General features: G+C 71.2%; 50 protein-coding genes, 1 pseudogene and 1 riboswitch (2 of these 52 running past the window's edge). Of the genes and pseudogenes, 18 read left to right on the plus strand and 33 right to left on the minus strand.

The window, feature by feature from the left end:
- Both AV521_RS21980 and AV521_RS21985 read left to right on the plus strand, forming a co-directional pair.
- On the plus strand, positions 1 to 593 hold the 3' portion of the coding sequence (locus AV521_RS21980; RefSeq protein ID WP_076090179.1) for a thioredoxin domain-containing protein. 220 nt of this gene lie to the left of the window's left edge; only the last 593 of its 813 coding nucleotides appear in the window; its start codon lies off the left edge, out of view; it ends in the stop codon at positions 591 to 593.
- 94 nt (positions 594 to 687) lie between these two features.
- Complete coding sequence (locus AV521_RS21985; RefSeq protein WP_076090180.1) at positions 688 to 2,358, plus strand: alkaline phosphatase; 1,671 nt, start codon at positions 688 to 690, stop codon at positions 2,356 to 2,358.
- A 19-nt stretch (positions 2,359 to 2,377) separates the two neighbouring features.
- Here AV521_RS21985 and AV521_RS21990 read toward each other — a convergent pair whose 3' ends face one another.
- A complete protein-coding gene (locus AV521_RS21990; RefSeq protein ID WP_076090181.1) occupies positions 2,378 to 2,956 on the minus strand; it encodes a dienelactone hydrolase family protein in 579 nt (192 codons plus the stop codon).
- Positions 2,957 to 3,060: 104 nt separating this feature from the next.
- Between AV521_RS21990 and AV521_RS21995 the strand changes: the two genes are divergently transcribed.
- Positions 3,061 to 4,185: a mechanosensitive ion channel family protein gene (locus AV521_RS21995; protein WP_076090182.1), complete on the plus strand. Its 1,125-nt coding sequence runs from the start codon at positions 3,061 to 3,063 to the stop codon at positions 4,183 to 4,185.
- On the opposite strand, the gene AV521_RS22000 is transcribed toward AV521_RS21995, so the two are convergent.
- From AV521_RS22000 to AV521_RS22025, 6 genes are all read right to left on the minus strand, one after another.
- Positions 4,157 to 4,900, minus strand: a complete 744-nt coding sequence (locus tag AV521_RS22000; protein ID WP_076090183.1) for an SDR family NAD(P)-dependent oxidoreductase — start codon at positions 4,898 to 4,900, stop codon at positions 4,157 to 4,159. The genes AV521_RS21995 and AV521_RS22000 overlap by 29 nt on opposite strands.
- Before the next feature lie 114 nt (positions 4,901 to 5,014).
- On the minus strand, positions 5,015 to 6,601 hold the full coding sequence (locus tag AV521_RS22005) for a Na+/H+ antiporter (RefSeq protein ID WP_076090184.1): 1,587 nt from the start codon (positions 6,599 to 6,601) through the stop codon (positions 5,015 to 5,017).
- A gap of 116 nt (positions 6,602 to 6,717) precedes the next feature.
- Positions 6,718 to 7,185, minus strand: a complete 468-nt coding sequence (locus tag AV521_RS22010; RefSeq protein ID WP_076090185.1) for a GNAT family N-acetyltransferase — start codon at positions 7,183 to 7,185, stop codon at positions 6,718 to 6,720.
- Positions 7,182 to 8,126, minus strand: a complete 945-nt coding sequence (locus AV521_RS22015; protein ID WP_076090186.1) for an RluA family pseudouridine synthase — start codon at positions 8,124 to 8,126, stop codon at positions 7,182 to 7,184. Before AV521_RS22015 ends, AV521_RS22010 begins: the two co-directional genes overlap by 4 nt.
- A 100-nt stretch (positions 8,127 to 8,226) precedes the next feature.
- A complete protein-coding gene (gene lspA, locus AV521_RS22020) occupies positions 8,227 to 8,868 on the minus strand; it encodes a signal peptidase II (RefSeq protein ID WP_076090187.1) in 642 nt (213 codons plus the stop codon).
- A gap of 59 nt (positions 8,869 to 8,927) precedes the next feature.
- Positions 8,928 to 10,301 (minus strand): TraR/DksA family transcriptional regulator, encoded by a 1,374-nt coding sequence (locus tag AV521_RS22025; protein WP_079249358.1) that lies wholly within the window; start codon positions 10,299 to 10,301, stop codon positions 8,928 to 8,930.
- Positions 10,302 to 10,904: 603 nt separating this feature from the next.
- On the opposite strand from AV521_RS22025, the gene ileS reads away from it, so the two are divergent.
- Entirely contained in the window at positions 10,905 to 14,048 is a 3,144-nt protein-coding gene (gene ileS, locus AV521_RS22035; protein ID WP_076090188.1) for an isoleucine--tRNA ligase, read from the plus strand.
- A 239-nt stretch (positions 14,049 to 14,287) separates the two neighbouring features.
- On the opposite strand, the gene AV521_RS22040 is transcribed toward ileS, so the two are convergent.
- The 16 genes from AV521_RS22040 to rsmH all read right to left on the minus strand — a co-directional run bounded on the left by AV521_RS22040 (position 14,288) and on the right by rsmH (position 32,208).
- Entirely contained in the window at positions 14,288 to 15,433 is a 1,146-nt protein-coding gene (locus tag AV521_RS22040) for a DivIVA domain-containing protein (RefSeq protein ID WP_076090189.1), read from the minus strand.
- Positions 15,434 to 15,488: 55 nt separating this feature from the next.
- A complete protein-coding gene (locus AV521_RS22045) occupies positions 15,489 to 15,776 on the minus strand; it encodes a YggT family protein (protein WP_076090190.1) in 288 nt (95 codons plus the stop codon).
- Positions 15,777 to 15,836: 60 nt separating this feature from the next.
- Positions 15,837 to 16,478 carry a cell division protein SepF gene (locus AV521_RS22050; protein ID WP_023551436.1) on the minus strand — a complete coding sequence of 214 codons (642 nt, stop codon included), beginning with the start codon at positions 16,476 to 16,478 and terminating at the stop codon, positions 15,837 to 15,839.
- A gap of 128 nt (positions 16,479 to 16,606) precedes the next feature.
- Positions 16,607 to 17,374: a YggS family pyridoxal phosphate enzyme gene (locus tag AV521_RS22055; protein ID WP_076090191.1), complete on the minus strand. Its 768-nt coding sequence runs from the start codon at positions 17,372 to 17,374 to the stop codon at positions 16,607 to 16,609.
- A gap of 6 nt (positions 17,375 to 17,380) precedes the next feature.
- On the minus strand, positions 17,381 to 18,166 hold the full coding sequence (gene pgeF / locus AV521_RS22060) for a peptidoglycan editing factor PgeF (RefSeq protein ID WP_076090192.1): 786 nt from the start codon (positions 18,164 to 18,166) through the stop codon (positions 17,381 to 17,383).
- Positions 18,163 to 19,371 (minus strand): cell division protein FtsZ, encoded by a 1,209-nt coding sequence (gene ftsZ / locus AV521_RS22065; RefSeq protein WP_076090193.1) that lies wholly within the window; start codon positions 19,369 to 19,371, stop codon positions 18,163 to 18,165. Before ftsZ ends, pgeF begins: the two co-directional genes overlap by 4 nt.
- 279 nt (positions 19,372 to 19,650) lie before the next feature.
- Positions 19,651 to 20,445: a cell division protein FtsQ/DivIB gene (locus AV521_RS22075; protein ID WP_076090274.1), complete on the minus strand. Its 795-nt coding sequence runs from the start codon at positions 20,443 to 20,445 to the stop codon at positions 19,651 to 19,653.
- Positions 20,446 to 20,471: 26 nt separating this feature from the next.
- On the minus strand, positions 20,472 to 21,560 hold the full coding sequence (gene murG, locus AV521_RS22080) for an undecaprenyldiphospho-muramoylpentapeptide beta-N-acetylglucosaminyltransferase (protein ID WP_076090195.1): 1,089 nt from the start codon (positions 21,558 to 21,560) through the stop codon (positions 20,472 to 20,474).
- 6 nt (positions 21,561 to 21,566) lie between these two features.
- Positions 21,567 to 22,943 (minus strand): putative lipid II flippase FtsW, encoded by a 1,377-nt coding sequence (ftsW, locus tag AV521_RS22085; RefSeq protein ID WP_076090196.1) that lies wholly within the window; start codon positions 22,941 to 22,943, stop codon positions 21,567 to 21,569.
- Positions 22,944 to 23,011: 68 nt separating this feature from the next.
- The gene (murD, locus tag AV521_RS22090) at positions 23,012 to 24,448 is read right to left on the minus strand and encodes a UDP-N-acetylmuramoyl-L-alanine--D-glutamate ligase (RefSeq protein WP_179023291.1); all 1,437 of its coding nucleotides are present in this window, start codon (positions 24,446 to 24,448) and stop codon (positions 23,012 to 23,014) included.
- On the minus strand, positions 24,430 to 25,503 hold the full coding sequence (mraY, locus tag AV521_RS22095; protein WP_023551428.1) for a phospho-N-acetylmuramoyl-pentapeptide-transferase: 1,074 nt from the start codon (positions 25,501 to 25,503) through the stop codon (positions 24,430 to 24,432). The genes murD and mraY overlap by 19 nt, the downstream gene beginning before the upstream one ends.
- Positions 25,500 to 26,894 (minus strand): UDP-N-acetylmuramoyl-tripeptide--D-alanyl-D-alanine ligase, encoded by a 1,395-nt coding sequence (murF, locus tag AV521_RS22100; RefSeq protein ID WP_076090198.1) that lies wholly within the window; start codon positions 26,892 to 26,894, stop codon positions 25,500 to 25,502. The genes mraY and murF overlap by 4 nt, the downstream gene beginning before the upstream one ends.
- 28 nt (positions 26,895 to 26,922) lie before the next feature.
- A complete protein-coding gene (locus AV521_RS22105; RefSeq protein ID WP_076090199.1) occupies positions 26,923 to 28,443 on the minus strand; it encodes a UDP-N-acetylmuramoyl-L-alanyl-D-glutamate--2,6-diaminopimelate ligase in 1,521 nt (506 codons plus the stop codon).
- A gap of 175 nt (positions 28,444 to 28,618) precedes the next feature.
- Positions 28,619 to 30,586, minus strand: a complete 1,968-nt coding sequence (locus tag AV521_RS22110; protein ID WP_305965181.1) for a penicillin-binding protein 2 — start codon at positions 30,584 to 30,586, stop codon at positions 28,619 to 28,621.
- Between the two features lie 5 nt (positions 30,587 to 30,591).
- Complete coding sequence (locus AV521_RS22115; protein WP_076090201.1) at positions 30,592 to 31,209, minus strand: septum formation initiator family protein; 618 nt, start codon at positions 31,207 to 31,209, stop codon at positions 30,592 to 30,594.
- Positions 31,210 to 31,251: 42 nt separating this feature from the next.
- Positions 31,252 to 32,208, minus strand: a complete 957-nt coding sequence (gene rsmH, locus AV521_RS22120) for a 16S rRNA (cytosine(1402)-N(4))-methyltransferase RsmH (RefSeq protein WP_076090202.1) — start codon at positions 32,206 to 32,208, stop codon at positions 31,252 to 31,254.
- Between the two features lie 422 nt (positions 32,209 to 32,630).
- Here rsmH and AV521_RS22125 point away from each other — a divergent pair, with 422 nt between their 5' ends.
- The 4 genes from AV521_RS22125 to AV521_RS22140 all read left to right on the plus strand — a co-directional run bounded on the left by AV521_RS22125 (position 32,631) and on the right by AV521_RS22140 (position 38,226).
- The gene (locus tag AV521_RS22125; protein ID WP_076090203.1) at positions 32,631 to 33,179 is read left to right on the plus strand and encodes a carbonic anhydrase; all 549 of its coding nucleotides are present in this window, start codon (positions 32,631 to 32,633) and stop codon (positions 33,177 to 33,179) included.
- Between the two features lie 267 nt (positions 33,180 to 33,446).
- On the plus strand, positions 33,447 to 34,487 hold the full coding sequence (locus tag AV521_RS22130; protein ID WP_076090204.1) for a MoxR family ATPase: 1,041 nt from the start codon (positions 33,447 to 33,449) through the stop codon (positions 34,485 to 34,487).
- Positions 34,487 to 35,845 (plus strand): DUF58 domain-containing protein, encoded by a 1,359-nt coding sequence (locus AV521_RS22135; RefSeq protein ID WP_076090205.1) that lies wholly within the window; start codon positions 34,487 to 34,489, stop codon positions 35,843 to 35,845. Before AV521_RS22130 ends, AV521_RS22135 begins: the two co-directional genes overlap by 1 nt.
- The gene (locus AV521_RS22140) at positions 35,842 to 38,226 is read left to right on the plus strand and encodes a DUF3488 and transglutaminase-like domain-containing protein (RefSeq protein WP_076090206.1); all 2,385 of its coding nucleotides are present in this window, start codon (positions 35,842 to 35,844) and stop codon (positions 38,224 to 38,226) included. The genes AV521_RS22135 and AV521_RS22140 overlap by 4 nt, the downstream gene beginning before the upstream one ends.
- A gap of 84 nt (positions 38,227 to 38,310) precedes the next feature.
- Here AV521_RS22140 and AV521_RS22145 read toward each other — a convergent pair whose 3' ends face one another.
- The 3 genes from AV521_RS22145 to AV521_RS22155 all read right to left on the minus strand — a co-directional run bounded on the left by AV521_RS22145 (position 38,311) and on the right by AV521_RS22155 (position 40,502).
- Positions 38,311 to 38,700 (minus strand): DUF3040 domain-containing protein, encoded by a 390-nt coding sequence (locus tag AV521_RS22145; RefSeq protein WP_076090207.1) that lies wholly within the window; start codon positions 38,698 to 38,700, stop codon positions 38,311 to 38,313.
- 277 nt (positions 38,701 to 38,977) lie between these two features.
- Complete coding sequence (locus AV521_RS22150; protein ID WP_076090208.1) at positions 38,978 to 39,805, minus strand: bifunctional 2-polyprenyl-6-hydroxyphenol methylase/3-demethylubiquinol 3-O-methyltransferase UbiG; 828 nt, start codon at positions 39,803 to 39,805, stop codon at positions 38,978 to 38,980.
- Positions 39,806 to 39,929: 124 nt separating this feature from the next.
- Positions 39,930 to 40,502 carry an SAV_6107 family HEPN domain-containing protein gene (locus tag AV521_RS22155; protein ID WP_076090209.1) on the minus strand — a complete coding sequence of 191 codons (573 nt, stop codon included), beginning with the start codon at positions 40,500 to 40,502 and terminating at the stop codon, positions 39,930 to 39,932.
- A gap of 176 nt (positions 40,503 to 40,678) precedes the next feature.
- Here AV521_RS22155 and AV521_RS22160 point away from each other — a divergent pair, with 176 nt between their 5' ends.
- The 5 genes and pseudogenes from AV521_RS22160 (at position 40,679) to AV521_RS22175 (ending at position 46,375) form a co-directional block, all read left to right on the plus strand.
- Positions 40,679 to 41,479: an ATP-binding cassette domain-containing protein gene (locus AV521_RS22160; RefSeq protein ID WP_076090210.1), complete on the plus strand. Its 801-nt coding sequence runs from the start codon at positions 40,679 to 40,681 to the stop codon at positions 41,477 to 41,479.
- Complete coding sequence (locus AV521_RS22165) at positions 41,466 to 43,550, plus strand: YhgE/Pip domain-containing protein (protein WP_076090211.1); 2,085 nt, start codon at positions 41,466 to 41,468, stop codon at positions 43,548 to 43,550. Before AV521_RS22160 ends, AV521_RS22165 begins: the two co-directional genes overlap by 14 nt.
- A gap of 47 nt (positions 43,551 to 43,597) precedes the next feature.
- Complete coding sequence (locus AV521_RS22170) at positions 43,598 to 44,227, plus strand: TetR/AcrR family transcriptional regulator (RefSeq protein WP_076090212.1); 630 nt, start codon at positions 43,598 to 43,600, stop codon at positions 44,225 to 44,227.
- Positions 44,228 to 44,669: 442 nt separating this feature from the next.
- Positions 44,670 to 44,816 (plus strand): annotated as a pseudogene (locus AV521_RS51025) (DUF4126 domain-containing protein); the annotation flags it as partial.
- Between the two features lie 47 nt (positions 44,817 to 44,863).
- Entirely contained in the window at positions 44,864 to 46,375 is a 1,512-nt protein-coding gene (locus AV521_RS22175) for an NAD(P)/FAD-dependent oxidoreductase (RefSeq protein ID WP_179023293.1), read from the plus strand.
- 35 nt (positions 46,376 to 46,410) lie between these two features.
- Here the strand turns inward: AV521_RS22175 and AV521_RS22180 are convergent, their stop codons facing one another.
- The 6 genes from AV521_RS22180 to AV521_RS22205 form a co-directional block, all read right to left on the minus strand.
- Positions 46,411 to 47,361, minus strand: a complete 951-nt coding sequence (locus AV521_RS22180; protein WP_076090214.1) for a hypothetical protein — start codon at positions 47,359 to 47,361, stop codon at positions 46,411 to 46,413.
- Positions 47,362 to 47,417: 56 nt separating this feature from the next.
- Complete coding sequence (metF, locus tag AV521_RS22185; protein ID WP_076090215.1) at positions 47,418 to 48,341, minus strand: methylenetetrahydrofolate reductase [NAD(P)H]; 924 nt, start codon at positions 48,339 to 48,341, stop codon at positions 47,418 to 47,420.
- Between the two features lie 109 nt (positions 48,342 to 48,450).
- Entirely contained in the window at positions 48,451 to 49,098 is a 648-nt protein-coding gene (gene thiE / locus AV521_RS22190) for a thiamine phosphate synthase (RefSeq protein WP_076090216.1), read from the minus strand.
- Between the two features lie 93 nt (positions 49,099 to 49,191).
- Positions 49,192 to 49,557: an Rv2175c family DNA-binding protein gene (locus AV521_RS22195; protein ID WP_023551406.1), complete on the minus strand. Its 366-nt coding sequence runs from the start codon at positions 49,555 to 49,557 to the stop codon at positions 49,192 to 49,194.
- 161 nt (positions 49,558 to 49,718) lie between these two features.
- Positions 49,719 to 50,951: an NAD(P)/FAD-dependent oxidoreductase gene (locus tag AV521_RS22200; RefSeq protein ID WP_076090217.1), complete on the minus strand. Its 1,233-nt coding sequence runs from the start codon at positions 50,949 to 50,951 to the stop codon at positions 49,719 to 49,721.
- Between the two features lie 32 nt (positions 50,952 to 50,983).
- Entirely contained in the window at positions 50,984 to 51,334 is a 351-nt protein-coding gene (locus AV521_RS22205; protein WP_076090218.1) for a hypothetical protein, read from the minus strand.
- Positions 51,335 to 51,387: 53 nt separating this feature from the next.
- Positions 51,388 to 51,499, plus strand: a riboswitch (TPP riboswitch).
- Between AV521_RS22205 and thiO the strand changes: the two genes are divergently transcribed.
- From thiO to AV521_RS22230, 5 genes are all read left to right on the plus strand, one after another.
- Positions 51,497 to 52,657 carry a glycine oxidase ThiO gene (gene thiO / locus AV521_RS22210; protein WP_076090219.1) on the plus strand — a complete coding sequence of 387 codons (1,161 nt, stop codon included), beginning with the start codon at positions 51,497 to 51,499 and terminating at the stop codon, positions 52,655 to 52,657. It overlaps the preceding riboswitch by 3 nt.
- The gene (thiS, locus tag AV521_RS22215; RefSeq protein WP_076090220.1) at positions 52,654 to 52,872 is read left to right on the plus strand and encodes a sulfur carrier protein ThiS; all 219 of its coding nucleotides are present in this window, start codon (positions 52,654 to 52,656) and stop codon (positions 52,870 to 52,872) included. The genes thiO and thiS overlap by 4 nt, the downstream gene beginning before the upstream one ends.
- A 3-nt stretch (positions 52,873 to 52,875) precedes the next feature.
- The gene (locus AV521_RS22220) at positions 52,876 to 53,670 is read left to right on the plus strand and encodes a thiazole synthase (RefSeq protein WP_076090221.1); all 795 of its coding nucleotides are present in this window, start codon (positions 52,876 to 52,878) and stop codon (positions 53,668 to 53,670) included.
- Between the two features lie 224 nt (positions 53,671 to 53,894).
- A complete protein-coding gene (gene pknB / locus AV521_RS22225; protein ID WP_076090222.1) occupies positions 53,895 to 55,832 on the plus strand; it encodes a Stk1 family PASTA domain-containing Ser/Thr kinase in 1,938 nt (645 codons plus the stop codon).
- A 58-nt stretch (positions 55,833 to 55,890) separates the two neighbouring features.
- Positions 55,891 to 56,787: a deoxyribonuclease IV gene (locus AV521_RS22230; RefSeq protein ID WP_076090223.1), complete on the plus strand. Its 897-nt coding sequence runs from the start codon at positions 55,891 to 55,893 to the stop codon at positions 56,785 to 56,787.
- A 32-nt stretch (positions 56,788 to 56,819) separates the two neighbouring features.
- On the opposite strand, the gene AV521_RS22235 is transcribed toward AV521_RS22230, so the two are convergent.
- Positions 56,820 to 57,372, minus strand: partial view of a sulfite oxidase-like oxidoreductase gene (locus AV521_RS22235; protein ID WP_076090224.1) — the 3' portion only. It continues 80 nt past the right edge of the window; only the last 553 of its 633 coding nucleotides appear in the window; the start codon falls outside the window, past its right edge; its stop codon occupies positions 56,820 to 56,822.

The raw sequence follows: 57,372 nt of genomic DNA on the forward strand, positions 1-57,372 counted from the left end.
CGGCCAACACCACGGGCGCGGACGGCACGACCGTCGTCATCGGCAAGGCCAGCGCCAAGAAGACCCTCACGATCTACGAGGACCCGCGCTGCCCGATCTGCGCGCAGTTCGAGGAGACCGTCGGCTCGACCGTGAAGAAGGGCATCGACGAGGGCAAGTTCAAGCTCCACTACGTCGGCGCCACGTTCCTCGACAACAACCTGCCCGGTGTGGGCTCCAAGAACGCGCTCAGCGCCCTCGGCGCCGCGCTCAACGTCAGCCCCGAGGCGTTCCTCCAGTACCGGTCCGCGATGTACTCGACGAAGTGGCACCCCGAAGAGAGCGACGACAAGTTCAAGGACGACTCCTATCTGATACAGATCGCCGACACGGTCCCCGCCCTGAAGGGCAACGCGGCGTTCCAGAAGGACGTGAAGAGCGGCACCTTCGACAGGTGGGCGCTCGAGGAGTCCAAGATCTTCGACAAGGACCGCATCCAGGGCACCCCGACCCTGAAGATGGACGGCAAGACGCTGACGGGCCCCGACGGCAAGAACCCGCCCATGAGCGTGGCCGACTTCAACAAGGCCATCGACACGGCCCTCAAGGGCTGACGCCCCGGCGGAATCCGACCTTCCCGTGAAGAGCGGGCGAACATTGAGAGTTCGCCCGCTCTTTTGTGCCTACCGGTCAGTAACCTGATCGGTCGTGACCAGTCGAAAAAGATCACTTTCGGCCGCCGAAGGCCTCAACTCCCTCTCGCCCCGCCGCCGTACGGTCGTCAAGGCCGCGGCTGCGACCGCTGTGCTGGCCGCCCCGCTCGCCGCCGCCCTTCCGGCACGCGCTGCCGGCCAGGCCCCCGCCTTCCTGCACGGTGTCGCCTCCGGTGACCCGTTGCCCGACGGCATCCTGCTGTGGACCCGGGTGACCCCGGCCCCGGAGGCCGTACCCGGCTCCGGGCTCGGCGCGGACACCGAGGTGAGCTGGGTCGTCGCCAGGGACAAGGCGTTCACCGGCATCGTCGCCAAGGGCTCCGTGACCGCGACCGCCGCCGGCGACCACACCGTGAAGGCCGACGTCCGCGGCCTGCAGCCGGCGACCGACTACTGGTTCCGGTTCTCGGCCGGCGGCACCGACTCCCCGGTGGCCCGCACCCGTACCGCCCCGGCGGCGGACGCGTCCGTGTCCGGCCTGCGCTTCGGCGTCGTCACCTGCGCCAACTGGGAGGCCGGCTACTTCGCCGCCTACCGTCACCTCGCGAACCGCAACGACCTGGACGCGTGGCTGCACCTCGGCGACTACATCTACGAGTACAAGACCGGCGAGTACGCGGCCCGCGGCACGGTCGTCCGCCCGCATGCGCCCGCCAACGAGATCATCACGCTCGCCGACTACCGGACCCGGCACGGCGAGTACAAGACCGACCCCGACCTCCAGGCCCTGCACCTGAAGGCGCCGGTCGTAGCGATCTGGGACGACCACGAGTTCGCCGACAACGCCTGGTCGGGCGGAGCGGTCAACCACACCGAGGGCGCCGAGGGCACCTGGACCGCCCGCAAGGCGGCCGCCAAGCAGGCCTACTTCGAGTGGATGCCGGTCCGGCCCGCCATCGAGGGCACCACCTACCGGCGGCTGCGCTTCGGCAAGCTCGCCGATCTGTCCCTGCTGGACCTGCGCTCCTTCCGCTCCCAGCAGGCGTCCGCCGGCAGCGGCTCGGTGGACGACCCGAACCGGACGATGACCGGCCGCGCCCAGCTCGACTGGCTGAAGGCGGGTCTGAAGGCCTCCGACACCAAGTGGCGGCTGGTCGGCAACTCGGTGATGATCGCGCCGTTCGTCATCGGCTCCCTCACCGCCGATCTGCTCAAGCCGCTCGCCAAGCTGCTCGACCTGCCGCAGGGCGGCATCGGCGTCAACACCGACCAGTGGGACGGCTACACCCACGACCGCCGTGAACTCCTCGGCCATCTGCGCTCGAACGCCATCGGCAACACCGTCTTCCTGACCGGTGACATCCACATGTCCTGGGCCAACGACGTGCCGGTGGACGCGGGCACCTACCCGCTGTCGCCGTCGGCGGCCACCGAGTTCGTGATCACCTCGATGACCTCCGACAACCTCGACGACATCGTCAAGGTCCCCGAGGGCACCGTCTCCGCGGTCGCCGCGCCGCTCATCAAGGCCGCCAACCGGCACGTCCACTGGGTGGACACCGACCGGCACGGCTACGGCGTGCTGGACATCACCGCCGACCGCGCCCAGATGGACTACTACGTCCTGTCCGACCGCACCGACGCGAACGCCGCCTCGAAGTGGGAGCGCTCGTACCGCACCCGCAGCGGCACACAGAAGGTCGAGCGCACCTACGACCCGGTGTAGCCCGCTGCAGGGCGTACGCCTACGCGTTCTCCAGGCCGTCGAGGAAGCCGAGTGCCACCCGCCAGGTGGCCTCGGCGGCCTCGGCGTCGTAGTCCGGCAGCTCGGGATCGGTGTACAGATGCCCGGCGCCGGCGTACCGGTAGACCTCCACATCGGCGCCCGCCCGGCCCATCTGCAGATACCAGGCGGTCAGCCAGTCGTCCGTCTCGAACGGGTCCGGCTCGGCCACATGCAGCTGCACCGGCAGCTCGTCCACCTGCGTGTTCGGCGCGATGTCCGACGTGCCGTGCAGAAGCAGCAGTCCGCGCGCCCTGGCATCGCCGAGGGCGAGGGTCTGGGCGATGGAGGCGCCGAGCGAGAACCCGGCGTACACCAGCCCGCGGTCCGAGTACGGAGCCGCCGCCAGCACGGCCCGCTTGAGCAGTTCCTCCTTGCCGATCCGCTCCTTGAATTCCATGCCCTCCTCGACGGTGTCGAACGTGCGCCCCTCGAAGAGGTCCGGCGTCCACACCTCGTGGCCGGCCGCGCGCAGCCGGTCCGCGGCCTCGCGCACCGCGGGCCGCAGGCCGTAGGTCGAGTGAAAAAGCATGATGTTCATGAGGCCATGGTGCCAGCCGGTGCGACGCCGCCGGAGCCGCCGTCCCCGGGAACGCGCCGAACTCCCATGTTCATGCCCAGCGAGCACCGGTTAGGAGCTCAGGCATGGAGAACGTACTGCGTCCCATGATCGTGATCGGTGGCTCGGTGCTGCTCACCCTGGCCATCGGCTGGGTCACCGACCGGCTGCTGCGCAAGGCCGACGAGCGCCACCGCGACACACCGCTGTGGGGGCTGCTGCGCCGCGGCGGCGTCCCCTACCAGCTCCTGCTGTGCGCCGCCCTGCTGCGCGGGTCGTACGGCCGGGCGAAGCTGCTGGAGGGGCACCAGGTCGGCGTCGGCCGGATGCTGACGCTGGTGCTGATCGGCTCCGCCGCCTGGCTGGTGATCCGGATCGCCGGGGCGATCCTCGAGACGACCTACAGCCGCTACGCCCGGGCGCACCGGGACGCGGCCCGGGTGCGCAGGGTGCGCACCCAGGTGGAGCTGATCATGCGGGTGGTGTCCGCGATCGTCAGCGTCGTGGCGATCGCGGCCATGCTGCTGACCTTCCCCGCGATGCGCACGGCCGGCGCCTCACTGCTGGCCTCGGCGGGCATCCTCGGCATCGTCGCCGGCGTCGCCGCGCAGTCGACCCTGTCCAATCTGTTCGCCGGGCTGCAGATCGCCTTCGGCGACATGGTACGGATCGGCGACACGGTCGTCGTGGACAGCCAGTGGGGCACGGTCGAGGAGATCACCCTGACCTATCTGACGGTACGGACCTGGGACGAACGCCGGTTCACCATGCCGGTGTCGTACTTCACCTCCAAACCCTTCGAGAACTGGTCGCGGGGCACCGCGCAGATGACCGGCACCGTCTTCTGGCACCTCGACCACAGCGCGCCCGTCGAGGCGATGCGCGAGAAGCTGCACGACATCCTGCGCGAGATCCCGGCCTGGGACGGCCGTGCCCACGGCCTGGTGGTGACGGACAGCACGCCGAACACCATCCAGGTGCGGGCCCTGATGACCGCGAAGGACGCCGACGACATCTGGGCGGTACGGGTCGCGGTCCGCGAGCGGATGCTCACCTGGCTGGTGGCGGAGCACCCCTATGCGCTCCCCCGCGTCAACACCGCCGAGGCGGTGCTCCCGCCGCAGCCACTCCCCTCCCCCGACCGCGCCCGCCTCCGTACGGACGACGGGCTCCCGGAGTCGGTCAGTTTCCGCGCTCCGCACCGCCGTTGACCTGGATCACCTGCGAGGTGACATGCCCGGCGCCGGGCGAGGCCAGCCAGTGCAGGGTCGCGGCCACGTCCCCTGGTATCCCGGCGCGACCGGTCACCGTGTCGGCGATGAGCCGCGCCCGCCGGGCCTCGTCCATGGTGTCGCCGAAGAACTCGGTGTCCTCGATGTACCCCGGCGCGACCACGTTCACGGTGATGCCGCGCGGGCCCAACTCCCGGGCCAGGTCGTGCGCGTACGGATGCAGCCCGGCCTTGGCCGCCGCGTAGGCGCCGGTGCCCGAACCGCGGTAGGCGGCGATGGAACTGATGAAGAGCACACGGCCGCCGGGCTCGGCGAGCCGGTCCTTGAGCGCTTCGGTGAGGAGCGCGGCGGTCAGGACGTTCTGCCGGAAGTTGACGGTCCAGTTGTGGGCCACCCGGTCCAGCGGGTCTTCGCTCTCGAAGGAGGGCTCCCGGTACCCGGCGCCGCCGGCGCCGTGCACCAGGACGTCGACGGTGCCCAGCTCCGCGGCGACGAACCGGGCCACCCCGCGCACCTGCTCGGGCTCGGAGAGGTCCGCCGCGTGGGTCAGCGCCCCCGGCACCCCCGCCTTCTCCAGTACCTCCGCGCGCCGCCCGAGCAACAGCACCCGGTCCCCGTCCGCCGCGAACGCCCGTGCCGTCGCCAGTCCGATCCCCGTACCGCCACCACTGATCACGATGTTGCGAGAAGTCATGATCCGAGAGTAGGAGCGAACGGCGGATGATGCCGGGATTTATCCACAGGTCGGCATATTTATATGACTATTCACCCACAGGGGTGCCGTGCGCAGGGGCGTCATCCACAGGGGTCACCGCAGACTGCGCACGTCGAGATGCCGGAGCACCCGGTCCACGATCTCCGGGTCAGCCCCCGGCTCGCTCCGTGCCGCCAGCACCTCGTGCCGGGCCGCGCTCAGCATCTCGTTCTGGATGTTGCGGATCCGCTTGATCCGCTTGACCCGCTGGTGCTGCGCCTCCCGCCGCTCCTCCTCGCCCATGTCGGGACTGATGCGGATCCCGATGTCGAAGGCGCGCCGCAGCATCTGCTCGGACAGCTCCTCGGGCAGGTCCTCCACCTGCTCGATCTCCCGCAATCTGCGCTTGGCGGCCTTCGCGGCCCGCACCGCCAGCTCCTTCTCGAACTCCTTCTCCCGCTCGGAGTCGGCCCGCACCCCCAGCCGCTTCACCAGCCACGGCAGCGTCAGCCCCTGAAGGACCAGGGTGACGATGATGACCCCGAAGGCGATGAAGACGATCTCGTCCCGGTCGGGAAACGGCGAGCCGGCGTCGGTCTTCAGCGGGATGGCCAGCGCCAGCGCCACCGAGGCCACCCCGCGCATTCCGGACCACCACATCACGACGGTCTCCCGCCAGCTGACCGGGATCTCCTCGTCGTAGTCCTGCCGCGCGTGCAGCAGCTTGGTCAGCCAGGTCGCGGGCAGCAGCCACACCAGCCGTACGACGATCACCACACCCACCACGGCGGCGGCCCAGCCGAGGAGTTCGCCCCAGCGCCCCTGGGCCGTGCGGATGGCGTTGTGCAGCTCGAGACCGATCAGCCCGAAGGCGACGCCCGTGACGAGGGTGTCGATGATGTCCCAGAAGGTGTGCCCGGCCAGCCGGGTCATCACGTCGTCGGCGCCGGTGGCGTACTCGGCGAGGAAGAGCGCCGTGGTGAGCACCGCGAGCACCCCGGAGCCGTGCAGCTTCTCCGCGAGGACGTAGGAGGCGTACGGCACCAGCAGGGTCATGCCGATCTGCAGCGTCGGATCACCCAGCAGATCCATCAGCCTGTTCGCACCCCAGCCGAGCACCAGGCCCACGGCCACCGCGACGACGGCGGACAGCACGAGGTCCAGGCCCGCCCGCCACGGCGAGAACGAGCCGCTCACGGCCGCGGCGATCGCCACGTGGTACAGCACGATGGCCGTGACGTCGTTGAAGAGCCCCTCGCCCTCCAGGATCGACACCAGACGGCGCGGCAGCCCGAGCTGCCCGGCGACGCTGGTCGCGGCGACCGGGTCGGGCGGGGCGATCAGCGCGCCGAGCGCGACGGCAGCGGCGATCGGCAGCCCCGGCACGATGGCGTTGGCGACGAACGCGACGCACACCGTCGTCACGAACACCAGGGCGACGGCCAGCAGGAAGATCGGGCGGAGGTTGGCCGCGAACTGCCGCCAGGAGGTGCGCCGTACGGCGGCGTAGAGCAGCGGCGGAAGCAGACCGGGCAGGATCAGGTCCGGCGGGATGTCGACATTGGGCACGAAGTCGGCCACCGCGAGAGCCCCGCCGAACACCGTCATCAGCACCGGCGCCGGCACCCCGAACCGGTCCCCCACCGGGACGCTCACCAGGGCCCCGAGCAGCAGGACGAACAGCAGAGCCAATTGATCCACGGCCGGCGCTCCGGGGTTCGACGATCACGCGGCAGGCCTCAAGCCTGCCATCCGACCGGCGGGAACGCCTGCCGCCGCCAGGCGCGACGCAGCGCCGACAAGGCGCGGGGCACCGCCTACAGGACGCGGCGCATCGCGCGGTGCGGGATGCCGGCGTCCGGGAACTCCGGACCGTACGGCGCGTAGCCGAGGCGCTCGTAGAAGCCCAGGGCGTGGGTCTGCGCGTGCAGGTCCACGGCGGTGAGACCACGCGCGCGTGCCGCGTCCTCGATGGCCCGGACCAGAGCCACGCCGACTCCGAGCCCGCGGGCCTCGCGGGAGACGGCGAGCCGGCCCAGGGAGCCCACCGAGGCGTCGCCGCCGGTCTTCTCAGCCGCGACCGCGCCGTGCAGCAGCCGCCCGGTGCCGAGCGGCACTCCGTCCTCGCGGACCGCCAGGACATGCACGGCCACCGCGTCGTAGGCGTCGTACTCGATGTCCTCGGCGACGCCCTGCTCCTGGACGAAGACCTCCTTGCGGACCGCGAAGCAGGCCTCGCGGTCGGCGGGGTCCTCGGCGATCCGGACGCGGTACGGCACGCTCACGCGTACGTCTCCTCGCGGACCTGGTCGAGGGCCTTCTGCAGGTCCTCGGGATACTCGCTCTCGAACTCCACCCACTGGCCGTCCCCGGGGTGCTCGAAGCCGAGGCGCACCGCGTGCAGCCACTGGCGGTTCAGCCGCAGCCGCTTGGCGAGGGTGGGGTCGGCGCCGTAGGTGAGGTCGCCGACGCAGGGGTGGCGGTGGGCGGACATGTGCACCCGGATCTGGTGGGTGCGGCCGGTCTCCAGCTTCACGTCCAGCAGGGAGGCGGCGCGGAACGCCTCGATGAGGTCGTAGTGCGTCACGGAGGGCTTGCCGTCGGCCGTGACCGCCCACTTGTAGTCGTGGTTCGGGTGGCGGCCGATCGGCGCGTCGATCGTGCCGCTCGTCGGGTCCGGGTGGCCCTGGACGAGGGTGTGGTAGCGCTTGTCGACCGTGCGCTCCTTGAACTGGCGCTTGAGCGACGTGTACGCCCGCTCCGACTTGGCGACGACCATGAGGCCCGAGGTGCCGACGTCCAGGCGGTGCACGATGCCCTGGCGCTCGGCGGCGCCGGAGGTGGAGATCCGGTACCCGGCGGCGGCGAGGCCGCCGATGACGGTGGGGCCGCTCCAGCCCGGCGACGGGTGCGCGGCCACGCCGACCGGCTTGACGATCACGACCACGTCCTCGTCGTCGTGCACGATCTCCATGCCCTCGACCGGCTCGGCGACCACCTGCACCGGCGCGGGCGCCTGCGGCATCTCGACCTCAAGCCAGGCGCCGCCGCTCACCCGCTCGGACTTGCCGACCACCGTGCCGTCGACCTGCACCTTGCCGGCCGCGGCCAGCTCGGCCGCCTTCGTGCGGGAGAAGCCGAACATGCGGGAGATGGCGGCGTCGACGCGCTCGCCCTCCAGGCCGTCGGGCACGGGCAGGGTACGGATCTCGGGAATCGTGCTCACCCGTCGAGTATGCCGGACGGGCGGAACCAGCCCGAACGAGCCTGTGGAAAACCGGCTGTCGAGAGCCCTGGCTCTGGTCCTTGTGGACCGTGCCGCGGTCTCAGTCCTTGTGGACCGTGCCGTCCGGGTCGAGGCCCCGGAAGGACAGCAGCACGATCAGGATGCCGCCGCACACGATCGCCGAGTCCGCGAGGTTGAACACCGCGAAGCCCTTGGGCGCGATGAAGTCGACGACCTTGCCCTCGAAGACGCCCGGCGAGCGGAAGATCCGGTCGGTGAGGTTGCCGAGGGCGCCGCCGAGCAGCAGACCGAGCGCGATGGCCCACGGGTAGCTGTAGAGCTTGCGGGCCAGACGCATGATCACCACGATCACGGCCGCGGCGATCAGGGTGAAGATGATCGTGAAGGCCGCGCCGAAGCCGAAGGCGGCGCCCGGGTTGCGGATGGCGTTCAGTTCCAGCCAGTCCCCGATGACCTTGATCGGCGCGTGGCCCTCCAGCTTGGCGACCACGAGCGTCTTGCTGATCAGGTCGAGGGCGTACGCGAACGCGGCCACCGCGAACAGCAGGGCGATCCGGCGCCCGCGGGGGCCCCGCGCGTCCGCCGGGGCCTGTCGCTCGCCCGCTCCGGACACACCGGGCGCGGCGAACGCGCCGGAGCCGGCGGACGCTCCTGCCACCGGCTGCTCGCCGCTGTCGTCCGGGGTGTTCGGCGTACCGATGATGCGCTCCGCCTCTGCCACGTGAGTCCCTCAACCTAGGTGCCTGACTGAGGACGAGACTACGGCACGGCCCGGCTCGCTCAGGAGCGGCGTTCCTGCTTCTGCTTGCACTCGACGCACAGCGTGGCCCTGGGGAAGGCCTGCATCCGGGCCTTGCCGATGGGGTTGCCGCAGTTCTCGCAGAGGCCGTAGGTGCCCGCGTCCAGCCGCTCCAGGGCGTGCTCGTTCTGGACCAGCATCTCGCGCGCGTTGGCGGCCAGCGCCATCTCGTGCTCACGCGTGATGTTCTTGGTTCCGGTGTCGGCCTGGTCGTCTCCCGCACCGTCCCCGGAGTCCCGCATCAGGCCCACGAGGGAGGCCTCGGAGTTGCTGATCTCGGCGCGCAGCCGCTCCACCTCGGACAGCAGTTCGGCACGGGCCTCGGCGACCTCTTCCGAGGTCCAGGGGTCCTCGCCGGGGCGCACCGCCAGCTCGCCGGGTTCCGCCGCGGCGACCCGCGCCTTGGGAACGGCGCTCTCCGCCGTGGCCGTGCCAGGAGTCTTCTTCGCAACCACTGTCGTGGCTCCCGTCTGCTTCGCGGCCCGCGCCGCGCCCGCTTTCTTGGCCGTGCTCGTGTCGGCCGTCTCCGTGGAGACGCCCTCGGCGGCCGCCTTCCTGCCGCCGGCTTTCTTCGCCGCCGGCTTCCTGACGGCCGTCTCCTCCGCCTCCGCCACCCCCTTCGCCACCGTCTTCTTCCCGGCGACCTTCTTGCCAACGGTCTTGTCACCGACGGCCTGCTTGCCGACGGCTTTCGTGGCCGGTGCCTTCTTCGCCGCGGTTTTCTTGGCCGACGCCTCCTTCACAGGGGTCTTCTTGACACCGGCCTTCTTGTCGCCGGTCTTCCCGGCGGCCTTGGCGACCGTCTCCTCGGCCTCGGTCTTCTCGACTGCAGCTCTCTTGCCCCCAGCCTTCCTGACCTCGGTCTTCTTAGCCTCGGCCTTCTTGGCAGCAGCCGTCTCCTTGACAGCCGTGTCCGTGGCGGCCGCGTCCTTGGCGACCGCCTTCCGTGCGGCCGACTCCTTCGACGCGGTCTTCTTCTCGGTCGTCGCCCCGGCGGCAGCCGTCGCGGCTGTCCTCGCCTCGGCCCTCTTCGCAGCCGTCTCCTTGACAGCCATGTCCGTGGCGGCCGTCTCCCGCGCAACCGGCTCCTTCGACGCGGTCTTCTCGGCCGTCTTCCCGGCGGCAGCCGTCGCGGCCGTCTTCGTGGTCGTCTTCCCGGCGGCGGGCTCCTTCGCGGCCGCTTCTCTCAGTGCCGGCTTCTTGGCGGTCGGCTCCGCGCCCCTCCCCCCGGTCGCCCTCTTCTTGCCGGGCGCTGTCTTGGCCTCGCCACCAGGCGCAGCCGCAGCGCCGGAGGCGGCCGCGCCCCTGCGCCGACCGGTCGCCGGCTGCTGTACGGCGGTCTTTTTCGCCACCATGGCCGCGACCCCTTCACATATTGTGATCGTGTTCGCGAATCGTGCTGGGACGATAAATCGACTTGAGTCCCGCGGCAACGGGGCACACCGCCCGATTCGCCCGCCCGCACCCCCACGCAGCGGGCCTGCATCCGTTGTGCCCAGCTCCCCGGCGGGTAATCCGACTGGCCCGGCCTCCCCGGACCCGGGCGCCCGCCTCGCGCCATTCGGGTCATCCGGGCCGGTCACGCCGCCCGCGGCCGTAGCGCGCGGAAAACCGGTCAGCCGCTGTCCGCGCGGCGCCGTACACTGGGCGGAGCGAGAAGCATGGATGGGGACGAGTAGCGGCGTACGCAGCCCAGAGCGACCCGGGGACGGTGTGAGCCCGGGGGTGAGCGCGACGTGAAGATCACCCCGGAGCCGCCGGAAGAAAGCCGCAGCCAGAGCGCTGAGGCGTGTAGAACCGGCTTCGCGACCCCAATGAGGGGGCTCACCGGCGTGTACGGCGCGACGGAGGGCCAAGGAGGGTGGTACCGCGGGAGCGCGCCGCACACGGCGTAGACAGGATCGAAGGCTCTCGTCCCTCCGACGGAAGGCAGCAAGTCCGTTGGAGGATGCTCGCAGATGACAGCGCCGACGTACCGCCAGGTGCCCGCACAGGTCGACCTGCCCGCTCTTGAGCACGCCGTGCTCGACTTCTGGCGCGAGCAGAAGATCTTCGCCCAGAGCCTGGAGCAGTCCGAGGGCCGCCCGGAGTGGGTGTTCTACGAGGGCCCGCCCACCGCGAACGGCATGCCCGGCGCCCACCACATCGAGGCGCGCGTCTTCAAGGACGTCTTCCCCCGCTTCCGCACCATGCGCGGCTACCACGTGGCCCGCAAGGCCGGCTGGGACTGCCACGGCCTGCCGGTGGAGCTGGCGGTCGAGAAGGAGCTGGGCTTCTCCGGCAAGCAGGACATCGAGGCCTACGGCATCGCCGAGTTCAACGCCAAGTGCCGTGAGTCCGTGACCCGGCACACCGACGCCTTCGCCGAGCTGACGACCCGCATGGGCTACTGGGTCGACCTGGACGACGCCTACCGCACCATGGACCCCGAGTACGTGGAGTCCGTGTGGTGGTCGCTGAAGGAGATCTTCAACAAGGGCCTGTTGGTCCAGGACCACCGCGTCGCCCCCTGGTGCCCGCGCTGCGGCACCGGCCTGTCCGACCACGAGCTGGCGCAGGGCTACGAGACGGTCGTCGACCCGTCCGTGTACGTCCGTTTCCCGCTCACCTCCGGTCCGCTCGCCGGCGAGGCCGCGCTCCTGGTGTGGACGACGACCCCCTGGACCCTGGTGTCCAACACGGCGGTCGCCGCGCACCCGGAGGTCACCTACGTCGTCGCGACCGACGGCGAGGAGAAGCTCGTCGTCGCCGAGCAGCTCGTCGCCAAGGCGCTCGGCGACGGCTGGGAGCCCACGGGGCAGACCTTCACCGGCGCCGAGATGGAGCGCTGGACGTATCAACGTCCGTTCGAGCTGGTCGAGTTCCCGGAGCCGGCGCACTACGTGGTCAACGCCGACTACGTCACCACCGAGGACGGTACGGGTCTGGTGCACCAGTCTCCCGCCTTCGGTGAGGACGACCTCAGGGTCTGCCGTTCCTACGGCCTGCCGGTCGTGAACCCGGTCCGCCCGGACGGCACCTTCGAGGAGGACGTGCCGCTGGTCGGCGGCGTCTTCTTCAAGAAGGCGGACGAAAAGCTCACCGAGGACCTCCAGCAGCGCGGCCTGCTCTTCAAGCACATCCCGTACGAGCACAGCTACCCGCACTGCTGGCGCTGCCACACCGCGCTGCTCTACTACGCACAGCCGTCCTGGTACATCCGCACGACGGCGATCAAGGACCGCCTCGTCCAGGAGAACGAGAAGACCAACTGGTACCCCGGGACGGTCAAGCACGGCCGGTACGGCGACTGGCTGAACAACAACATCGACTGGGCGCTGTCCCGCAACCGCTACTGGGGCACCCCGCTGCCGATCTGGCGCTGCGAGGACGAGCACCTCACCTGCGTCGGCTCCCGCGCGGAGCTGACCGAGCTGTCCGGCGCCGACCAGTCGAACCTCGACCCGCACCGCCCGTACATCGACGAGGTCACCTTCGCCTGCCCGCACGAGGGCTGCGCAAAGACGGCCACGCGCGTGCCCGAGGTCATCGACGCCTGGTACGACTCGGGCTCGATGCCGTTCGCGCAGTGGGGCTACCCGTACAAGAACAAGGAACTGTTCGAGAGCCGGTACCCGGCGCAGTTCATCTCCGAGGCGATCGACCAGACCCGCGGCTGGTTCTACACGCTGATGGCCGTCGGCACCCTCGTCTTCGACAGGTCGTCGTACGAAAACGTCGTCTGCCTGGGCCACATCCTCGCCGAGGACGGCCGCAAGATGTCCAAGCACCTGGGCAACATCCTGCAGCCGATCCCGCTCATGGACGCCAACGGCGCCGACGCGGTGCGCTGGTTCATGGCGGCCGGCGGCTCCCCGTGGGCGGCCCGCCGGGTCGGCCACGGCACCATCCAGGAGGTCGTCCGCAAGACCCTGCTGACCTACTGGAACACGGTCGCCTTCCAGGCGCTGTACGCCCGCACGTCCGCGTGGGCGCCCAGCGCGGCGGACCCGGCCCCGGCCGAGCGCCCGCTGATCGACCGCTGGCTGCTGTCCGAACTGCACGCCCTCACCGACCAGGTGACCCAGTCACTGGAGGCGTACGACACCCAGCGCGCCGGCAAGCTGCTGTCCGCGTTCGTCGACGACCTGTCCAACTGGTACGTCCGTCGCTCGCGCCGCCGCTTCTGGCAGGGCGACAAGGCCGCGCTGCGCACGCTGCACGAGGTGCTGGAGACGGTCACGAAGCTGATGGCGCCGATCGTCCCGTTCATCACCGAGCGGGTCTGGCAGGACCTGGTCGTGCCGGTGACCCCGGGCGCCCCGGAGTCCGTGCACCTGGCGGCCTGGCCCAAGGCGGACCTGTCGGCGATCGACCCGCAGCTGTCGAAGCAGATGGTCCTGGTCCGCCGCCTGGTGGAGCTGGGCCGTGCCACTCGCGCGGAGTCCGGCGTCAAGACGCGTCAGCCGCTGTCCCGCGCGCTGATCGCCGCGACCGGCTTCGAGTCCCTGGACCCGGAGCTGCACGCCCAGATCACCGAGGAGCTGAACGTCTCCTCGCTGGCTTCGCTGTCCGAGGTGGGCGGCAGCCTGGTGGACACCACCGCCAAGGCCAACTTCCGTGCGCTGGGCAAGCGGTTCGGCAAGCGGGTCCAGGACGTGGCGAAGGCGATCGCGACCGCCGACGCGGCCGCGCTGTCGCTGGCGCTGCGCGAGGGCACGGCGTCGGTGGAGGTCGACGGTGAGACGGTCACGCTTGCCCCGGACGAGGTGATCATCACCGAGACCCCGCGCGAGGGCTGGTCGGTGGCCTCCGACTCGGGTGCCACCGTCGCGCTGGACCTGGAGATCACCGAGGAGCTGCGACAGGCGGGCCTGGCCCGTGACGCGATCCGGCTGATCCAGGAGGCCCGCAAGAACAGCGGACTGGACGTCGCCGACCGGATCGCCCTGCGCTGGACCTCGACCGACCCGGCGGTGGTCGCCGCGCTCGGCGAGCACAGTGAGCTGATCTCTGACGAAGTCCTGGCTACCGACTTCGGCCAGGGTGAGGCCGACGCCGGCTACGGCGAGCCGTTCACCGACGAAGGCCTGTCCCTCAGCTTCCGCCTGCGCAAGGCGTAAGCGCCGAGCGGTTCGAGAAGGGCCCGGCCTCCCTTGGGCAGGCCGGGCCCTTCTTGTGCGTGCGGGCTGGAGTCGTCGCCGTACGCCCACGCGGCGGTGCCGCACATCGATGCAGCCCCGAGCCCCTGGGTTGCCTTCCGCAACGCGCGTAAAAAGGGCGGGACCCCGGATCGTGTGATCCGGGGTCCCGCCCTGAACGCTGCCGACGCCTAAGGCGTACTACTCACCGTGCCCGGTGCTCAGTTGTCGTCCTCGTCGATCAGGAACCCGCGCATCGGCGAGGGTGCCTGGCCCATCGGGGACGGGCCCTGCGGGCGGACCGGAGCCATGGGCTGCGTCATGGCCGGGGTCATCTGCTGCTGACCGCCGTAGGACGGGGCGGACGGAGCGGGGTTGCCGCCCATCGTCTGGTTGCCGCCGTAGGACGGGGCGCTCGCGCCGGCCGGGGCCATGGAGGGCGCCGGGGACGGCGGCAGAGACGCGGTGGCCGGGGTGCGCGGCGGAGCGAGCGAGTCGTCGGCCTGGGTCTCCAGCTGGCGCAGCTGGGACTCGAGGTACGACTTCAGCCGCGTGCGGTACTCGCGTTCGAAGCCACGCAGGTCCTCGACCTTGCGCTCCAGCGTGGCGCGGGCGGACTCCAGGGAGCCCATCGCGACGCGGTGCTTCTCCTGCGCGTCCCGCTCCAGGGCGTCGGCCTTGGCACGGGCGTCACGCTCCAGACCCTCGGCGCGGCTGCGGGCCTCGCCGACGATCTTGTTGGCCTCGGAGCGGGCCTCGGCGATCGCCTGGTCGGCGGTCTGCTGGGCCAGCGAGAGGACTCGGGCGGCGCTGTCGCCACCAGGGCCCTGACCGGGCATGCCGGGTCCACCCATGGGACCGCCCATGCCCATCTGCTGCTGCATGGGCGGCTGTCCGCCCATCGGGCCCTGACCCATCGGACCCTGGCCCATCGGACCCTGGCCCATCGGACCGGGACCCTGCGGGCCGCCCTGACCGCCGGGACCGGCGGGCAGCTGCGGGGCGCCGCTCGGCAGCTGGGGCGGGCCACCCATGGGGCCACCCATCTGCTGCTGCGGCGGGCCCGATATGCCGGCGGGCACCGGCGCGCCGGGACCTCGCATCCCCTGCTGAGGCATGCCCTGCTGCTGCGGATGCTGCTGCTGGTCCTGCTCCGGCGGACCCTTGCGCATGTTCTGCTGGTTCTGCGCGGCGGCACGGGTCGCCGCGGCCAGCTTGGCGCGCAGGTCCTCGTTCTCGCGGAGCAGACGGGTCAGTTCGGCTTCGACCTCGTCGAGGAAGGCATCGACCTCGTCCTCGTCATAGCCTTCTCGGAGGCGGACGGTCGTGAACTGCTTGTTCCGCACGTCCTCGGGGGTCAACGGCATCTCTTCACCTCAACGTAGTCATCGGCAGTCGGCAAGACCGTATCGTCCACACTCATCACATGAAGCTCCCCGTGATGGAGAGGAGGATGTAGACGATGATCATCAGTACGAAGAAGGACAGGTCGAGCGCCACGCCCCCGAGACGCAGCGGCGGGATGAACCGCCGCAGAAGCTTCAGCGGTGGATCGGTGACAGTGTAGGTGGCCTCCAGTACGACCACCATCGCCTTGCCGGGTTGCCACGAGCGGGCGAACTGGAACACATAATCCATGACGAGCCGGAAAATGAGCACGACGAGGAACACCAGTAGCGCGGTGTGGACCACCGTGACGAACACGCTCATGGCCTGCGCTTCCCTCTCCCCTGCTCCGTGCTCTTCCGAACTTCGATCCGGTTGTGCGTCTCAGCTCTGGTTGAAGAACCCGCCCTCTGCGATGCGGGCCTTGTCCTCCGCCGTGACATCGACGTTAGCAGGAGACAACAGGAACACCTTCTGCGTCACCCGCTCGATGCTGCCGTGAAGACCAAACACCAAACCGGCCGCAAAGTCGACAAGTCGCTTCGCGTCTGTGTCATCCATCTCAGTCAGATTCATGATCACCGGGGTGCCCTCACGGAAGTGTTCCCCGATGGTACGGGCCTCGTTGTAGGTCCGGGGGTGAAGCGTGGTGATCCGGTACGGCTCTCGTTCCGACACGACCTTGGGCATGATCACCGGTGCGTTCTTCTCCAGGGACTGGCGTTCTTGTGTGATGGATGCCACGGGCGCGATGCGCGCCGGGCGTCCGGATTCCGCGGCGAGCGAAGTCGAACGCGCCACCGGCTCGCGGGGCGCGGGCGGTTGCACGATTCGCACCTCTTCGTCCCTTTGGGACTGATGTGCACTGTGCGACTGGTGTGAAGATTCATGCCGTCGATGGTCCCGCTCGGGCTCCGGGTCCAGTTCGGGCTCGAAGTCGTCGTCAGGGTCGAATCCTCGGCCGTCGTACCCATCGTCCTCCACGAGGCCGAGGTAGACCGCCATCTTGCGCATCGCGCCGGCCATGCTCTGAGTCCTCCGCTCTGTGGTGGATCGGCTGACGACTGCCAAGTGCCCGCGATCCACGGGGTCGTTGCGCCCGCATTCGCGAGCATTGACCATATTTTCTGCTGTGGTCCGACTTCTTGGCGACGTTACCCGAGCTTGGGGCGGACTCCGAGTACCGCAGTGCCGACGCGCACATGTGTCGCTCCGGCGGCCACGGCCTGTTCGAGGTCCGCGCTCATCCCTGCCGACACCATGGTTGCAGCCGGATGAGTCCGGCGCAGGTCAGTCGACAAATCCATGAGCCGCTCGAACGCCGCCCGTTCGCGTCCCGCGTACTCCCCGGTGAGCGGAGCGACGGTCATCAGCCCGTCGAGCCGCAGCCCCGGAGACCGGGCCACGAGGTCGGCCAACTCTTCGATTCCGCCGGGCGCGACGCCGCCGCGCCCGCCCGTCTCCCGCCACCGCTCTTGCGACGAGCTTCGCGCTCCTTCTGATTCCCGCTCGCTCTCGCCCACGTCCAGCGCCACCTGGAGCAGACAGCCGACCTCACGCTCCAGCCGCACCGCCTCCTTGGACAGCGCGGTGACGAGCCGGGTACGGTCGACGGACTGCACCACATCGGCATAACCAACCACGGAACGGACCTTATTGGTCTGCAACTGACCGACGAAGTGCCATGTCAGTGGCAGATCCGCGCACGCGGCGGCCTTCGGCGCCGCGTCCTGGTCGCGGTTCTCGGCGACATGGCGCACACCGAGTTCGGACAGGATCCGCACATCGCTCGCGGGATAGGTCTTGGTGACCACGATCAGGGTCACCTCCTCCCGCTCGCGCCCCGCCGCCACACACGCGGCGGCGATGCGCTGCTCCACATTCGCCAGATTTCCGGCGAGTTCGGTCTTACGGTCCGTCATGCCCCATCAGTCCAGCCACACATAGCTCGCGAGCCGCCCGGTGGTGCGGTCGCGGCGGTACGAGAAGTGGTCGCCCGACTCCAGCGTGCACACCGGCGACTGCGCCCGGTCGCACACCCCGAGCCGGTCGAGCTGCGCGTGCACCCCGGCGGCCACATCGACCGCCGGCGTACCCCAGCTCGTCTCAGCGTGCGCCGCCGGCTCGACGGCGGCCACTTCGGCGCGCATCTGCTCCGGTACCTCGTAGCACCGTCCGCACACGGCCGGGCCGGTGCGGGCGACGATCCGGTCCGGCTCGGCGCCGAGTTCGACCATGGCCCGCACGGCGGCGGGGACGACCCCCTTGACCATGCCGGGCCGGCCCGCGTGCGCCGCCGCCACGACGCCGGCGACGGGGTCGGCCAGCAGCACCGGCACACAGTCGGCGGTGAGGACGGCGAGGGCGAGTCCGCGGCGGGCGGTGACGACGGCGTCGACCTCAGGCGCCGGCCTCCCCCACTCTCGGCTTCGCTTGAGCGGGGGGACCCCCATGAGCGGGGGGACGACCCCCATGCCCCAGGGCTCCGTCACCACGGCCACGTCGGCGCCGTGCACCTGGTTCATCCAGACGACCCGGCCCGGGTCGACGCCGAGCGACTTGGCGGCGACGTCCCGGTTGGCTCGTACGGCCTCGGGGGCGTCGCCGACCGCGCCGCCGAGGTTGAGCTCCTCATACGGAGCGGCGCTCACCCCGCCCCACCGGTCGGTGAAGGCGAAGTGCGCGCCGCTCACGCTCTCGCGCTGTCCTATCACTTCAGGAAGTCCGGCACGTCCAGCTCCTCGGCCGCGCTGTCCGAGTAGGTCCGGGGCGCCGGCGGCACCGGCGGGGCGACCGGGATCTCGGCCACCGGCTCGGGCACCTGCTCCGGCTCCTCCTTCGGCTTGACGCTGCCCAGCGAGCCGAAGGACGGACGGCTGGGCTCGCTCGGCCGGGCCGGAGCGGGCTCCTCGCGCCGGGGGGAGGCAGAAGTCGAGGACGAGCCGAGGACGTTGTCCCGGCGGGCGGGCGGCTGGCCGCCGTCGAAGCCGGCCGCGATCACGGTGACCCGGACCTCGTCGCCGAGGGCGTCGTCGATGACCGCGCCGAAGATGATGTTCGCCTCGGGGTGGGCGGCCTCGCTGACCAGCTGGGCGGCCTCGTTGATCTCGAACAGACCGAGGTCGGAGCCGCCGGAGATGGAGAGCAGCACGCCCCGGGCGCCGTCGATGGACGCCTCCAGGAGCGGCGAGGAGATCGCCATCTCGGCCGCGGCCACCGCACGGTCGTCACCGCGGGCCGAGCCGATGCCCATGAGGGCCGAACCGGCCTCGGACATGACCGACTTCACGTCGGCGAAGTCGAGGTTGATGAGGCCGGGGGTGGTGATGAGGTCGGTGATGCCCTGGACACCGGAGAGCAGGACCTGGTCGGCGGACTTGAAGGCGTCCAGGACCGAGACCTGGCGGTCCGAGATGGACAGCAGCCGGTCGTTCGGGATGACGATGAGGGTGTCGACCTCTTCGCGCAACTCGGCGATGCCGTCCTCGGCCTGGTTCGCCCGGCGCCGCCCCTCGAAGGTGAACGGGCGCGTGACCACGCCGATGGTGAGGGCGCCGAGTGAGCGTGCGATGTTGGCCACCACGGGCGCGCCGCCGGTGCCGGTGCCGCCGCCTTCACCGGCCGTCACGAAGACCATGTCGGCCCCCTTGAGGACCTCCTCGATCTCCTCGCGGTGGTCCTCGGCGGCCTTGCGGCCGACGGCCGGGTTGGCCCCGGCGCCGAGTCCGCGGGTGAGTTCACGGCCGACGTCGAGCTTGACGTCGGCGTCGCTCATCAACAGCGCCTGCGCGTCGGTGTTGATGGCGATGAACTCGACACCCTTGAGACCGACCTCGATCATCCGGTTGATGGCATTGACACCACCGCCGCCGACACCGATGACCTTGATGACTGCGAGGTAGTTCTGCGGTGCTGCCACGTCGAAGGCCTCTCGCCTCGAATTACGTTGTCGCCGCCGTGCGGTGTCCCGCGCCGGGACGACGGATGCCGAATGGGACGGTCCGTAGCGCCGACCCGAACCCTAACCCTGAAGTTTAGGGTTACCAGTGTGTGTGTTCCCTGAAGTCTTCTGAACAGGACACTAAGTCGACAAGTGGCGCACGTTCAACGAACACGCCGAACCTCCCGTTTTTCTTTTCACCCTATGTGATCAGCCGTAGCAGTGCCCAACCAGGGTGCTGGCCTGCGCTGATGTGCGTCAACTCCCCGATGACGCAGGGGCGGTGGGAACGCTGACGTCGAAGTGCCGCGCGCCGGGAGCTGCTTTCATGAGAGCCGTGAGGATGCGTGCCTTGGCCCGGCCGTTCTCACTGCTGCCCCATCCCACGGTGCGACCGTCGGCCAACTGCAGCGAGATGTTGTCGTAGGAACGGACTTGGACGGTCCGGGTCTGCTGTGCCACTGCGGCCGGCAGCGCGCCGGCGACCCGGACCGCCTCGCGCACCAGCCGGTCGACGCCGAACCGGCGGAAGCCTGCGGCGCCGGGGCCCGTGCGGGAGACGGACAATTCCAGTGCCGGAACGGCTTTCGGCGCCTCAGAAACCGTGGCGAAACGGACACCTTCGTCATCGACTTCGACGAAGTTCCCGTCCTTTCGGAGAAGCAGAACCGGAGTGCGCTCGGTCACTTTCAGTCCGATTCCATGGGGCCAGGAGCGGACCACATCAACAGTGTCAATTCGGGGCAATTTCTGGCGAAGTCTGGCTTCGATGGCGTTGATGTCGACGGAAATCATCGGGGCCCCGACCGGCACGTCCGCCGCGTCGCGCACCTCGGCGGGGGTCAGGACATCCGTGCCGGACACCGAGACATGCCCGACGCGCAGCCACGCGGAGCCGTACAACACCCAGGTGCCACCGGCCCCGAGGAGCACGGCGGCCACCGCCAGAATGACGATCATACGAAGGCGCGGTCTTCTCGGCCTGCGGGCGAGCGGCGGGCCGGACGGCTTCTGCTGGCGTTCACCGCGCTCGGCGGTGGTCGGTCCGGCCACGCTCACTGCCCTTTCGTCATACGGTCCTAACGGCGCGAGGCGATCGCCTCGTACACCATGCCGACGAGCAGCTCGTCGGCGTCCCGGCGACCGAACTCACTTGCCGCGCGGGACATCTCGTACAGCCGGTGCGGGTCGGCGAGCACGGGCAGCACGTTCTGCTGCACCCACTCGGGCGTCAGTTCCGCGTCGTCGACGAGGAGTCCGCCGCCGGCCTTCACCACCGGCTGGGCGTTCAGCCGCTGTTCGCCGTTGCCGATGGGCAGCGGGACGTAGGCGGCCGGAAGCCCGACGGCGGAGAGTTCGGCTACGGTCATCGCGCCCGCGCGGCAGAGCATCATGTCGGCCGCGGCGTACGCGAGGTCCATCCGGTCCAGGTAACTTACCGGGACATAGGGGGGCATTCCCGGCATCTGATGCACCTGCGGCAGTTCGTTCTTCGGGCCGACCGCGTGCAGGATCTGGATACCGGCCTGCTGCAGCCACGGGGCGACCTGCTGGGTCACCTCGTTGAGGCGCCGGGCACCCTGGGACCCGCCGGAGACGAGCAGTGTGGGCAGATTCGGGTCGAGGCCGAAGCGGTGGCGCCCCTCGGGGCGGGAAGCGGCCCGGTCCAGGACGGCGATCGAGCGGCGCAGCGGGATGCCGATGTAGCGGGCGTCGCGCAGCTTGCTGTCCGGCGTGGAGACGGCGACCCGGGCGGCGTACCGCGAGCCGATCTTGTTGGCCAGGCCCGGGCGGGCGTTGGCCTCGTGGATCACGATCGGCACACCGAGCCGCTTGGCGGCCAGATAGGCGGGCAGGGCGACATAGCCGCCGAAACCGACCACGACGTCCGCCTTGGTGCGCTCCAGGATCTGCTCGGCGGCCTTGATGGTTCCGCGCAGCCGGCCCGGGACGGTGATCAGCTCAGGGGTGGGCTTACGGGGCAGCGGCACCGCCGGGATCAGCGCCAGCTCATAGCCGCGCTCCGGGACGAGTCGGGTCTCCAGGCCGCGCTCCGTGCCCAGGGCCGTGATCCCCACGGCCGGGTCCTGCCTGCGCAGGGCGTCCGCGAGGGCGAGCGCGGGCTCGATGTGGCCGGCGGTCCCCCCACCGGCGAGTACGACATGCACCGAAATTCACCGCTCTCCGGACGAGCGCGCCCTTGAGGCACGCCGTCGCATCGTGTTCCATCTCCGGGAGGCACCGGCCGGCCTTCCCGACCGAGCAGAGCCCCCGGCTCCCCGCTTTCTACCAAAGCGAGGTTGCCGCATCGCAAGCGCCGCCCGCGCAGCGGGATCGTCGCGCGCGAAGGCGATCAGCAACCCGATGGCGAACATGGTCGGCAGCAGGGCGGACCCTCCGTAGGAGAACAGCGGGAGGGGGACGCCGGCGATCGGCAGCAGACCGAGCACCGCACCGATGTTGATCACCGCCTGCGCCATGATCCAGGTGGTCACACCTCCCGCGGCATACCTCACGAAGGGGTCCTCCGTGCGTCCGGCCACGCGGATACCCGCATAGCCTAGAGCCGCGAACAGGGCGAGTACCGACAGTGTCCCCGCCAGGCCCAGCTCCTCACCGGTGACCGCGAAGATGAAGTCGGTGTGGGCTTCCGGCAGTTGGCCCCATTTTTCCACACTCGCACCGAGACCGGAGCCGAAGAGTCCGCCGGAGGCGAGCGCGTAGATCCCGTGCACGGCCTGCCAGCAGTCGGCTACGCCCGTCTTGGGCTCGGTGGCGCCGATGCAGGCGAGCCGGGCCATCCGGTTGGGGCTGGTCTTGATGGCGACGAAGGCGAGCAGAGCGGCGATCTGCAGCACCATGGCGAACAGCCTGGTCGGCGCCCCCGCGAGCCACAGCAGGCCGAACAGGACCGCCGTGAGGATGATCGTCGTACCCATGTCGCCGCCGAGCATGATCAGCCCGAGCAGCAGGAAGGTGACCGGTACCAGCGGCACCAGCATGTGCTTCCACTGGGTCAGCAGCTTCTTCTCCTGCTTGCGGGCGATCAGGTCCGCGCCCCACAGCACCAGGGCCAGCTTGCCGAACTCGCTCGGCTGGATCTGGAAGGAGCCACCGAGGGCGATCCAGTTCTGGTTGCCGTTGACCGTCTTCCCTATCCCCGGCACCTGCACGAGAGCCATCAGGAAGACGGCGCAGGCCAGGATCGGGTAGGCCAGCGCCCGGTGCAGCTTCACCGGCATGCGGGAGGCCACGAACATCAGTACCCCGCCCAGCACGGCGGCCAGCAGCTGCTTGCGGAAGAAGTACGACCCCGGCAGCGCCATCTGCAGCGCGGTGACCTGGGAGGCCGAGTAGACCATGACCAGGCCCAGCACGGTGATCAGCACGCTGCCGCCGAGGATCAGGTAGTAGGCGGTCAGCGGACGGTCCCAGGCCTTCTTGGCGCGCGCGTAGAACCGTTGCACGGGACTGTCGCGCCGGGGTCCGGGGACGGCGGGACGGCGGGACGCCCCTTGTACGGGCGGCCGACCGGTACGGCTACTGGGCATCAACGCCTCCACTGAACGTCGACCGTCCCACGCGTCCCTCCCAAGATCCGCCCGGCGGGCGGCCGGGGTCAGGCTCCGAGTTCGCGGACCGCCGCCGCGAACGCGTCACCGCGCTGGTTGTAGTTGGTGAACATGTCCATGGAGGCGCAGGCCGGGGCCAGCAGCACCGTGTCACCGGGCTGCGCGAGCCGCTTCGCTTCCCTCACCGCCTGGAGCATCGCCTCAGTGTCGGTCCGGTCGAGGTCGACGACGGGTACTTCGGGGGCGTGTCGCGCGAGGGCGTCGCGGATCAGGGCACGATCGGCGCCGATCAGGACGGCACCACGAAGTCGCTTTGCCGACTTGGCGACCAGCTCGTCGAAGGTCGCACCCTTCGCCAGGCCACCCGCAATCCATACAATCGACTCATATGACGCCAACGAGGCTTCGGCGGCATGCGTGTTGGTGGCCTTGGAGTCGTCCACATACGCCACCGAGTCGATGTCGGCGACGTGCGCGATGCGGTGGGCGTCCGGCCGGAAGGACCTGAGGCCGTCGCGGACGGCCTGGGCGGGCACCCCGAAGGCGCGCGCGAGGGCCGCCGCGGCAAGGGCGTTGGCGATGTTGTGCGGGGCCGACGGGTTGACGTCCGAGACCTCGGCCAGCTCCTGCGCGTTCTTCTGCCGGTTCTCGACGAAGGCGCGGTCGACCAGAATGCCGTCGACGACGCCGAATTGGGAGGGCGCGGGGGCGCCCAGGGTGAACCCGATGGCCCGGCAGCCTTCCTCGACGTCGGCCTCGCGGACCAGGTCCTCGGTGGCCTTGTCCTCGACGTTGTAGACACAGGCGACCCGATTGCCCTCGTAGATACGGCCCTTGTCGTGCGCGTAGGCCTCCATGGAGCCGTGCCAGTCGAGGTGGTCCGGGGCGAGGTTGAGGACGGCCGCCGAGTGGGCACGCAACGAGGGCGCCCAGTGCAGCTGGTAGCTGGACAGTTCCACGGCGAGGACGTCGTAACGCTCCTCGCCGAGGACCGCGTCCAGCAGGGAGACACCGATGTTGCCGACGGCGGCCGTGCGCAGGCCCGCGGCCTTCAGGATCGACGCCAGCATCTGCACGGTCGTCGTCTTGCCGTTGGTACCGGTGACGGCGAGCCAGGGTGCCGCTTCGGGGCCGCGCAGGCGCCAGGCCAGCTCGACGTCGCCCCAGACGGGCACGCCCGCCTTCTCCGCCGCCAGGAACAGCGGCTTGTCCGGCTTCCAGCCGGGCGCGGTGACGATCAGCTCGGTGCCCTCCGGCAGGGTCGCCCCGTCGCCGAGGCGCACGGTGATGCCGAGCGCCTCCAGTTCGGCGGCCTGCTCACGCGCGCGTGCGTCGTCGCCGTCGTTGACGACCGTGACGGTCGCCCCGCGCGCGTGCAGCACCTTGGCCGCCGGGACGCCGGAGACACCGAGGCCGGCGACGGTGACGTGCTTGCCCTGGAAGTCGAAGAGCTCCGAGGTGGAGGTCACTTTTCCGCTGCCCATCCCGCATAGAAGAGGCCCAGTCCGACAATCACACAGATGCCCTGGATGATCCAGAATCGGACCACCACCAGGACCTCGGACCAGCCCTTGAGTTCGAAGTGGTGCTGGAGTGGCGCCATCCGGAAGACGCGCTTGCCGGTGAGCCGGAAGGAGCCGACCTGGATGACGACCGACATGGTGATGAGGACGAACAGGCCGCCCATGATGGCCAGCAGCAGCTCCGTACGGGAGAGGATGGCCAGACCGGTGAGGACACCGCCGAGGGCGAGCGAGCCGGTGTCGCCCATGAAGATCTTCGCCGGCGAGGTGTTCCACCACAGGAAGCCCAGGCAGGCACCCATCAGCGCGGAGGCGATCACCGCGAGGTCGAGCGGGTCGCGCACCTCGTAGCAGGCGGCCGGGTTGGTCAGGGTCTGCGCGTTGGCGCAGGACTCCTGGAACTGCCAGACGCCGATGAACGTGTAGGCGCCGAAGACGAGCACGGAGGCGCCGGTGGCCAGACCGTCCAGACCGTCGGTGAGGTTCACGCCGTTCGACATCGCGAGGATCATGAACAGCGCCCAGACGACGAACAGCACCGGGCCGATCGTCCAGCCGAAGTCGGTGATGAACGACAGCTTGGTGGAGGCCGGGGTGTTGCCGCGCGCGTCGGCGAACATCAGCGACAGCACGGCGAAGGAGATGCCGACGATCAGCTGGCCGGCCATCTTCGCCTTGGCCCGCAGGCCCAGCGAACGGCGCTTGACGATCTTGATGTAGTCGTCGAGGAAGCCGACCAGGCCCATGCCGAACATCAGGCCGAGGACCAGTACGCCGGAGTAGGTGGGCGGGTAGCCGGTGATGAGCTTGCTCAGGAAGTACGCGGCGATCGTCGCCAGGATGAAGGCGATGCCGCCCATGGTCGGCGTACCGCGCTTGCTGGCGTGCTCGCGCGGTCCGTCGTCACGGATGTACTGGCCGTAGCCCTTGCGGGCGAGGAGCTTGATCAGCAGCGGGGTGCCGATCAGCGTCAGGAAGAGGCCAATGACTCCCGAGAACAGGATCTGCTTCATCATCGGGCGGCGACCTCGCCCTCGACGAGCGCCTGGGCGACGTTCTCCAGACCCACCGAACGGGACGCCTTCACGAGGACGACGTCCCCCGGGCGCAACTCGCTGCGCAACAGGTCGATCGCCGCCTGTGCGTCGGACACGTGCACCGACTCCTCACCCCACGAACCCTCGTTATATGCGCCCAGTTGCAGCCAGGAGGCCTCAATCCCCCCGACCGCGACGAGCTTGCTGACGTTGAGCCGGACGGCGAGCCGTCCGACGGCGTCGTGCTCGGCGAGCGCCTCGTCCCCCAGCTCGGCCATCTTGCCGAGCACCGCCCACGTGCGGCGCCCCTTGCCCATGGCCGCGAGCGCCCGAAGGGCGGCCCGCATGGACTCGGGGTTGGCGTTGTAGGCGTCGTTGACGATGGTCACGCCGTCCGGGCGCTCGGTGACCTCCATGCGCCAGCGGGAGAGGGTGCCCGCCTCGGAGAGCGCGGTGGCGATCTCTTCCGCGGACATGCCCAGCTCATGGGCGACGGCGGCCGCGGCGAGCGCGTTCGACACGTGGTGCTCACCGTACAGGCGCATGGTCACATCACATGCACCGGAGGGTGTGTGAAGCCTGAAGGAAGGTTGTCCACTGTCCGTGAGTCGCACGTTCTCGGCGCGTACGTCCGCTTCGGCCGACTCTCCGAAAAGGACCACCTTCGCCTTGGTACGCGGGGCCATGGCTCTCACCAGCGGGTCGTCGGCGTTGAGAATCGCCGCGCCGTCCTCCGGAAGGCCCTCGATGATCTCGCCCTTGGCCTGCGCGATCTGCTCCCGGCCGCCGAACTCGCCGATGTGGGCGGTGCCGACGTTGAGGACGAGGCCGATCTTGGGCGGGGTGAGGCTCGTGAGGTAGCGGATGTCGCCGATGTAGCGGGCGCCCATCTCCAGCACGAGGTACTGGGTGTCGTGCGTGACGCGGAGGGCGGTCAGGGGAAGGCCGATCTCGTTGTTGAGATTGCCTTCCGGCCAGATCGTGGGCGCCTTGCTGCTGAGCACCTGGGCGATCAGGTCCTTGGTGCTGGTCTTGCCGGCCGAGCCGGTGAGCGCGACGAGGTTCGCACCGGCCCGGGCCACGACATGGCGAGCGAGAGCACCGAGCGCCTTGGTGACGTCCTCGACCACGATCGCGGGCACGCCGACCGGGCGGGACGCCAGTACGGCGACCGCGCCCGCCTCGGCGACCTGTGGTGCGAAGTCGTGGCCGTCCACGTGCTCGCCGACGAAGGCGGCGAACAGGCTGCCGGGCACCACCTCACGGGAGTCACGGACGACCGGACCGGTGACCTGGACGGACGGATCCGGTATGTCGTGCGTCTGCCCGCCGACGACTGCTGCGATCTCGGCGAGGGAGAGGGCGATCACAAGTTCATCCCCTGGGTCTTCTGGATTTTCATCCCTGGGTCTTCTGGATGGCTTCGCGGAGCACCTGGCGGTCGTCGAAGGGACGGATCACGCCGGCGATGTCCTGGCCCTGCTCATGGCCCTTGCCCGCGACCAGCACGGTGTCACCGGCCTGGGCGCGGCCCACGGCCGCGCTGATCGCCGCGGCCCGGTCCTCGAAGAGGAGTACCTCGCCACGCTCGTGCGCGGGCACGGAGGCCGCTCCCTGGAGCATGGTCGCGAGGATCGCGAGCGGGTCCTCGGAGCGGGGGTTGTCGGAGGTCAGTACGGCCGTGTCGGCGAGCCGGGCCGCGGCGGCGCCCATCGGGGCGCGCTTGGTCTGGTCGCGGTCGCCGCCGCAGCCGAGGACCACGTGCAGCCGGCCCTTGGTGACCTTGCGCAGCGCCTTGAGCACCGATTCGACGGCGTCGGTCTTGTGCGCGTAGTCGACGACCGCGAGATAGGGCTGCCCGGCGTCCACGCGCTCCAGACGGCCGGGGACACCGGGTACGGCGGAGATGCCGTCGGCGGCGGTCTGCGGGTCGAGACCGGCGGCGGCGAGGGCGACGACGGCGGCGAGGGTGTTCGCCACGTTGAAGGGACCGGCGATCGGCGACCTGGCGTGGATCCGCTCGCCGTTCGGGCCGACGGCGGTGAACGTCGAGTCCATGGGGCCGACCTGGACGTCCTCGGCGCGCCAGTCGGCGTCGGGGTGGCCCTCGGCGGAGAAGGTGACGACCGGGACCGTGGCCTCCTGGGCGAGCCGGCGGCCGTACTCGTCGTCGGCGTTGATCACGCCGAGTTTGCTGCGTTCCGGGGTGAACAGCTGTGCCTTGGCCCCGAAGTAGTCCTCCATGTCGGAGTGGAACTCCATGTGTTCCGGGCTGAGGTTGGTGAACACGGCGATGTCGAAGACACAGGCATCGACCCGGCCGAGGACCAGGGCGTGGCTGGAGACCTCCATGGCGACCGCCTCGACGCCGCGCTCGCGCATGACGGCGAACAGGGCCTGGAGGTCGGTTGCTTCGGGGGTGGTGCGCTCGGACTTGATGCGCTCGTCACCGATGCGCATCTCGACCGTGCCGATGAGACCGGTGGACTTCGCGGTCCGCAGCCCGCCCTCGACCAGGTAGGCCGTGGTGGTCTTGCCGGAGGTGCCGGTGATGCCGATCTGGAGCAGGTCGCGGCCGGGGTGGCCGTAGATCGTCGCCGCGAGTTCGCCCATCCGCGCGCGCGGGTCGGCCACGACGAGGACCGGCAGTCCGGTCGCCGCGGCGCGCTCGGCGCCCCTCGGATCGGTGAGCACGGCGACCGCGCCGAGGCCGGCGGCCTGGGTGACGAAGTCGGCGCCGTGCAGGCGGGCGCCCGGCAGGGCGGCGTACAGGTCGCCGGGGCGGACGGCGCGCGAGTCGTGGGTGATCCCCGTGACCTCTGCGGCGGTGTCCGGAGCGGCGGCACCCAGCTGATCGGCCAGTTCCGCGAGGGGTGTGGCGGAGACGTGAACCGGTCGCGGCGGTCCCGGATATGTCACGGAAGCGCCCTTCTGGGTGGTTTGGGACTGATCAGCGTGTGGCACGGCGGTGAGCGTACCGGGCGCACCCGCTCCGGAGCGAAGTGAGGGGCGGGGGGCACCGTGGTTCCCGGGTTCCGGGGTGATCGTTGTCACGAGTTCGTTCCTGGTGTTCCGGTGTGCTGATCGGGGCTGATCAGGGCTTGTAGTCGACGGGCAGGTTGGCGGCCGGCGCCCCGGTCGGCGGGACCTGGAGGGTCTTCAGGGCGAACTCCATCACCTGCTTGTAGATGGGACCGCAGATCTGGCCGCCGTAGTAGCTGCCGGAGGTGGCGTTCTGGATGGCGCAGTAGACGGTGATCCGGGGGTTGTCGGCGGGGGCGAAGCCGGCGAAGGACGAGGTGTAGCCGCGGTACTTGCCGGTGGCCGGATCCACGCGGTTGGCCGTACCGGTCTTGCCGGCGACGTTGTAGCCGGGGATGCGGGCCTTGATGCCGGTGCCCTGCTCGTCGTCCACGACGGACTCCAGCATCTGGGCGAGCGTCCTGGCGGTCCTGTCGCTGACCACCCGCGTCTCCTTGGGCTTCAGGGAGGGGGTGAAGCGGCCGTCGGCGCCCTTGGTGCCGCGCACCAGGGTCGGCTCGATCCGGACCCCGCCGTTGGCGATGGTCGAGTACACGGAGGCGGCCTGCACGGCGTTGATGGAGAAACCCTGGCCGAAAGGAATCGTGTACTGCTGCGACGTGGACCACTTCTGGAACGGCGCGAGGATGCCGGGGGTCTCGCCGGGGAAGCCGAGTCCGGTCGGGCTGCCGATGCCGAACTTGCGCAGGTAGGAGTAGAGGACCCTGTTCGCCTCGGCCTGTGTCCTGCCGAGCTGGCCGGTGGCCAGGATGGTCCCGATGTTGCTGGACTTGGCGAGCACGCCGTTCAGCGTGAGGTACCAGGTGTCGTGGTCGACGTCGTCCTGGAAGAGCCGGTCGCCGCGGTGCAGCCGGTTGGGTACGACGACGTGGGTGAGCGGGGTCGCTGCGTTCTCCTGCAGCACGGCCGCCATGGACATCACCTTGGCGGTGGAGCCGGGCTCGTAGGCGTCCTGCAGGGCCGCGTTGCCCATGGCGTCCGCGTCCGCCTTGGACAGGTTGTTCGGGTCGAAGCCGGGCGCGTCGGCCATGGCCAGGATCTGGCCGGTACGGGTGTCCTGGACGACGACGTACCCGCGGTCCGCGTTGGATTTCTGCACCTGCTCGCTGATGGCCTTCTGCGCGGCCCACTGGATGTCGCGGTCGATGGTCAGCTCGACGTCGGAGCCGGGCACGGCGGGGGTCTCGTTGGATCCGACCGTGGGCACCTCACGGCCGCCGGACTGGGCATAGCGGATCTTGCCGTCCTTGCCCGACAGCTGCTTGTTCAGCTCCTGCTCGATGCCTCCGCCGCCCCGGCCGTCGGCGTTGACCCAGCCCAGAGTCCCGGCGGCGAGGTCGCCGTTGGGGTACACGCGCTGGCTGCTGGGGTCGGCGAAGACGCCGGCCAGCACGTTGGCGGTGTTGTTGTCCGTCGCCGCCTTCGCGGCCAGCGCGTTCCTCAGGTCCTTGATCTGCTTCCAGACCTGCGGGGTCTGCCGGTTGGCGAGCCGGGCGTACCGGGAGTTCTTGTTCTTGGGCCGCAGTTTGTTCACGAGCGTGGCCTGGTCCTGCCCGAGGATCGGGGAGAGCAGCGCGGCGGCCTGCTCGGGCCCGTCGTCGATCTTCAGCTGCTTCCTGCTGAACATCGTGGGGTCGGCCGTGATGTCGTACGCGTCCTCGCTGATGGCGAGGGCCACGCCGTTGCGGTCGGTGATCCCGCCGCGCGAGGCGGCCAGCGTGTGTGCGACATACCTGTTCTGCTCGGCCCGCGCTGCGTACGCGCTGGCGTCGACGGCCTGCACCTGGAGCAGCCGTACGACGAAGGCGAGCAGCACCAGGGTCAGCATGAGGCTGACCATGCGCAGCCGGGGCCGCGGGCTGCCGAGCCGGAGGGTGGCCTGGGCCGAGAACCGCGCGCCGCTCGGCCGCCGCACCGGACGCGCCCCGGACCCGGGCTGCCGCCGCACGGCGCCGCTCCCGGGCCTCGGTGGCCTGGCAGGCCCGGGCACACGACGACGCGGCGCTTCCCTGTCGGACACTTCCGTCACCTGCCGGGGGTCGGGGTGGGGGTGGGCTGGGGGATGGCGGGCGGCGGGGGGACGGCCGCCGCCGGGGCGGGGAGCGCGGGAGTGGGCTGGGGGCCGGCGGGGGCGGGCTGTCCCTGGGCGGGGGTGGCCCCCTGAGCCGGAGTCGCCCCCTGGGCCGGGGCGGTGGAGGGGAGGGTGGGCCCTGTCGCGGAGAGGGCGGGGGACGGGGTCGGGGCCTCGGGGGCGACCGGGGCGGTGAAGGCGGCGGATCGGGGGACGGCGCTCGGGACGCCCATGACCTTGCCGTCGGGGCCGAGGAAGGCCGGGTCGCCGCCCGGGACCATGCCGAGTTCGTGGGCCCGGCGCTGGAGGGCGTCGGGGGACGAGTAGGCGTCGATGTCCCGCTGGAGGGCCTGTTCCTCGTCGGTGAGGCTCCTGGTCTGCTTCTGCAGGTCGGCCAGCTTGAACGAGCCCTCGCTGAGCGCGGAGTTCAGCACCAGCAGCCCGATGAGACCGCCGCCGAGGAGCAGGACGACGAGGAGGACGAACGGGGTGCGGGCGGCCTGGGCCCGGCCGGCCGGGAAGAGCCGGGCGAGTCGCGCGGCCCGCCCTCTCAGTTGGGGTTTCCTACCCACGGCTCCCCCGGTGAGTTCGGGAATCCAACCGACTCGTCTCGCTCACTCGGCGTCCTCCCTGATGCGCTCTGCGCCGCGCAGCCTGGCCGGCGCGGCCCGGCGGTTCTCGGCGACCTCTTCCTCGGTGGGAAGTTCGGCACCCCGCGTGAGCAGCTTGAGCCGCGGCTGATATCGCTCCGGCACGACCGGCAGCCCGGGCGGCGCGGTCGACGCGGCACCGGCCGCGAACACCTGCTTGACCAACCGGTCTTCGAGCGAGTGGTACGACAGCACGGCGATGCGCCCGCCGACGTCGAGGGCCTGCACCGCGGCCGGGATCGCCCGCTCCAGGACGGACAGTTCGCCGTTGACCTCGATGCGCAGCGCCTGGAAGGTGCGCTTGGCGGGGTTGCCGCCGGTGCGCTTGGCGGCCTGCGGCAGGGCGTCCCGGATCAGCTCCACGAGCCGCGCGCTCGTACTGAACGGCTCCTTCTCCCGCTCTCGCACGATCGCGGACACGATCCGCTTGGCCTGCTTCTCCTCGCCGTACGCGCGCAGGATGCGCACGAGTTCGCCCGCCGGGTAGGTGTTGAGCACCTCGGCGGCGCTGATGCCGGCCGTCTGGTCCATGCGCATGTCCAGCGGCGCGTCCTGGGCGTAGGCGAAGCCGCGGTCGGCCTCGTCCAGCTGCATGGAGGAGACCCCGAGGTCGAACAGGACACCCTGCACGCGCGCGATACGCAGCCGGCGCAGCACGTCGGGCAGTTCGTCGTAGACGGCGTGCACGAGGGTGGCACGCTCTCCGAAGGGCGCGAGTCGCTCGCCGGACAGCCGCAGCGCCTCCTTGTCCCGGTCGAGGCCGATCAGCCGCACCTCCGGGAACCGGGCCAGCAGTGCCTCACTGTGTCCGCCGAGGCCGAGGGTGCAGTCGACGACCACCGCTTCCGGCCGCTCCAGGGCGGGCGCCAGCAGATCCAGGCACCGCTGGAGCATCACCGGGACGTGTCGACTCTGGCTCAAGGGGGCCTCTCATCTTCCGGCGAGGCGCCGCACGCACCGCCGGGTCCCCGCCAGCTCGTGTAGGGAAGGCCTGCCGGCGCCGGAAGCGTCAGCCGGACCGGGAGCGGGAGGAGGCCGAGCCGTACGTACGCGCCGCGCACGTGGGGAGACGGTCCGGGGTGAGCCGGTGCCTCCGGGGGTTTCACCAGCAGGGAGAGCCGCGTCTCCCGCTTCGCGTCACTTTAGTCCACCCTGTCTCGCGGTCAATCAACCGGCCTGCGCGTCGCGTACCGCATCCCGGCCGGGGCCGCAATTCGAACGGATTCACCCGTGCGGTCCATGTTTGCCCTCCGTATGGGGTAGCTCACAACAAGCCACGATGACGTTTTTTGTCCCACTCTCACAGCAGGCCCGGACCGGAGGTGACCAGTAACGTCATGAGTATGACGACTTCCGCAGCAGTTCCCACTGGATCCGAAGGCGCCATACCCAGCGACGGCGCCGTGACGGACCGCCTGGTGGAGGCCAACGAGCGGTACGCCTCCGCCTTCACCGACCCAGGCATGGATGCCCGTCCCGTCCTGCACGTGGCCGTGGTGGCCTGCATGGACGCCCGACTCGACCTGCACGCCGCGCTCGGCCTGGAGCTCGGCGACTGTCACACCATCCGCAACGCGGGCGGAGTCGTCACCGACGACGTGATCCGCTCCCTGACCATCAGCCAGCGGGCACTCGGCACCCGCAGCATCGTCCTGATCCACCACACCGGCTGCGGCCTGGAGTCCCTCACCGAGGAGTTCCGGCACGAGCTGGAGATGGAGGTCGGCCAGCGCCCGGCCTGGGCGGTGGAGTCCTTCCGGGACGTCGAGCAGGACGTACGGCAGTCCATGCAGCGCGTGCGCACCTCGCCGTTCCTGCTGCACACCGACGACGTGCGTGGCTTCGTCTTCGACGTGCACACGGGCCTGCTGCGCGAGATCGACCCGGCCTGAGCCCGGCCGGCGCACCGGCCCGCCCGAACATCCCGCCGTACACACGCATTCCGCCGCCCGGCCTCGAAAACGATGGTCGAAATGGCCGTAAGACCGACATCGTGCGGGCAGTTGTCCACAGTCGAGTGACACGAATCGGTAACGGCAGCAAGAATGCGGGGTGTGGCATCGCACGGAACTATTTCCGCGTGGTGTCCGTGTTCCGGGGTGGGCCGGTTTCGCATCGCAGAGCGTCGGCCCGAGTAAGAACGGGCCGAGGAGGGCCGGGTGACGACCTATGACGATCGAGCGAACCTCACTGAGCTGACCGCCACGGTGGAGCGGGTGCGCGGTTCGGTGGAGGGCGTGATCGAGGGCAAGCCCGAGGTCGTACGGCTCGCACTGACCGTGCTGCTCGCCGAGGGCCACCTGCTGATCGAGGACGTCCCCGGCGTGGGCAAGACGATGCTGGCCAAGGCGCTGGCGCGGTCCATCGACTGCTCGGTGCGGCGCATCCAGTTCACGCCCGACCTGCTGCCCTCGGACATCACCGGGGTGTCCATCTGGGACCAGCAGCGCCGGGACTTCGAGTTCAAGCCGGGTGCCATCTTCGCGCAGATCGTGATCGGCGACGAGATCAACCGCGCCTCGCCCAAGACCCAGTCGGCGCTGCTGGAGTCCCTGGAGGAGCGCCAGGTCACCATCGACGGGCAGACGTACGAACTGCCCAGCCCCTTCATGGTGGTGGCCACGCAGAACCCGGTCGAGATGGAGGGCACCTACCCGCTGCCCGAGGCCCAGCGCGACCGCTTCATGGCCCGCGTCTCCGTCGGCTACCCGAGCGTGGAGGCCGAGCTGCAGATGCTCGACGTCCACGGCGGGGTGAGCCCGCTGGAGGACATGCAGCCGGTGGCGCACGCCCACGAGATCGTGAAGCTGATCGAGGCGGTTCGCGGGGTGCACGTCTCCGAGCCCGTCCGGCGATACGCGGTGGAGCTGGTCGCCGCCACGCGCACGCACCCCGACCTCAGACTCGGTGCCTCCCCGCGCGCGACGCTGCATCTGCTGCGCGCGGCGAAGGCGTCCGCGGCCCTCGCCGGCCGGGAGTACGCCCTGCCGGACGACGTCCAGGCGCTCGCCGTCGCCGTCCTCGCACACCGCCTGCTCCCCACCGCCCAGGCCCAGCTGAACCGCCGTACGGCCGAGCAGGTCGTGCAGGAGATCCTCCATCGCACCGCGGTGCCCGCGGCGCCCGGACAGCAGAGCGGCTTCGGCGGCCTCGGGCGGGGTGTTCCGGCGTATCCCCAGCAGCCTCCGCGGAGTCTGTGATGAGCGCCGGGGGGACCGGGCAGTCGGAGGCCGACCGCGAGGAGACGGGCGGCGTCCGTACGGCCCTCGCGGGCCTCACGACCCGTGGCCGTTCCTTCCTGGCGGCCGGGATCGCGGCCGCGATCTGCGCATACGTCCTGGGCCAGAGCGATCTGCTGCGGGTCGGCCTGCTGCTGGCCTCGCTGCCCCTGATCTGTGCGACCGTGGTGTACCGCACGCGCTACCGGGTGACCGGTACCCGTCGGCTCGCCCCCGCGCGCGTGCCGGCCGGCAGCGAGGCCCGGGTGCATCTGCGGATGGACAACGTCTCCCGGCTGCCCACCGGCCTGCTGATGCTCCAGGACCGGGTGCCCTACGTCCTCGGGCCGCGCCCCCGGTTCGTGCTGGACCGGGTGGAGCCGGGCGGCCGCCGCGAGGTGTCCTACCGGGTCCGCTCCGACCTGCGCGGCCGCTACCCGCTGGGCCCGCTGCAGCTGCGCCTGACGGACCCCTTCGGGATGTGCGAACTGACCCGCTCCTTCTCGACGTACGACACCCTCACGGTCATCCCGCGCGTGGAGCCGCTGGCACCGGTCCGCTTCAGCGGCGAGGCCCAGGGGTACGGCGACGGGCGGCAGCGCTCGCTGGCCCTCGCGGGCGAGGACGACGTGATCCCGCGCGGCTACCGCTACGGCGACGACCTGCGCCGGGTGCACTGGCGGTCCACCGCGCGCTACGGCGAGCTGATGGTGCGGCGCGAGGAGCAGCCCCGGCGCTCCCGGTGCACCGTCCTGCTGGACACCCGGGGCGGCGCCTACGAGGGCGCGGGCCCCGACTCGGCCTTCGAGTGGGCGGTCTCCGCCGCCGCCTCGGTGCTGGTGCACATGCTCGAACGGGGCTTCTCGATACGGCTGCTGACCGACAGCGGCAGCATGGTGCCCGGCGAGGGCGCCGACGGGTTCGCGGGCAGCGGCCAGGAGACCGCGGAGGCGGCCGGGCTGATGATGGACACCCTCGCGGTGATCGACCACTCCGACGGGACGGGCCTGTCCCGGGCGTACGAGGTCCTGCGCGGCGGGAACGAGGGGCTGCTGGTGGCCTTCCTGGGCGACCTGGACGAGGAACAGGCCACGACGGTCGCCAAGATGAGCCGGCGCGGCGGTGCCGTCGCCTTCGTGCTGGATCCGGACACCTGGGTGCGGGAGGCGACCGATGTGCCGCGGCCCGGTGACCGGCACGCCGAGCGGCTGCGGCTGCTGCGCGAGGCGGGCTGGACGGCGCTGAGCGTGCCGCGCGGCGCCGCGCTGAGCGCGCTGTGGCAGCAGGCGGACCGGGAGCGCTCGGGCCTGGCCGCCATGGGCGGGGAGGCGGCGCGATGAGCGGGCGGGCACGACTGGCGCTGTGCGCGGCCGCGGCCACGCTGATGGCCTCCTGCGCGCTGCTGCCCCTGGTGGCCGAGCCGACCTGGCTGCTGCAGCTGATCCCGCTGGTGGCCGTGCAGACCGGGGTGGGCGCGGCGGCCCGCCGGGTGCCGCTGGGCCGACCGCTGACCGTGGTGGTACAGGCGCTGGTCACCCTGGTCCTGCTGACCCTGGTCTTCGCGCGGGAGCACGCGATCATCGGGCTGATCCCCGGCCCGGACGCCTTCCGGCACATCGCCGGCCTGCTTCAGCAGGGCTCCAACGACGTCAGCGAGTACGCGATACCCGCGCCGCTCACCGACGGCATCAAACTGATGCTGATCGGCGGCGTCCTGCTCATCGGTCTGCTGGTGGACACGCTCGCGGTGACCTTCCGCAGCGCGGCCCCGGCCGGGCTGCCGCTGCTCGCGCTGTACTCGGTGGCCGGCGGGCTGTCCGACGGCGGGGCCGACTGGCTGTGGTTCCTGGTGGCGGCGGCCGGCTATCTGATGCTGCTGCTCGCGGAGGGCCGGGACCGGCTGGCGCAGTGGGGCCGGGTCTTCGGGGGTTCTCCTCGTTCCCCCGGCTCACCGGAGGGCGGCGCGGTGGCCCCGGTGCGCACCGGGCGCCGGATCGGCGCGGTCGCGCTCGGCGCGGCCCTGGTGGTGCCGCTCGCCCTGCCCGCGATGCAGGGAGGCCTGCTGGACGCCGCCGGCACGGGCGTGGGAGCGGGCAACGGCAACGGGGGGACGATCTCCGCGGTCAACCCGCTGGTGTCGCTGCGCGACAGCCTGAACACGGACGACGACCGCCAGGTGCTGTCCCTGAGGACCAGCGCGAACGACATCTCCGACCTGTATCTGCGGATCGTCTCCCTGGACGACTTCGACGGCACCACCTGGAAGCCGGCCCAGCGGCACATCGTCGGCGTCCCGGACAGGTTCCCCACACCGATCGGCCTCGACGCGGGCGTCAAGCGCGGCATGGTGACGACCGCCGTCTCGGCGGCGAGCTGGTACGCCCAGGACTGGCTGCCGATGCCGTACCCGCCCAGCGACGTGAGGATCGGCGGCCGCTGGCGCTATGAGCCCGTGGGCATGACTCTCGTCGGCGACCACGGCCAGACCACCCGGGGGGCGACCTACCAGGTGACCAGCCTGGACGTGCAGCCGACCGCCGAGCAGCTGGCCGGGGCGCCGGAGCCGCCGGCGACCCTGAAGCGCGAGTACACGAGGGTGCCGTCCTCGGTGCCGAAGGTGGTGGCCCAGACCGCCAGGCAGATCACGGCGGGCGCGCGGAACCACTACGAGGAAGCCGTCAAACTCCAGGACTACTTCGCGGTCTCGGGCGGCTTCCAGTACGACACGCAGGTGGAGGTCGGCCGCGGTCCCGACGCCATAGCCAACTTCCTGAAGAAGAAGCAGGGATTCTGCGTCCACTTCTCCTTCGCGATGGCGGCGATGGCCCGCACCCTCGGTATCCCGGCCCGGGTCGCGGTGGGTTTCGCGCCCGGCACCCCGCAGGCCGACGGCTCGGTCACGGTGAACCAGAAGGACGCGCACGCCTGGCCCGAGCTGTACTTCGCGGGCGTGGGCTGGACCCGCTTCGAGCCGACCCCGACCCGTGGCACCACGCCCTCGTACACCCTGTCGGACACACCCGGTACCTCGCTGCCCGACCAGGACCTGCCGTCGCACCAGTCGTCCACGGCGCCCTCGGCCGCGGCCTCGCCGAGTCAGAGCTGCACGCCCGAGCTGGTCAAGCTGCAGGGCTGCGACACCCCGTCCGCGGCGGCGGCCCCGAACAGCGGCGGCGGGGGCACGGGCCCGTGGTGGTATCTGCTGATCGGCCTGGGCGCGCTGGTCGTGGCGGCGGTTCCGCTGTCGCCGCTGCTGTGGCGGATGCGGGTGCGGTCGGTGCGGCTGGGCGGGCACGCCAGGACCGAGGAGGGCGCGGTGGAGCACACCCTGGCGGCCTGGCAGGAGCTGACGGACAGCGCCTGGGACCATGGCATCCCGTCGGACGAGTCGCTGACGCCGCGCAGGGCGGCCGCCCGGATCGTCGAACTCGGTGAGCTGGATCCGGCGACCGGTGCCGCGGTGCACCGGGTGGCGGACTCGGTGGAGCAGGTGCTGTACGCCCCCCGGCCGCGCCCGGCGGCGGGTGCGGCGGAGGACGTACGCCGGGTGATCGAGGGGCTGCGGGGCACGGTGAGCACCGGCACCCGGGCTCGGGCGCTGTTCCTGCCGCGCTCGTCGGTGCGGGTGCTGTGGGCGGTGTCGGCACGCTGGACGGCCCTGCGGACCCGGGTGGCCGCGGCGAAGCCCAGCCTGCGCCGGCCGTCGCAGCAGCAGGGCTGAGACAGACAACGTGTGAGGGGCGACCACCTTGGGTGGTCGCCCCTCACACGTTGTCTGTCGGCGTCCGCGGAAACCGCCGGACGGCTACTGGCCCTGTTCGTCGCGGCGGCGCTGCCAGCGCTCCTCGATCCGGTCCATCATGGAGCGTTTCGGCCGCGCCTGACGGCGGACGGCGCCCGCGCCCGCGGGCTGCTCGCCCGGCTTCGGGCCCTTGCGCCAGCCGGTGACGGCGAGTACGGCGCAGCCCAGCATGACGAGAAAACCCACCACACTGACCCAGATCAGCTGCGCGACCATTCCGGCCATGAGGAGCGCGATACCTACGAGGAAACCTGCGACCGCCTGGTAGACCCGCCGCCGGGTGTACGTACGCAGTCCGCTTCCCTCAAGCGCTGACGCGAACTTGGGATCTTCGGCGTACAGCGCTCGCTCCATCTGCTCGAGCATGCGCTGCTCGTGCTCCGAGAGCGGCACGGAGTCCTCCTCATCGTGCAGTCGCCGGGGCGACCCGGGGGGTCCCTTCAGGATAGGCAGGGAATCGCCCCCGTGAAACCCGCCCCTCTACGCCAATTGGCCAACCGGAACCCGCCATGACAGTCCCGGCTCGCTGAGGCTTCCATTCCCCTGCGGCCGACCCGTCATGCCGGGCGGTGTACCTCGATCATACGGCGCAAACCCCTCGATCGGAGGTCTTGTGGCGTACTCCATCCGCTGCCAAGGCCCTGATCAGGGACGGGTCCCGGTGGTGCGCTCAGGCCTCGGCGGCACCCCGGGTCTCACCGAGCACATGCAGCTGGGTGGCGACGGAGTGGAAGGCGGGCAGTTCGGCCGCGGCCGCCTCCAGCTTCAGGAGCGCGTCGAGGGCGCCGGGCTCGGTGTCCACGAGGACGCCGGGCACGAGGTCGGCGAAGACCCGCACGCCGTGCACGGCGCCGACCCTGAGGCCCGCGCCCTCGACCAGCGCGGTGAGCTGTTCGGCGGTGAACCGGCGTGGCATCGGATCGCCGGCGCCCCAGCGGCCCTCGGGGTCCTGCAGCGCCTGCCGGGCCTCCGTGAAGTGACCGGCGAGGGCGCGGGCGAGGACCGCCCCGCCGAGGCCTGCGGCGAGCAGGCTGAGGACGCCCTCGGAGCGCAGCGCGGCGACGGCGTTGCGGACGCCCTCGGCCGGGTCGTCCACGTACTCCAGGACGCCATGGCACAGCACGGCGTCGTAGCCCCCGCGCTCGACCACGTCGAACAGGCCGTGCGCATCGCCCTGGACGCCCCGGACCCGGTCGGCGACACCGGCCTCGGTGGTCCGGCGCTCGAGCGCGAACAGCGCGTTCGGGCTGGGGTCGACCACGGTGACGCGGTGGCCGAGCCGGGCGAGGGGCACGGCGAACTTGCCGCTGCCGCCTCCGGTGTCGAGGACGTCGAGTGAGTCCCGTCCCGTGGCCTTGACCCGGCGGTCGAGGGCGTCCTGGAGGACCTCCCAGACCACGGCGGTACGCAGGGAGGCGCGGGATCCAGGGGTGTCGGAGCGCAGCGACGCCCACTGAGGGTCGTGGTGGGAGACGGGCGGGCGCAGCGGGTCCGACACGGCAGTTGACTCCTCGGCAGAGCTGAAAGGCTTCAGGCGACTCCAGCCTATTGCCTCCGGCGCCCCGCCGGTCACCGCGGCCGGGTGGGCCGCGGTGCGTCTCGTCCGGCGGACTTCTCGGTGGTCAGCCCGCGTCCGGAAGGTCACCGCGCGCTCTCGGTCCGGTCACCTCCCCGGTCTCCCCCGCGTCCCTGCGGGGCTGGGGAAGGACGGGCTGAAGGACGAGCATCCGCTCGACGATGCGCAGGAACATCGCCACGTCCCGTATCAGGTCGTCGGCGTCCCGCCGGCTCGCCGCGCCCTGTATGCCGGCCTCTGCGCGGGCACGGCGGGCGGCGCCGGAGGCGAACAGGGCGCTCCACTCGGTCAGTTCGGGTGCGATCTCGGGCAGCACTTCCCAGGCGCTGCGGATCCGGGCGCGGCGGCGCGGGGAGGTCTCGGGGCGGCCCAGGGCGGCGAGCACGGCGGCGGCGGTGCGCAGCGCGGCGAGGTGGGCCGTCGCATAGCGTTCGTTCGACGTGTCCAGGACGGCGGCCTCCTCCAGTCCGGCGCGGGCCTGGGCGAGCAGGTCGAGGGCGGCGGGCGGGGCCGTGGCCCGGCGGAGCACGGGGTGCACATCGCTCGCCGGGCCGGTCAGTGAGGGGGCAGGGCCGGTGGCGCGGCGCCGGCGGGCGGCGGCTGCGGACGGGTTGGCCATGACGAACCTCCTGTCGTCTGGGTGACGGCACGGATGCCGTATGTGCCCATCGTGGGGTATGGCACTGACAATCCGTTCTGACCTGGGCCTTTGCTTCGATCGAAGGTTCGGGCGTATTTTTGCACTGACCAGTCAGTTCAAAAACTGTCGCAACGGCAGGGGGGCTTGTGGACGGCATGCACGTCAAGGCCGAGGGCCTCGGGCTCAAGGGGCCACGGGGGTGGGCCTTCCGGGGCATCACCCTCGACGCGGAGCCCGGCTCACTCATCGCGATCGAGGGACCGTCCGGCTCCGGCCGCACCTGTCTGCTGCTCGCGCTCACAGGACGGATGAGGCCCACCGAGGGAACAGCCGCCGTCGGCGGATTCCGGCTCCCACGACACATGGCCCGGCTGCGCCGCGTCAGCGCTGTGGCCAACGTGGCCGGGGTGACCGACCTGGAGCCGGCCCTCACCGTCGGCGAGCACCTGCGCGAACGCGCCCTGCTGCAGAGCCACTTCGGCGACTCCCTGCGCGACCTGCTGCGCCCCCGCACCCAGCGCCTGCACGAGGCGCGGCTGCGCGTCGACGCGGCCCTGGCCGCGGCCGGACTGGACCTCGAAACGCTGCCGAAGGGCTCCCGGACGGCCGTACGTGACCTGGAACGGCCGCAGGAACTGCGCCTGTCCATCGCCCTGGCCCTGCTCGGCCGGCCCGGACTGCTCGGCGTCGACGACATCGACCTCAAGCTCTCGGACGCCGAGCGCACCGAGGTGTGGGACCTGCTGCGCTCACTCACGCGCGCGGGGACGACGGTGGCGGTGGTCTGCCGGACCGCCCCCGGCGATTGCGTGATCGTCTCCACCGAGGAGTACGACAAGAGCGAGAACGACAGGGACGACAGGGACGACACGGACGACAGGGACGGCAGGGACGGCAGGGACGACACGAGCGTCGCGAACAGCGACCCGAAGGAGGACGTCGATGCGCTCGCCTAGGCTGGCCGCGCTCGAACTGAGGCGCTTCGGGCGCGGGAAACTGCCGCGCGCCGCCCTGGTCGCGCTGCTCGTGCTCCCGCTGCTCTACGGCGCCCTGTACCTGTGGTCGTTCTGGGACCCGTACGGCCGGCTGGACCGCATCCCGGTGGCCCTGGTGAACGACGACAAGGGCGCCACCGCGGCCGGCAAGAAGATCACCGCCGGTGACGACATCGTCGGCGGGCTGCGCGACAGCCGGACCTTCGCGTGGCACGAGGTGAGCGACGAGGAGGCCCGCAAGGGCGTCGAGGACGGCACCTACTACCTGTCGCTGACCATGCCGGCCGACTTCAGCCGGCGGATCGCCTCCAGCTCGGGCGGCGCCCCGGAGACCGGCGCCCTCCAGGTGCGCACCAACGACGCGAACAACTACATCGTCGGCCAGATCTCCCGCACGGTCTTCAACGAGGTCCGCTCGGCCGCCTCCACCAAGGCCTCCCGCACCTTCCTCGACAAGATCTTCGTCTCGTTCTCCGGCATCCACGACAAGACCGTCACGGCCGCCAAGGGCGCCGACAGGCTGAACACCGGTATCGGGAAGGCGGAGAAGGGCTCGAAGGACCTCGCCGACGGACTGAAGGACGCCCGGAGCGGCAGCGGCGAGCTGGCCAAGGGCATGAAGAGGCTGAACTCGGGCGCCGGTGACCTTCAGGCCGGTTCCCGGCAGGTGGCCGACGGTACCCAGGAGCTCGCCGACAAGGTCAACGGCGTCTACGGCAAGGCCGGACCGTTCCTGAAGGACAACGAGAAGACCATCGGGGACACCGCCCGGCTGGTCGGCGACTCGGCCAAGACCGTCGAGGACAACCTCGACGTCCTGGTGAAGCACGCCCCGGAGGCCGCGAAGCTCGCTCATGCGAACGCCGCCATCATGGACGAGGTCTACAAGGCGCGCTGCGAGACCGCCACGATCCCCGACCCGAACTGCCCCGACCTCAAGCGGGCCAGGACGGCCACCGACGAGGTGGCCGGCGTGGCCGACGACCTCAACACGCTGATCGCCGACCAGGACGGCGACCTGAAGACGATGCGGGACAACCTCGGCACCCTTCAGAAGCAGGCCACGGCCCTCAAGGAGCGCGCGCCGCATCTGTACGAGGACGTCGACGACGCGGTCAACAAGATCAACAAGCTCAACACCGGAGCCCAGGAGGTCGCCGCCGGTGCCAAGAAGCTGCACGCCGGGCTCGGCACCGCCCAGGCCGGCGCCACCGCGCTGGACCAGGGCATCGGGACGGCGGCGTCGGGCGCCGAGACCCTGAACGGCGGCCTGTACAAGCTGTCCGACGGCTCCGGGAAGCTCGCCGGCGGACTGCACGACGGCGCCGGGAAGATCCCGGACTACGACAAGAAGGACCGCGACCAGCGCACCGGCGTGATGGCCGACCCGGTCCAGCTGGCCTCCCACGACCTGCACAAGGCGCCGAACTACGGCACCGGCTTCGCCCCGTACTTCATACCGCTGTCCCTGTGGGTGGGCGCGATGGTCGCCTACATGCTGATCGCGCCGCTCAACCGGCGTGCCCTGGCGGCCGGTTCGCCGGCCTGGCGGATCGCGCTCGCGGGCTGGCTGCCGGTGGTCGCGGTGGGCGTGCTCCAGGTTGGCGCCCTGATGGCCGTACTGCACTGGGTGATCGGTCTGCAGATGCTGCACGCGGCCGGCACGATCGGCTTCCTGTGCCTGGTCACGGCCTGTTTCGCAGCGATCGTGCAGTGGCTGAACGCCCGCTTCGGCGCGGCGGGCCGGATCCTGGTGCTCGCGCTGCTGATGCTCCAGCTGACCTCGGCGGGCGGCACGTACCCCGTGCAGACCAGCCCGGGCTTCTTCAACGCGATCCACCCGTTCCTGCCGATGAGTTACGTCGTGGCGGCGCTGCGCCGGCTGATCACCGGCGGCGGGCTCGGCCCGGTCTGGCAGGCGTGCGCCGTGCTCGCTGCGTTCACCGCGGGCGCGCTGGCCCTGACCGCCCTCGCGGCCCGGCGCCGCCAGGTGTGGACGCTGGACCGGTTGCACCCGGAGCTGAGTCTGTGACCCCCGGGCGGCCGCCGCACGCGCGCGTACCTGTGAGAATCAGGGCCATGGAAAGCAGCAGCGCCAGGTCCGGGGGCGGCACGCGCCGTGAGGCCACCCGGCAGAAGCTCTACGAGGCGGCCGTCACGCTCATCGCCGAGCAGGGCTTCTCCGCGACCACCGTGGACGAGATCGCCGAGCGGGCAGGAGTCGCGAAGGGCACGGTCTACTACAACTTCGCGAGCAAGTCGGTCCTCTTCGAGGAGCTGCTGCGGCATGGTGTGGGCCTGCTCACCGCCTCGCTCAAGGAGGCGGCGGAGCAGACCGCGCGTGCGGGCGGCAGCAAGGTGGACGCGCTGGACGCGATGGTCCGCGCGGGTCTGGTCTTCATCGACCGCTACCCGGCCTTCACCCAGCTGTACGTCGCGGAGCTGTGGCGCACCAACCGGGCATGGCAGTCCACGCTGATGGTGGTCCGGCAGGAGGCCGTCGCCGTGGTCGAGGGGGTGCTGCGCGAGGGCGTGGCGGCCGGCGAGTTCAGCGACGAGATCGATGTGCAGCTGACGGCGGCCGCACTGGTCGGCATGGTCCTGGTGGCCGCGCTGGACTGGAAGTCCTTCCAGCCGGAGCGCTCCCTGGACGACGTCCACTCGGCCCTGTCCCGGCTGTTGCAGGGGCGGGTCAGCGGCCGGGGCTGAGCACCCTTCGGGCAGGGGAAAGGCGCCGGTCCGCTGCCGGACCGGCGCCTTCCCGTTCCCCTTGTTCCCCGTACTCCCCCGTACGGTCCTCCCCCGATGGTCCCCCGTGGGTGGTCGTTCCCCCGGGTCCCCCGACTCGCTTCCGCCGACGGATCGGCGGAAGGAGCGGCCAGGTGGCTGGCCCCGTTCCGCCGCCCCGTGTCGGCGGTGCCGGGCCGTGCCCCTTGCCGTGTCTCCACTCTCCCGTTCCCGCGGGTCGCGGCCCATCCGCGCAGCTACTCATCTCGCGGCCTAGGTACGGATACTCAGGCGTCCGCGCCCGTGCCCACACCTACGGCCCGCCGCCTGGCTACGATCGCGTCCGTGTCCGCTCTCCCCCCTGGCCGGCGGTCCGGGGGTACGTGCTGATCGTCGCCGTGCGCGTCGTCTCGTTCGCGATGTTCATCCGGAGACGGCGGCGATCATCGCGGCCGTGCTGCCGGCCGGCGGTCTGCCAGCGCCGCTGTTCCTCGTCTCCCGCGTCCGGCGCTTCCTGCGGCGCCGGGCGCAGCGCCACGAGGAGCGGCGGCCGGCTTCGCGGTCCCCCTGACCCGCCCGCGGGCCGGATTGTCAGTGGCGGTCGATAAAGTCGCAGGCATGGCACGGATTGCGGTGATCGGCGCCGGGATGGGCGCGATGGCGGCCGCTGCACGGCTGGCCGTCGCGGGCCACCGGGTAGTGGTGTACGAGCGTACGGACACGTACGGCGGCGGGGTGCGCCGCTTCGAGCGGGACGGGTTCGCCTTCGACACCGGCCCGGGACTGCTGACGCTGCCCGCGGTGTACCGCGATCTGTTCGTCAAGACCGGCAAGGAGCCGCTGGAGGACTGCGTCGAGCTGGTCCAGGTCGACCCGTCCGCGCGGCACGTCTTCGCGGACGGCACCGAGGTGGCGCTGCCGAACGCCTCGCGCGCTGGTGTGGTCGCGGCTCTGGACGAGGCGCTGGGTGCGGGCGCGGGCGAACGCTGGGGCGAGTTCCTGGTGCGGGCCCGGGAGGCCTGGGACCGCACCCGCAGGCCGCTGCTGGAGGAGCCGCTGTGGCCCAACTGGCGGGTGCTGGCCGAGAAGGAGCCGTATCCGGGCGTCCCGCAGCGGCGCCTGCTGCGCGCCCGGCAGGCACGTACCCTGTCCGAGATCGGCGCCTGGGAGCTGCGCGACGAGCGCCTCGCGGCCCTGCTGGAGAGCTCCGCACTCGCCCACGGCCTCGATCCGCGGACCGCTCCGGCGAGCGCGGCCGTGCTGCCCTACATGGAGCACGCCTTCGGCACCTGGTATGTGCGCGGCGGCATGCGGGAGTTGGCGCGCGCGGTGTACGAGCGGTGCCTGAAGCGGCGGGTCGAGTTCGTCTTCGACGCGGAGGTCATGCGCATCCTGGACAAGGACGGCCGGGCCGTGGGCGTGGAGTTGAGAGACGGCACGGTGGCCGAGGCCGACCATGTCGTGGCGGACGTGGACCCGGCGCGGCTGAAGGCGATGACGGACCGTGCGCTGGACAAGGCCGGGGATGTGCGGGCCGATCCGTTCATGACCCGTCCTGGGCGGTTCACCGTGCTGCTGGCCCTGCGCGGCGGGCGCGAGGCCGGCGCCGCGCATCGCACGGTCGTCCATGCGCCGGACCCGGAGGCCGAGCTGGACTTCCTGGACTCGGCGGACGGAGACCGTCCGCCGGCGCCCATGGTGACCGTGCTGCGCCCCGACGACCCGGCGCTCAGACCGGACGACGGGCACGAGTCCATGGTGCTGTCCGCGGTGGTGCCGAGCGCCGCCGACTGGGACGAGGAGGGCATGGTCCGGCAGTACACGGACCATCTCCTCGACGCCGCCGAGGCCGCGATACCGGGCCTGCGGGACCGCGTCCTGTGGCACGAGGTGCGCACACCCGACGACTCCGACGACGAGACGAGTGCGTTCCTCGGCGCGGTGCCGGCCCCCGCTCTCGCCGCCGGGCGGGGCCGTTTCCTCCACCCGGCGAACACCACGCGGCTGCCCGGTCTGTACCGGGTCGGCGGCTGGTCCCATCCCGGGGGCGGCCTGCCGCACGCGGGCATGTCGGGCGCGCTGGTGGCGGGGCTGATCGTGGAGGGCCCGGGGTTCCGCGGCTCCCAGTGAGCAGGGCCGAGCCCCGAGAAACGGTACTGCTCAGGTCAGAAGCGGTACTGCTCGTCGTATCCGGCGCCGGGCTGCGGCTGCTGGGCGTGGCCGTGCCCCTGGCCCTGGTACGGGTAGGGCTGCTCCTGCGGGAGTTCGCCGCCGTAGCCCTCGTCGGTGCGCTGCTGCGGGACCCACACCCCGCCCGCCGGGGTCGTCTCGCCGTAGCCGCCGGCGTACGGGTCCTGGGCGTAGCCCTGCTGGCCGTACTGCCCGGCGTAGCCGGTGTCGTACGCGCCGCCGCCGTAGGACTGGTTGCCGATGTAGGGGTCGGAGTAGTTGGCGTAGGCCTGCTGGCCCCCGGCGTCATAGCCGTAGCCCTGCTGGCCGTAGCCCGAGTAGTCGTAGGCGTATGCCTGCTGGCCGGTGCCCTGCTGCTGGGCTGCGGCCGCGTGGGTGGCGGTGTCGCCGTAGACACCGTAGGAGCCGGTGTCCTCGGGCATGGGCTGCGGCTCGTAGACGGCGGTGCTCTCGGCGGCGGTGGGGGCGGCGGGCCGGGCCGGGGTGAAGACGTCGTCGCGGTCGTAGTCGTCGTAGTCAGCGCGCGCCTGGCCGTAGACGGCCTGGTCGGCCTGGTCGGCGTCCCGGTCGTCCACGGTGCCTCCGTGCTCCGGGTCGGCGGCGTCCAGCTCCGGGTCGTGCCGGTCCGCCTTGCCGCGGCGGCGCTTGCTGCCACCACCGGTCTCGGCTTCGGGACGCTTGACCGCCCAGCCGGCGGCGAAGCCGCGGCGGAACGACAGGGTGACGTAGGTCTGGCCGACGGCGAAGGCGATCGCTCCGACACCGATCACGATCACGGACGGCATCAGCACACCGACCACGACACCGAGGAAACCGGCGAAGGCGAGCAGCCGCCAGCGCAGGCGCGCCTTGTACTGCAGCAGCACCTCGCCGAGCAACCACAGTGCGACGGCTCCGAACGCGATGTAGAGGACCGTCCAGCCCATGTACGCCCCTCTCCCAGTGACCGCTACGCAGTGTGTCGTATCGCGGTGCGGCCGGTCTAGGCCTGCGGGGGGTGGTGCAGGCCCAGGTTCTCGTAGATTTCCAGGGTCGCCGTGGAGTTGTTCAGCGTGATGAAGTGCAGTCCGGGCACTCCCTCGGCGAGCAGCCGAGCGCAGAACTCCGTGGCGAAGTCGATACCGATGGAGCGTACCGCCGCCGGATCGTCCTTCGCTGTGAGGATCCGCTCTTTCAGGACGTCCGGGAAGACGGCGTTGCTGAGTTTGGGCAACCGTTCCAGCATCTTCACGCTGGTGACAGGCAGCACCTCGGGAATCACCGGGGTGCCGCAGCCGGCGGCGGCCACGCGGTCGCGCAGCCGGAGATACGACTCCGGCTGGAAGAACATCTGTGTGATGGCGTAGTCGGCACCCGCACGGCACTTGTCCACGAAGTGGCTCACATCGGTGTCCCAGTCCGCGGAGCGGGGGTGCATCTCGGGGAACGCGGCGACACCCACGCAGAAGTCTCCCGACTCCTTGATGAGCTGGACGAGTTCGGCGGCGTAGGTGAGGCCCCGCGGGTGCGGGACCCAGTCGCCCATGGGGTCGCCGGGCGGGTCGCCGCGCACGGCGAGCATGTTGCGGATCCCGGCGTCCGCGTACTGGCCGATGATGTTGCGCAGCTCGGCGATGGAGTGGTCGACCGCGGTGAGGTGGGCGACCGGGGTGAGCGTGGTGTCGGCGACGATCTGCTCGGTCTCCTTGACCGTGCCGGCGCGGGTGGAACCGCCCGCGCCGTAGGTCACGGAGACGAAGTCGGGCGCGACCGCCTCGACCCGCCGGAGCGCGCTCCACAGGTTCCGCTCGCCCTTGGGGGTCTTCGGCGCCGAGAACTCGAACGAGTACGTGGTCTTGCCGGTGGCGAGAATGTCGCGCACGGTGCGTGCGCGATCAGTCCTGGTGGATGGGGTTCCGAGGGCCATACGGGCAGGTTAGCCAGGGGTGGGCGGTCACCCAACCGAACGCCGATAATTTGCCCGAATTGTCGACTTACTGTCCACCCCTTGGACACTCCGCCGGACCGACCCCCCCTCAGGCCTGCCGCAGCCGCTTGGCGAACTCGGCCGCCGCGGCCCCCGGATCGTCGGCCTCGGTGATCGCACGGACGACGACCACCCGGCGGGCGCCCGCGTCCAGCACCTCGTCGAGGTGCGCGAGGTCGATGCCGCCGATCGCGAACCAGGGGCGTTCGGTGCCCAGGCCGGTCGTGTACCGGACCAGGTCGAGGCCGGGGGCGTGACGGCCGGGCTTGGTGGGGGTGGGCCAGCAGGGGCCGGTGCAGAAGTAGTCCACGCCGTCCTGCACGGCGGCAGCGGCGGCCTCGGACTCGGCGTGCGTGGAGCGGCCGATCAGCACGTGGTCGCCGAGGACGGCGCGGGCCGCGGGGACCGGCAGGTCGCCCTGGCCGAGGTGCAGCACATCGGCGCGGGCGGCGTGGGCGACGTCCGCGCGGTCGTTCACCGCGAGGAGCTTGCCGTGCCGGGCGCAGGCGTCCGCGAAGACCTCCAGGTGCGACAGCTCCTCGGCGGCCTCCATGCCCTTGTCGCGCAGCTGCACGATGTCGACACCGCCGGCCAGGACCGCGTCCAGGAACTCGGGAAGGTCACCCTGGCGGGTGCGCGCGTCCGTGCACAGGTACAGACGGGCGTCGGCGAGCGCGGTGCGTGCGGTGTCGGACATACGTAGGTCCCCCTGGTCGGTGTCCCTGACGGCTTCGGCGGGTGGTGTACGGGCTGCGGCGGCCCGCACACCACCCCTCGTGGTGCGGGTCGCTCAGACGGCGAGCGCCTGGGCGCGGCGCTTCACCTCCGTGCCGCGATTCTCGCTCAGGGCCTGCGCGGGGGTGCCGGGCAGGGTCGGGTCGGGGGTGAAGAGCCATTCGAGCATCTCTTCATCCGTGAAGCCGTCGTCCCGCAGGAGCGTCAGGGTCCCGGTCAGGCCCTTGACGACCTTGTCCCCGTCGATGAAGGCGGCGGGGACGTGCAGCGCACGGTTCTCACCTCGGCGTACGGCGATGAGCTGGCCCTCCTTGACCAGCTGCCGCACGCGCGTCACCTCAACGTCGAGCATCTCTGCGATGTCGGGGAGGGTGAGCCAGGCGGGGACGAGAGCATCGATCTTTGCGTCAATCTCGGTCACGGGATCTAGCGTAGGCGCTCCGCCGGGGTGGCCGCGATGGACGGTGCCGGGATGTGTCGTTGTTCGTCTGCGGGTCCGTTGTGGCTGGTCGCGCCCACGCGGCGGAGCCGCATATCGATACAGCCCCGCGCCCCTCGGGCAAGCTGCCATCAGCGCGCCCGTCAGTCGACCGTGGCATCCTTCAGCGGTCTGCCTGGGTCGGACATGGCCTGCGGGTCCATCGCCCGGCCCGCTTCGATCAGGCGGCGGCCCTGGGCCAGGTCACGCGGGCGGCCGACGGCCAGCAGGGCGACCAGGCGGTTCTCGCGCAGCCAGCACACCGACCAGGACGGGCCTGTCGGGTCGCCGCGCCACACCATGTCGTCGGCCGCGGCGTGGTGGCCCGCGTACTGGACGAAGCGGCCGAACTGCTCGGACCAGAAGTACGGCACCGGGTCGTAGACCGCGAGGGTCTCGCCGAGGATGTTCGCGGCGACCGTGCGCGGGCCCTGCAGGGCGTTGTCCCAGTGGTGGACGAGCAGCCGTTCGCCGTAGCGGGCGGAGGGGAAGGAGGCGCAGTCGCCGACGGCGTACACGTCCGCGACGGAAGTGCGCAGGTGCGCGTCGGCGAGGACGTCCCCGTGCGGGCCGAGCGCGATGCCGGAGCCGGCCAGCCAGGCCGTGGCGGGGCGGGCGCCGATACCGACGACGACGGCGCCCGCGGGAAGCCGGGTGCCGTCGGCGAGGACCACCGCGCCGGGCTCGACGCGATCCACGCGCGCGTGGGTGCGCAGTTCGGCCCCGGCGTCGGCGTACCAGGCGGCCATGGGGGCCGCGACCTCGGCGGGCAGGGCGCCGGGCAGCGGCCGGTCGGCGGCCTCCACGACGGTCACCGCGCAGCCGGCCTCACGGGCGGCCGTGGCGAACTCGGCGCCGATCCAGCCGGCCCCGACGACCACGATGTCGTGCTGCTCGGTCAGCACCGGCCGCAGCCGTTCGGCGTCGTCCAGGGTGCGCAGCAGATGCACGCCGGGCACGCCCTCGGTGCCGGGCAGGGTGATCGGTTCGGCGCCGGTGGCGATGACCAGGACGTCGTACGGCACCGGGCCCGCCTCGGTGTCCAGTTCGTGCGCGGCGGGGCGCAGGCCCAGCACCTCGCAGCCGAGCCGCAGCTCGACGCCGAGCGTCTCGAAGTCCACGTCGAAGGCGGAGCCCTCGGCCTTGCCGAGCAGCACGGCCTTCGACAGCGGCGGCCGGTCGTACGGCTGGTGCGGCTCCGCGCCGAACACGGTGACGGCGCCCTTGAAGCCGTGTTCCCGCAGGGCGACGGCGGTCTGCACCCCCGCCATGCCCGCGCCGACGACGACCACGCGTCGCCCCCCTGACGTGCCCCCTTGCGCTGTCTGCTCGCTCACCCGATCACCATAGACACGTGACAACGCGTCAGTCAGCGGGCGTGCTCGGTGACCTGTTCCACAACGCTCGTACCGGCGCCCGTCCGGGACTCCCACTCCCAGGTCTCCTCCAGCCTCACCCGCCCGTCCGGCAGCTGGACGACCGTGGACACACAGTGCCCGGAGGCGGTCGTCCCGTCGGTCCTCAGCTGGACGTACCGGAAGTCCAGCCGGTCCCCCTCGCGGGTGCCGACCAGATGGCCGCGCACGACATCGCCGCCCGCGTACTCGGCCCAGATCCCGCCGTTCTTCTCGTGGTACGCGAACCGGGTGCGGGTACCCACCTGACCTGGGGCTTGGTCCGCCACGGGGGCGAAGGTCAGACCGTCCAGCGAGCGGGCCATGGGCAGGGGCTCCCTTACGAGTGACGAGCGCGGCGGGCTAGGGTGGCCACCGTACAAGCACTCGCGGGAGCCCGGACGCACCGGGCTGAGAGGGAGGCTGGCGGCCTCCGACCGTACGAACCTGATCCGGGTCATGCCGGCGAAGGGAGGGGCTGGACGCCCATGTCGTCACGTACGTCCGACGTCCTCGTCATCGGGGGCGGAATCATCGGCCTGGTCACGGCCTGGCGCGCGGCGCAGCGCGGGCTCGCCACGGCCGTCGTGGACCCCGAGCCCGGCGGCGGGGCCGCGCAGGTCGCGGCCGGGATGCTGGCCGCGGTCACCGAACTGCACTACGGCGAGGAGACCCTGCTCGCCCTCAATCTGGAATCGGCGCGCCGCTACCCGGAGTTCGCGGCCGAGCTGACCGAGCTGACCGGTCACGACCTGGGCTATCGCCGCTGTGGCACCCTCCAGGTCGCGCTCGACGCCGACGACCGTGCCCATCTGCGCGAGCTGCACGCGCTGCAGCGGCGCTGCGGCCTGGAGTCGGAATGGCAGTCCGGGCGGGAGTGCCGGCGCCTGGAGCCGATGCTGGCTCCCGGGGTGCGCGGCGGGCTGCGGGTCGACGGCGACCACCAGATCGACCCGCGGCGGCTGGCCGCGGCCCTGGTGGCCGCGTGCGAGCGGACCGGTGTCACGTTCCACCGGGTGTGGGCCGAGCGGCTGGACGTCGCGGGCGACCGGGCCGTCGGCGTCACCACGGCGGACGGCACCGGGCTGCGCGCCGGGCAGGTGGTGCTCGCGGCCGGCAGTCTGAGCGGACGGCTGGCCGGCGTGCCTCAGGCGCTGCTGCCGCCGGTACGGCCGGTCAAGGGGCAGGTGCTGCGGCTGACGGTGCCGCGCCCCTACGCGCCGTTCCTCAGCCGCACCGTGCGGGCCGTGGTGCGCGGCGGCCACGTCTATCTGGTGCCGCGGGAGAACGGCGAACTGGTCGTCGGCGCGACCAGCGAGGAGCTGGGCTGGGACACGACGGTGACCGCCGGCGGCGTGTACGAGCTGCTGCGCGACGCCCATGAGCTGGTGCCGGGCATCACCGAGCTGCCGCTCACCGAGACCCGGGCCGGACTGCGCCCCGGCTCCCCCGACAACGCTCCGCTGCTCGGGCCTTCCGGGCTGGAAGGGCTGCTGCTGGCCACCGGGCACTTCCGCAACGGGGTGCTGCTGACGCCGGTCACCGGGGATGCGCTGGCCGAGGTGCTGACGAGTGGTCAACTCCCGGACGAGGCCCGTCCGTTCACGCCGCAGCGCTTCGGCGCCGTACTCCTGGAGCAGCCCGCATGAGCATCTCCGTGACGTTTTCCGTCTCCGTCAACGGCGAGCGCCGCAAGGTCGCCCCGGGCACCTCGCTCGACGCCGTCGTACGGTCCCTGGTCCCCGCGCCCTCCGGGGTGGCCGCGGCCGTCAACGAGACCGTCGTGCCGCGCGCGCAGTGGGCGGGCACGACGCTGAGCGAGGGTGATCGCGTGGAGATCCTCACCGCGGTCCAGGGGGGCTGAGCCATGGCCGACGATTCCTTCGTCCTCGGGGGTACGGCCTTCTCGTCGCGGCTGATCATGGGTACGGGCGGTGCGCCCAGCCTGGAGGTGCTGGAGCGGGCGCTGGTCGCCTCCGGTACGGAGCTGACGACGGTCGCGATGCGGCGGGTGGACCCGTCCGTGCACGGTTCGGTGCTGTCGGTGCTGGACAAGCTGGGCATCCGGGTGCTGCCGAACACGGCGGGCTGTTTCACGGCCGGCGAGGCCGTGCTGACCGCGCGGCTGGCGCGGGAGGCGCTGGGTACGGATCTGATCAAGCTGGAGGTCATCGCCGACGAGCGGACACTGCTGCCGGATCCGGTGGAGCTGCTGGAGGCGGCGGAGACGCTGGTCGACGACGGGTTCACGGTGCTGCCGTACACCAATGACGATCCTGTGCTGGCACGGAAGCTGGAGGATGCCGGGTGTGCGGCGGTGATGCCGCTGGGGTCGCCGATCGGGTCCGGGCTCGGGATTCGCAATCCCCATAATTTCCAGTTGATCGTCGAACGGGCCGGGGTGCCGGTGATTCTGGACGCGGGCGCCGGTACGGCGTCCGACGTGGCCCTGGCGATGGAGCTGGGGTGTGCGGGAGTGATGCTCGCCTCTGCCGTGACGCGGGCGCAGGAGCCGGAACTCATGGCGGCGGCGATGCGGCACGCCGTGGAGGGGGGTCGGCTGGCCCGGCTGGCCGGGCGGATTCCGCGCAGGCACTTCGCCGAGGCGTCGTCTCCCGCGGAGGGCCTGGCCGTGCTGGATCCCGAGCGCCCTGCGTTCTGACCCCGCTCCGCGGGCACCCCTTGCTCCCCCGCCCACGCACTGCCCGTGGCTGTCGGCTGGAGGGCCGGACTTCCCCGTGCGGCATCCTCACCGTCGGCGGCCCCGGGGCGTGGGGGGTAGCGGTGGGGCTTGGTGTGTGGGAAGCGTTACAGGTCGGCTTCAGTGGGGTGGGGAAAGCGGTCTCGGCGGAGGGAGTGTCCGTCGGCCCTCGTAGACTCCCCTGCGTGGATACGACCCTTCAGGACCCCCTCGTCGGGCAGGTGCTCGACGGCCGTTATCGCGTCGACGCGCGGATCGCGGTCGGCGGGATGGCCACGGTCTACCGGGCCCTGGACACCCGTCTGGACCGTGTGCTCGCGCTGAAGGTGATGCACCCGGCGCTCGCGGCGGACGGATCCTTCGTGGAGCGGTTCATCCGGGAGGCGAAGTCCGTCGCCCGGCTGGCCCACCCGAATGTCGTCCAGGTCTTCGATCAGGGAACCGACGGGTCGTATGTGTACCTGGCGATGGAGTACGTCGCCGGGTGCACGCTGCGGGACGTGCTGCGCGAGCGCGGGGCGCTGCAGCCCCGCGCGGCCCTGGACATCCTCGAACCCGTCCTCGCCGCGCTCGGCGCCGCGCACCGGGCCGGGTTCGTGCACCGGGACATGAAGCCCGAGAACGTGCTGATAGGCGACGACGGGCGGGTCAAGGTCGCCGACTTCGGGCTGGTCAGGTCTGTCGACACCGTGACCAGCACCACCGGCGCCGTGCTCGGCACCGTGTCGTATCTCGCGCCCGAGCAGATAGAGCAGGGCACCGCCGAACCGCGCGTCGACGTGTACGCGTGCGGTGTCGTGCTCTACGAGATGCTGACCGGCGGAAAGCCGCACTCGGGCGACTCTCCCGCCCAGGTGCTCTACAAGCACATCCACGAGGACGTGCCGCCCCCCTCCGCGCTGGTGCCGGGGCTGCCGTACGCGCTGGACCAGCTCGTCGCGTCGGCGACCGCGCGCATCCCGGACGCCCGGCCCCAGGATGCCGTGGCGCTGCTCGCCCAGGTGCGCGAGGCGCGTCAGGGGCTGAGCGCCGAGCAGCTGGACACGGTGCCGCCGCAGGCGCTGTCGGCGGAGCACGACAACGCCGGGGACCGTACGAGCGTGATCCCGCGCTCGCTGACCGTGCCCAGGCCGCTGCCGGTCAATGAGGACGAGCCGGCGGAGGGTGGCGTCCAGCGCACCAGCCGGCTGCAGGCACCGCCCGCCCCGTCGCCGCGGCGGTCCCGGCGGTCCGGGCGCTCCCCGCGCCTGGTGCTGACGATCGTCGCCGCCGTGCTGGCGGTGTTCGGCGTGGGCGCGGGCATCTGGTACATCAACTCCGGCCAGTTCACGAAGGTCCCGCCGCTGCTGTCGAAGACCGAGGCGCAGGCCCGGGACCGGCTCAGGGCGGCCGGGCTCGACGTCGGGCAGGTCAAGCGCGAGTACAACGACACCGTCAAGCGGGGCACGGTCATCGGGACCGATCCGACCGCCGGCGCCAGGATTCGTGACCACGACTCGGTCACGCTGACCATCTCGCTGGGCCCGGACACGGTGAACGTACCGGATGTGACGGGCCGCACCCTGGCCGAGGCGCGCTCGCGGCTGAAGGCGGACGGGCTGGAGCCGGGCATGGTCACCCAGGAGTTCAGCGAGGACGTCGGCCAGGGCAAGGTGATCAGCACGACACCGCAGGCGGGCACCAGGCGGCACTCCGGTTCGGCGATCGCGCTGACTGTCAGCAAGGGCAGCCCGATCGATGTGCCGGACGTCACCGGTGACGATCCGAACGCCGCCAGGCAGCAACTGACGGACGCCGGGCTGAAGGTGACGATCGCCTCCACGCAGGTCAACTCCGCATACGACAAGGGCAAGGTGGCGCAGCAGAGCCCCGGTAACGGCAGCCAGGCCGCCGCGGGCGACACGGTGACACTGACGCTGTCCAAGGGCCCGCAGATGGTCCAGGTGCCGGACGTGGTCGGCGACAGTGTCGACGACGCCCACAAGGCGCTGCAGGACGCGGGCTTCAAGGTGGAGGACGACCGCGGGCTGCTCGGGCTGTTCGGCGACACCGTGAAGCAGCAGTCGGTGAAGGGCGGCGACACGGCGCCCAAGGGGTCGACCATCACGATCACGATCCGCTGACGGGAGTCACCGGGGACCGCGGTCCGGCGGCCGGTGCAGGGCATGACACCCTGAAGGTGTGAGTCCGGTTCAGTCGTCGTCCCCCCAGCCGTCGTCCCTTCCGCGCAATCCCGTCGGCGGTCATGTCCCCGTGGCCGGGGGCCTGCACTCGGTGGGGCTGTCGTACGCCCATGATCTGAAGGCGGAGACCGTGCAGGTCTTCGTCGCCAATCCGCGCGGGTGGGCGACGCCCGCGGGAAACCCCCGGCAGGACGAGGCGTTCCGTCAGGCGTGCGCCGAGGAGTCGATCCCCGCGTATGTGCACGCCCCCTATCTGATCAACTTCGGCTCGCACACCGAGGCGACCGTGGAGCGGTCGGTGGAGTCACTGCGGCACTCGCTGCGGCGCGGGCGGGAGATCGGCGCGCTGGGCGTGGTCGTGCACACCGGGAGCGCGACCGGCGGGCGGGCCCGGGAGGTGGCGCTGAAGCAGGTGGGCGCGCATCTGCTGCCGCTGCTGGACGAGCTGACCCACGACGACGACCCGTTCCTGCTGCTGGAGTCGACCGCGGGGCAAGGGGCCTCGCTCTGTGCCCGCACCTGGGACTTCGGGCCGTACTTCGAGGTTCTGGACGCCCATCCGAAGCTCGGTGTGTGCCTGGACACCTGCCATGTCTTCGCCGCCGGGCACGATCTGACCGGCCCGAGCGGCATGCACCAGACCCTGGACCTGCTGGTGGACACCGTCGGCGAGGGCCGGCTGAAGCTGATCCACGCCAACGACTCCAAGGACGTGGCCGGCGCGCACAAGGACCGGCACGAGAACATCGGCGCCGGCCATATCGGCGAGGACCCGTTCCGCGCCCTGATGACCCACCCCGCGACCGAGGGCGTACCCCTGATCATCGAGACGCCGGGCGGCAAGGAAGGGCACGCGGCGGACGTGGAGCGGCTGAAGAAACTGCGCGACGGATGACCCCGGGAATACCCCGGTACCACCGCTGAGGACTACAGCTCCGGGCCGTCTCCCGGTTCCTCCTGGTAGGAGTAGCGCTGTTCCTTCCAGGGGTCGCCGATGTTGTGGTAGCCGCGTTCCTCCCAGAAACCGCGGCGATCGGCGGTCATGTACTCGACGCCGCGGACCCATTTGGGGCCCTTCCAGGCGTACAGGTGGGGCACGATCAGGCGGACCGGGAAGCCGTGCTCGGCGGTGAGGAGTTCGCCGTCCTTGTGGGTGGCGAAGATCGTGCGGTCCGAGGTGAAGTCGGACAGGCGGAGGTTCGAGCTGAAGCCGTACTCCGCCCAGACCATCACATGGGTGACGTCCGGCGCCGGCGGGGCCAGGTCGAGGATGGCGCGGGCGGGGATGCCGCCCCACTCCGCGCCGGTCATGCTGAACTTCGTCACGCAGTGCAGATCGGCGACCACGGTGGTGTACGGCAGGGCCGTGAACTCCTCGTGGCCCCAGGTGTGCTTGTCGCCGTCGGCGGTGGCGCCGAAGACCCGGAACTCCCAGCGCTCGGGCCGGAACTTCGGGACGGGCCCGTAGTGCGTGACCGGC

Origin of the sequence: Streptomyces sp. IMTB 2501, assembly GCF_001953885.1 — a bacterium.
In the GTDB taxonomy this organism is placed as follows: Bacteria; Actinomycetota; Actinomycetes; order Streptomycetales; family Streptomycetaceae; genus Streptomyces.

Bases quoted from the DNA above. Each gene is read 5' to 3' on its own strand.
- AV521_RS22220 (WP_076090221.1), top strand. From the start codon at position 52,876: ATGGCCGACGATTCCTTCGTCCTCGGGGGTACGGCCTTCTCGTCGCGG.
- AV521_RS22025 (WP_079249358.1), bottom strand. From the start codon at position 10,301: ATGGTGGCGAAAAAGACCGCCGTACAGCAGCCGGCGACCGGTCGGCGC.
- thiO (WP_076090219.1), top strand. From the start codon at position 51,497: ATGTCGTCACGTACGTCCGACGTCCTCGTCATCGGGGGCGGAATCATC.
- AV521_RS22165 (WP_076090211.1), top strand. From the start codon at position 41,466: ATGCGCTCGCCTAGGCTGGCCGCGCTCGAACTGAGGCGCTTCGGGCGC.
- AV521_RS22205 (WP_076090218.1), bottom strand. From the start codon at position 51,334: ATGGCCCGCTCGCTGGACGGTCTGACCTTCGCCCCCGTGGCGGACCAA.
- AV521_RS22125 (WP_076090203.1), top strand. From the start codon at position 32,631: ATGACGACTTCCGCAGCAGTTCCCACTGGATCCGAAGGCGCCATACCC.
- AV521_RS22180 (WP_076090214.1), bottom strand. From the start codon at position 47,361: ATGGGCTGGACGGTCCTCTACATCGCGTTCGGAGCCGTCGCACTGTGG.
- murD (WP_179023291.1), bottom strand. From the start codon at position 24,448: ATGGGCAGCGGAAAAGTGACCTCCACCTCGGAGCTCTTCGACTTCCAG.
- AV521_RS21990 (WP_076090181.1), bottom strand. From the start codon at position 2,956: ATGAACATCATGCTTTTTCACTCGACCTACGGCCTGCGGCCCGCGGTG.
- AV521_RS22160 (WP_076090210.1), top strand. From the start codon at position 40,679: ATGCACGTCAAGGCCGAGGGCCTCGGGCTCAAGGGGCCACGGGGGTGG.
- AV521_RS22045 (WP_076090190.1), bottom strand. From the start codon at position 15,776: ATGAGCGTGTTCGTCACGGTGGTCCACACCGCGCTACTGGTGTTCCTC.
- AV521_RS22140 (WP_076090206.1), top strand. From the start codon at position 35,842: ATGAGCGGGCGGGCACGACTGGCGCTGTGCGCGGCCGCGGCCACGCTG.
- metF (WP_076090215.1), bottom strand. From the start codon at position 48,341: ATGGCCCTCGGAACCCCATCCACCAGGACTGATCGCGCACGCACCGTG.
- AV521_RS21995 (WP_076090182.1), top strand. From the start codon at position 3,061: ATGGAGAACGTACTGCGTCCCATGATCGTGATCGGTGGCTCGGTGCTG.
- AV521_RS22000 (WP_076090183.1), bottom strand. From the start codon at position 4,900: ATGACTTCTCGCAACATCGTGATCAGTGGTGGCGGTACGGGGATCGGA.
- ileS (WP_076090188.1), top strand. From the start codon at position 10,905: ATGACAGCGCCGACGTACCGCCAGGTGCCCGCACAGGTCGACCTGCCC.
- thiE (WP_076090216.1), bottom strand. From the start codon at position 49,098: ATGTCCGACACCGCACGCACCGCGCTCGCCGACGCCCGTCTGTACCTG.
- AV521_RS22050 (WP_023551436.1), bottom strand. From the start codon at position 16,478: ATGGCCGGCGCGATGCGCAAGATGGCGGTCTACCTCGGCCTCGTGGAG.
- AV521_RS22170 (WP_076090212.1), top strand. From the start codon at position 43,598: ATGGAAAGCAGCAGCGCCAGGTCCGGGGGCGGCACGCGCCGTGAGGCC.
- AV521_RS22055 (WP_076090191.1), bottom strand. From the start codon at position 17,374: ATGACGGACCGTAAGACCGAACTCGCCGGAAATCTGGCGAATGTGGAG.
- ftsW (WP_076090196.1), bottom strand. From the start codon at position 22,943: ATGCCCAGTAGCCGTACCGGTCGGCCGCCCGTACAAGGGGCGTCCCGC.
- mraY (WP_023551428.1), bottom strand. From the start codon at position 25,503: ATGATGAAGCAGATCCTGTTCTCGGGAGTCATTGGCCTCTTCCTGACG.
- AV521_RS22155 (WP_076090209.1), bottom strand. From the start codon at position 40,502: ATGGCCAACCCGTCCGCAGCCGCCGCCCGCCGGCGCCGCGCCACCGGC.
- AV521_RS22135 (WP_076090205.1), top strand. From the start codon at position 34,487: ATGAGCGCCGGGGGGACCGGGCAGTCGGAGGCCGACCGCGAGGAGACG.
- AV521_RS22175 (WP_179023293.1), top strand. From the start codon at position 44,864: ATGGCACGGATTGCGGTGATCGGCGCCGGGATGGGCGCGATGGCGGCC.
- AV521_RS22040 (WP_076090189.1), bottom strand. From the start codon at position 15,433: ATGCCGTTGACCCCCGAGGACGTGCGGAACAAGCAGTTCACGACCGTC.
- thiS (WP_076090220.1), top strand. From the start codon at position 52,654: ATGAGCATCTCCGTGACGTTTTCCGTCTCCGTCAACGGCGAGCGCCGC.